Below are 57,671 nucleotides of genomic sequence, written 5' to 3'. Positions count from 1 at the left end.
CGATTCTGCATTCAAAAACTATGACGCTTTCCAGATGGGGGAGGTTCAGGATGCTGAGCTATTCTTTGATTTAACAAAACGAATGACAGTTACTAACGCGCTGTTCACTGAGAATCTTCGGATTGAGCACCTGTCTCTAAAAACAGCTATTGAAAGCTTCCAATAAGATGAACGATCTCGCCTGTGCTTGGCTGAATAGTCGCGCAGAACAACTCACGTTATTTGAAGGCGACGACAGGATCACTTTAAAACGTCAGGAGGCCTTCATACGACTGGAGGTTCAGTTGACCTCGACGCCTTCAGATAACACGACATTGCAAAGTTGGCTGCGCTTGGGCGCCGTCAGCATGAACCTTTTTTCGGGCACATTGGGGCGAAAAGCCGATAGTGGCGAGCTTTGGCTAATTCAAACCTTGCGCGATGGACCGGGAGAGGCACAGGTGTTCGATTGTCTTGAAACCCTGCTCAACCAGCGCGACATATGGCGTGCCACGTTCGCGCGCGTTGCTCGCCCACTCCAGCCTCTCAAACCCACCTCGCTGCGTTCACTGCCGTATTAACCAGAGAACTCTCTATGAATAACAAGACCCACAAGCGGCGCGGCTTGTTGCGCCAAGACTCGCCTGGTGCTTCATCCAGACGAACACTTTGGAGCAGCATGCTCCTGCTGTCCTGCCTGCTGGCGCCAGTGGAAAACACCTTGGGTGCCATCCCCCCAGAATGGAAAAACACCGCCTACGCCTACGAGGCCGACCATAAACCGCTACGTGAAGTGCTCGAAGACTTCGCCCAGACCTTTGGCACGCAACTGCAAATCGAAGGCTTGCTGGAGGGCGACGTCAACGGCAAGATCCGCGCGAATACCCCGCAATCCATGCTGGATAGACTCGGCGTTGAGCACCGTTTTCAGTGGTACCTCTACAACAACACCCTGTTCATCAGCACGTTGGACCAGCAGGAATCCGCGCGCCTGGAAGTCTCCTCGGAAACTATTTCCGACCTCAAGCAAGCGCTGACCGATATCGGCCTGCTTGATAGCCGTTTCGGCTGGGGCGAATTGCCTGAAGACGGTGTCGTACTGGTCTCCGGCCCCAAAACCTACATCGAACAGATCAAACAGTTCAGCAGCAAACGCCGCTCGGCGGATGAAAAACAGAGCGTGCTCAGCTTCCCACTCAAGTTCGCCAATGCCGCAGACCGCAAAGTGGACTACCGCGGTGAAAAGCTCATTGTCCCCGGCGTCGCGAACATTTTGCGGGGACTCTTGGAGCCCCGCTCAGCCTCGACGCTAACGGGGATGAGCCAACCCGATTCATCCCAGCCGTCCCCTCTAACCCCCAATGTACCTCGGCTGGGCAATCCGTTACTGGGCCAAATGCTCGGTGCAAATGGCAACGCAGGACAATTGGACACGGGTCCGACAGTCACGCCACGCGCCCCGGTCTCCAAGAGCCGGATCCGCGTCGAAGCCGATGTGCGCAATAACGCTGTGCTGATCTATGACCTGCCGGAACGCCAGGCCATGTACCGCGACCTGATCACTCAACTCGACGTCGCGCGCAAGTTGATCGAAATCGACGCAATCATTCTCGATATCGAACGTACGCAATTGCGTGAATTCGGGGTGAACTGGGGTTTCCAGAACAGTCGCTTCCGCGGAGGCGTCAACATGGCACCAGGCACCTCGTCGCAGGTGTCGATTGAAAACCGTGATCGTTTTTACGCCGACATCCGCGCACTGGAGGCCAAGGGCCTGGCAACCATGGTCTCCAACCCTTCGGTGCTCACCCTGGAAAACCAGCCGGCGGTGATCGACTTCAACCGCACCCAATACATCTCCCCCGGCAGAGATTACGCAACCATTTTGCCTGTCACGGTGGGCACCAGCCTCCAAGTGGTTCCCCGGGTAACGACGGGCCGCGGCGTTCACCAGATCCATTTGGTCGTCGATATCGAAGACGGTAATTTCGACGAAACCAATCCCGAGCGAGACCCCAATCACCCCGACGTTCGCCGGGGCAAGGTCAGCACCCAGGCCGTGATGCGGGAGAAGCGTTCGCTGGTAGTGGGTGGCTTCCATGTCACAGACAGTTCCGACCAGCAAAAGAAGATTCCGCTGCTGGGGGATATTCCGTTGCTGGGCAAGGCGCTGTTCTCTTCGACAGAACGCCACAACAATCGCCGTGAACGCCTATTCATCCTCACCCCGCGCGTCATCGGCGACCAGGACGACCCGTCGCGCTACTTGCCACAGGACGACCAGGCTGAGTTACAAGCGGCCCTCACACCACTGGCCAGGCGCTATTCGCCGCATCAGCCGGTGATCAAACGCAGTGACATCATCACGACGCTGGCCCGCCTGGTCAGTGGGGAAGTGCCCAAAGCGTTCAACGCCGCGCCGATGCCGCTGGGGCTGAACACCTTGTGCAGCACGCGTGACTTGCTGGCGCTGAATACCGAGCGCAGCCAGTGGTACGCCGGTCCGGACTACAACGTGGCGGTGGTGGTACTGCGCAACCAGTTCAAACGCAATGTGCGTATCGATGAAAAGGAATGCAGCAACTCGCAGACCCTGGCAGTCACCGTATGGCCGCGTGCCTGGCTCAAACCGGGTGAAGAAGCCGAGGTGTTTATTGCCATGCGCCCCGTGGTGAAGGATGAACACCTCAGTGTGCCCCGCCCCTCCTTGATCACTCCCACTCAGAAGGCCACGCCATGAAACACCCTGTACTGTGCGTCATGCTGATCGGCGCTGCACTGCTCGTCGCCGGCTGCACCCCCACTTGTAAGGGCGATTCGTGCTCACGCCCACAATCGACCAAGGACAAGATGGTGATCTGGTGGCCGCCGCAAATGCGCGTTGAGCCGGGCCCCGCCGGCGAACGTGCGGATTACCAGACGGTATCGCTGGAACGGTGAGGTCCTCGTAAATGCCCGACGATCAACGCAAGGTATTTCTGGACAACCTGGTGAGCGGCACTGCTGCTCACCTGCCGCTCGCGCCCGGTATCAAGGTAAGCGCACTGCACGCTGGAGATCGCCCGGGACTCGCCCTGCAAGTCGCTCGCGAAGCGCTGCAGACCGGGCAATTGCAGCGGGTATTGGAGCTTCGCTGTGAGCACGCGCTGGCGTTCGATGGGTGTTTTGTTTACCTCGACGCCCAGTACGCCCTGGTGATCTGGCACGCACTGCCTGCCTCCAACAGCGCGCTCGACAAGATCCTCAGCCGGATGCTGTCACTGGCCGGCCTGCAAGCCTTGGATACCAGCTCGATCCGCTGATCAGCGCCGTTCAAGCTCCGGCAATTCCAGGGTTTCGCGCTTAGCCTCATCATCAAGCTCGCGCAAGGTGCGGTAGATCAGCGCCACGGCCCGCAAGGTCTCGCGCGGGATGCTTGCGCCCAGCTTTTTCGTGTAGAGCGTGCGCGCCAGCCATACGCATTGGATCACCGGCACATCGGCCGCCTTGGCGCGGCGGATCAATGTGCGCGCTTCATCGTCGGTGCCTTTGCTCACCAGCATCGGCAGCGGCGTTTTACCGGGGCGGTAATACAGGGCGACAGCAAAGTGCGTCGGGTTGACCACCAGCATGTCGGACTCCTCCAGCTTGGGCAGCTTGACCTTGGGCTCTTCCTGGGCCAATTGATACGCCAGCGAACGCCGCTGCCCTTTGACGTGGGGGTCACCCTCCATGTCCTTGTACTCCTTGACCACCTCCACCTGGGTCATGCGCATGCGCTTGGCGAAAAAGTGCCTCACCATGATCAGGTCGATAAGCGCCAGCACCAGCAGCATACCGAGGCAGACATGCAGCAAGTGACGAAACAGCGCAATCAACGCCAGGATGTAACTTTGCAGATCGCTGGTGGCCAGGTTGATCAGCGTGCCCAATGAGGGCCAGATCACCCCATACAGAATCGAAGCAATCAGGCAGGCCTTCGCAACGCTCATCAGCAGGTTCATCAACTGCTGGGCAGAGAACATCTGCTTGACTTGGCTGATAGGGTTGAGGCGATTGAAATCCAGCTTCAGCGTCTCGGGAGCGAACAGCAACCCGAACTGCATCCAACTGCTGATCAGCTTCGTGGTAATCGCCACCCCGACCATCAACAGGGCGAACGAAAAAAACACGGTCATCCCCTCAAACAGCACTTCTTCCAGCGCTCGCGTAAAGGGCTGGGTCAGGCGTGACAACGGCAGTAGCATCAGTTGCTGGAAACGTTGCAGGCTGGTCTCGGCGGTGAACAAGGCGATCTCGCTGATGGCCGTCAATGCCAGCAGCTTTGCAACGTCCTGGCTTTGGGCGACCTGGCCTTTCTTGCGCTGGTCACGCAGTTTCTTGGCTGACGCGGGGTGCTTTTTTTCGCCGGAATCGCTCATGGGATGGCGACCTTGATCAACAACCTCAGTGAATGTTTAAGATCGCCCAACAGCCCCATGCGCCCGACGATCAGGTCCTGCAACAGCGCAAAGTAGAGCAAGAGAATACCGATCCCCGCCAGACTCTTGACCGGTGGTGCCAGCGTACTGACTTGTAACTGTTGGCTGTAGACCCCCAGCAGCGCGATGCCGAACTCCAGCAACAGCAAGACCGCGATAAAGGGCGCGGCGTAGAGCAACATGTGCGTGAAGGTGTCACCCAACAGGTCGATGAACACGTTCATGCCATTCGCCGCCGGCAGCGGGAACCATGCGGTGGGAGGCCAGATCAGGTAGCTGTCCCAGATCACCTGAGTCAGCGTGCCCAACCCCAGGCTCACCATCAGCAGGAAAATCGCCAGTTGCTTGAACAAGTGTCCAATCGGCGTCGCATCCGGCCCCAACGAGGGGTTGAGCTGGCCGCCAGCCAAAGCGCCGCGTTGGTTATCCAGCAGCGCCCCCACTGACTCGAACATCCAGAACGGCATCGCCAGCAGCACGCCCAATAGAACCCCCAAGGCCACCTCCTTGAGCACCAGCGCCCCCAATAGAATCGCGGAGTAATCCTGGCCTGCCAACGCCGCATAGATACCCGGCGCAGGCATCAATGCCAAGACCATCACGAGGGTATGGCGCGGCATGCCCCTTATATGCTGGAAACAGAACGCCGCCACCAGGATGCCGCAGGGGTAGATCCGCGCCATGCCGATCACCAGGCTGGGCAAATACTCGAGATAGAGCAGCACGGGCAGGCCCTCAGTTCAGGGCCGAGCGGCCGATCATGTCAAAGGTCAGGTTGATCAGTTGGATCAACTCCACGCCTATCCAGCGGCCGGTCATGATCAGTGTGATCCCCACCGCCACCAGCTTGATGCCGAAGGGTAGCGTCTGGTCCTGCACCTGCATCAGTGCCTGGACCAGCGACGTCATCACGCCTACCACCACCGCCACCAACAAAGGCGGTGCCGACAGCACCACCACCAGCAACATGCCCTGCTTGAACAGTACGATTGGTTCCATAAGCCCCTCATAGATAGGAAAGGAACAGGCTGTCGAGCAAACGCGACCAGCCGGACACCATCACGAACAACAGCAGTTTGAGGGGCAGGGAAATGGTCATCGGCGAGACCATTTGCATGCCCAGCGCCAGCAGCAGGTTGGAGACAATCAAATCGATGACGATGAAGGGGATGTAGATCAGGAAGCCTATCTCGAACCCCGCCTGCAGTTGCGACAGCACGAACGCCGGGATCAGCAGGATCAGGTCTTCGCGTTGCACCTCCTGGGCCATTTGCGCGGGCCACAGGCGTGCAGTGTTTTCCAGCAGGTGCGTCAGCACATCCGGGTCGATGTTGCGCAGCATGAAGGCACGCAACGGTTTGATGGCTTCATTTGCCGTCTGCAGCAGCGTTTGCACGTTACTCAGGTCAAGAGGCGAAGCTTTGACGCTCTCGGCAATTTCATACCCTACCGGCGCCATGATAAATAGCGTGGTCGCAAGCGCGATGCCATTGATAGCCATGCTCGGCGGCACCTGCTGCACGCCGATGGCGTTGCGGGTGATCATCAGCACAATCACGATCTTCAAGAACGCCGTACAGACGACCAACAGCATGGGCATCAACGACAATGCCGCCAAAAATACCGCCAGGACTAAGGGGTCCAACCCTTGCAGTATCATCGACCGAACATCACGCGCGACAACTGCAAACCCAGGCGCCCGTCGACTTCCACCAACTGTCCCTGGCCAATAGGCCGATCACCGTAATAGAGGCCCGCCATGCCCGGTGCGTAACCGGCAATGCCCAGCACCGCGCCCGGCGCGAGGTTGCGCAACTCGCCCAGGGTGAGGTTCAACGTGCCGCAGCGTACGTTCAGCGCCATGCTCAGTTCATCGAATGGCTCGTGACCGAATACGTCCGTCACGGGTTCATCGTCTTCTTCCCCGGCGTAGTGGGGGGCTATGAATTCTTCGTCCACAGACGTCTCCTCGATTGAAGTAAGGGTCAGGCACAACGGCCCACTGTCATCGTCAATGCACCCATGCAATCGGTGTGTGCCAACCTGTACGTAGCCATTGCCCTGGGCTAGAAAAAAGCTCTGCTCAAGCACCAGCACATCACCGACCCGCAGGCTGCGTGCTTGCGCGATCGGTAACTGCAAACGCCCAAGGGTCACCGCGATAGCCAGTCGAAACGACGCGGGCATCGGCCCGGCGCGGCCACGCCACGGGCCGGCATCGCACAACGCCAGGAAACTCTCGGGGCTCAGCCACACATACCCCTCGACCCGGGTTTGCCCCAGGGTCACACTGAGTCGGCAGCCAAACGCCTTGGGTCGGTCGGTCTCCAGCAATCGCACATAGCCCAACAAGGCTCGCACCTGAGGACTCAGGTGAAGCTGGAACAGCTCCCAGAACCAGGAATCCGGATCGTTGCCGGAGGGGGCCAACGTCACAGGGCACTCGCCCAGCAGGCTGAGCAACGGACCGGCTTCGGCGAGCGCCAGCACGCCACACACCGTTTCGAAGCACACCGCTTCGCCTCTTGCGGGGGCACGCCCAGGCTCGAGCCGCAACTGGCCACCCTGCCCGGCCACCTGAAACGCCAGGCTCAGGCCACGGCCCAGTCGACGTCGCGCGGCAACCGTGCTGCTCTTAACCAAAGGCACTGTCAGCAGCGGCACTATCATGCGCAGCCGACAGTGGGCAGATGCAGGCTGACCGGCTGACCCAGCGTGGCCGCAAACCGATCCTCACACTGTTGCCGCACGCCGCTTAACCAACGCGCCGTCGCAGCTTCCTCCGCCTCCAGGTCGATACTCCAGGCACCTTGTTCACGGCGCACACTGGCGTTGATCCGCCCCAGGCGGGGCAAGTACAAGACCGCCTTGAGCGGCCACTGGGGCGCGGCCTGCAGACGCGGCGCCAGTTGCTCGGCAAGCGCCCCGATCATGACAACATCGCCCGACGCCCGGGTTCCGAACAGGGACGCCTGCGCCCCTGAGCCCTCATCGTCAGCGACCCAACACTGGGCAAACAACCGCGTCAGCTCCGCAGGCACCCCACCTGCGCCCCCGGGTTCTCGCTCCTCTCGCGGATCACGTCGGCGTGGACGTTCAGCGGGTTTATCTGAAACCTGGGTCATGTCGGCTCCTGCGCCAATAAAAGGGATAGCTCCTGAAGTTTTTCCACCTGCCGCAGGCATTCAGTGACCTGTTTCTGGGCTGTGCCGACGCGGGTTTGCTTCTCTTCGCGCCGCCCCTGCAAGGCCTCCAACTGCCCCATGTCCCGCCGGGTATTGGCAGACAAGGAACGCTCCTGGCCGCCCCAGGACCTCAGGGCTTTCAAGGTCAGTACCTGCCCCTGGTGCTGGCTGAGCAACCGAGCACTTTGCAGGGCCTCCTCTTGCCGAGTGTGTTCAAGCGCATCCTGGGCCTGCTGGATATTCGCAAGCAGGGCCTGCTGGGCACGCTTAGCCTCACGCAGGGCGCGCTCGGCCCGATCCGCACGGTGCCGGCGCAGGCGCCTTAGCGTCTCCACTTCACTGAGCAGCACATCAGAATGGGACATAGGTGGTCAGCTCCTTGAGTTGCGCAAGCGTCGCCGCCATCGGTGCAGGCTCACGCAAGTCCTGGCGCAAGAAACCATCGACAGCCTGGCGACTGTCCACAGCCAGGTCGGTCAAGGCATCACTCCCTGGCTGGTATTCCCCCAGCTTGAGCATCAGCTCGATCTGCTGATAGGCCGACAACAAACGTCGCAACGCCGTACCCGCCTGAATATCCTCGGGCTGGGCGACGTTGCTCAAAATCCGCGACAGGCTCGCCAGCACATCCACCGCGGGATAGTGCCCACGCTCGGCCAACTTACGGGACAGCACGATATGGCCGTCGAGCAGCGAGCGCACTTCATCGGCCACCGGGTCGTTCATTGAGTCCTGCTCGATCAGCACGGTGTAGATCGCCGTGATCACGCCGTCACGGGTCAACCCGGCGCGTTCAACCAACCGCGGCAACAGGCTGTACACCGACGGCGGCAGCCCCCCACGGCCCAGGGGCTCGCCGGCGGCCAGGCCGATTTCGCGCTGGGCCCTGGCGAAACGGGTCAGGGAGTCGATCAGCAGCAACACGCGCAGGCCCTTGCGCCGATAACCCTCAGCCAACGCCGTCGCCGTGAACGCGGCACGCGCTCGTTCCATGCTGGAACGATCGGAGGTGGCACACACCAGCACCGCTTTGGAACGCAGTTGCTCATCCAGCTCATGGTCGAGAAACTCACGCAGCTCGCGCCCCCGCTCGCCGATCAGGCCGAACACGATGACGTCACACTCCACGTTACGGGCGATCTCGGCCAACAGGGTGGTCTTGCCGCAACCGGCCCCGGCGAACAGGCCCACGCGCTGGCCTTCTCCCAGCGTCAACAGGCCATCGATGGAACGCACCCCAGTGGCCAGCGCGCGGTGGATCCGTGGCCGCTCGGTGGGCAACGGTGCCTCACACAACACTGCGCTGGTGTCCGGCAAGTCGGCCTCGACAAACGCACCGGGACCTTCGCCCGAGATCGGCCGCCCGAAACCATCCAGCACCTGGCCCAGCAGTGCCTCGCTGACCTGCACCCGATGCGCGACCCCGAGGCGCTCGACGCCGGCGCCCACCTGGACCCCTTCCAGGTTGCCCAGCGCACTGAGCACAGCATCCTGCTGATCGAAACCAATGATCTCTGCGAGCATGTAGTCGCCCGGCTTTTTCTCCACACGGCATAAATCACCGATACGCGCCTGGGGGAGTCGACACTGCAACAACATGCCATTTACGCGCTGGATGCGGCCCCGCATCGTCACGGGCGCGAAGGTCGCCAGCGACTGGGCCTGGCGCTGCTGCCAGGCGTCAAGACGCGCTTGCAGTTGCGCGTTCACCAGCGCACCTCATAACGCTGTACGCCGTCAAAAACCACTTTGCTGTTGTCGATCAGCACCAGGCGCAGGCCATCCACTTCATCCCCGACAAACAGCCGACTGCCCTCCTCCAGGACCACATGGCCATTGGGCCCACCCACGATCTGCACAATCTTGAACGGCAACGCCCCATCCCGTACGCGCACACGGCTGATCACCGGCACCGCGCTGTCAAATTGCTCGCCAAAACGGTTGAGCATGCGCGCGACCAGTTCGACATCATCCTGTGAGACATCCCCACTGAGCGCGACCTGCCCATTGATGACCTGCAAATTCACGCGCTGGCTCAGTTCACGCTCGCCGAGCATCTTCAACAACTGTTGGCGCACTTCGAACGGCGAGGCCAGTTCCTGTTTCTGAACAACCGGCGGCATCAAAGAAGCCTGGGCCTCAGGCTCACCCGTGGACGCCATGCCCACCACGATGAAGATGACCGTCACCACCAATACCAAGGTAATCAGGCGTTTTTGCTGCGAGTGCGTGATGGTCGATAACTTAAGTACCCGCGCCGGGTCATTGACCTGGGGCGACGCTACCGGTGCAGGGGCCGGCGCCTGGGGCCAGGGTTGATCGGCCGAGGTGACACACAGCCGCACGCCTCCCACCGAAAATGTGACGTTCGGCGCCAAGCGTGCGATCTGTGCCAGTAACTGACCATCAGCCCCATGCAACAGTCCTGCCTCGGCCTGCACTGACCAGTTCGAGTCGATGAATCTCAGCCACGCATGGTGCTCGGCGATACCCGGATCGTTCAGCACCAGGTCAGCATCGACGTGGGCACCGATGCTCCACTGCTCCCCAAACAAGGGCAACGCAGCGCCCTGATGCAGCCCATCGAGCACTCGCAACTCAAACATCATCGCGCCCTCCCTGCGGGACATCGTCCAGCGCTCATGCCACCGCCCCGCGCATCAACTCGTCCTGGCCAAGGTCGAAGCGCCCCAGCACTTTGACCTTGGAGGTACTGCCCAGCTCGGCGAAAGACAGCACCGGTACGTGGTTGAATTCTTCCAGCAACAACGTACGCAAAGGGCTGCGCAAGTCCTGCGCGACGAGCATCACGCTCTTGAGTTTGGGGCGCACCGAAAAGGCTTGATTGAGCAAGTTGACCAACGCCGCGCTGTGTTCGTCGTCGAGTGCAAAGAACACCCCGGTCTGGGTCTGGCGTAGAGCTTCACGCAGGATGTTTTCCGCCTGCGGCGACAGTAACCAGGCATGCAGGCCGTCGGCTTCGCTGTACTGATGGTAGATCTGCGCCTTGAGCGCAATGCGCGCATAGTCGGCCAACGCGTCCGGTTCACGCTCATGCTGACCGTACTCGATCAGCGACTCGACAATCAGCCGCACCGCGCGCAACGGCACACCCTCGCTGGCCAGGCGTTGCAACACCGCCGAAAAACGTGACAGCGGCATGATCCGCTGCAGCTCCTGGACCAATTCCGGCTGGTTGTGCTCCAGCCAACTGAGGATTGACTTGCTCTCCTGGATTCCCAGGAACTGCGGCCCGCTGAGCATCATGGCCTGCTTCATGCGCTCAACAATCAGGCTCGCGGCGGTGAAGTGCTCCAACTGCGGATCATCGAGCAGCGGATCGCCCAGCGGTAACCAGACCCAATGCTGTTCATCGCGCTCTGCCAGCCCCGGTATGCCGTGTTCAGGCTCAACCGTCAGCGCCTTACGCTCAACCGCCACGAGGTTGACCACCGACGCCTTGACCATCGGTACCTCATGCACACAGAAGCGCATTTCCTCGTCGGCCAGCGAGTCATCAAGTTCCACCTCGAACGGTGGCAGTGTCAGGCCAATGTTCGCGACCAGCGCATTTCGCGCCTGGCGAATCGAGTGCACAAGATCAGCCACCTCAGGCGTCCCCCGCAGCGCCGGGGAGAACTGCAACAGGTAGGGCCTCGATGGATCAAACCCACGCAAGTCCTCACGACCGTTCTCTTCGGGACGCACCACGTCGGCGACTTCAGCTTCCGGCTGCTCTTGCCGCTGGCGCTGACGCGCCAGGTAATACCCCAAGCTGCCGGTGATCAGCGCTATCAGGATAAACACCCCGGTAGGCATGCCGGGTACTGCGGCAAAGGCAAGCATCCCTACCGAAGCGATCATCCAGCTCTTGGGTTCGCTGGTCATCTGCCGGGCAATTTCGGCCCCTATATTGCTGACGCCCTTGCGCCCATCCGGCGCCACACGGGTGATGATCATGCCGGCAGTGAGGGAGATCAGCAGCGCCGGGATCTGCGCAATCAGGCCGTCACCAATGGTCAGCACCGAGTACAGCGCCATCGAGTCGGCGGCGCTCAAACCGTGCTGGAACATGCCCGTGGAGAAACCGCCCAACAGGTTGACCACGACGATGATCAAGCCCGCGATAGCGTCGCCCTTGACGAACTTCATCGCCCCGTCCATGGCACCGAACAACTGGCTCTCACGGGACAACTGCTCCCGCTTATCCCTGGCTTGCATGCCGTCAATCAAACCGGCGCGCAAGTCGCTGTCGATGGACATCTGCTTGCCGGGCATCGCATCCAGGCTGAAACGCGCCGCCACTTCGGCCACCCGCTCCGAGCCTTTGGTGATCACCAGGAAGTTGACCAGGGTCAGGATCAGAAAGATCACCATCCCCACCGCCAGGTTGCCGCCGACCACGAAATTGCCAAAGGCCTCGACGATGTCACCGGCGTCCTGTTCCAACAGGATCAGGCGCGTTGTCGCAATCGACAGCGCCAGGCGAAACATGGTGGTCAACAGCAGAATCGAGGGGAACGACGAGAATGCCAGGGGGCCCGGCAGGTACAGCGCCAATACAATCAACAGGCACGAGATACAGATATTGAGCGCAATCAGAATGTCCACCAGCCAGGTAGGCAGCGGCACGATGAAGATGAATACGATGGCCATCACCACCACGGCGCCCAGCACTTCGGCGCGCTGCGCTACCTTGAGCAAAAACCGGTTGATGGCCGAAAGCGCAGTCACGCCAGGGGCCCCAGCTCATCGGGAAAACGTGCGGGGCCACGCGCAATCCGCTCCATTTCTCCCATCACTGCCAGGAAGCCACGCAGGGTTTCTTCACGTACTCGGCTATCGAGCCACAACGCCAATGGCAATTGCTGGACCAAGGGGTAAAGCGCATTCAGAGACAACAATTTCTGGCGTTCCGACGCCCCACCAAAATCATCCCTAAACCTTAGGATTTCGGCAGTCGAAATGCCGCTGCCGGCGAAACCCAACAGGCGCTGCAGCAGACCCACAGCGTCATGATCGATGCCCAGGCGCTGAAGCAGCGCGTGACACCCCGCCAGCACCCCGCTCAACTGCCCACAGCTTTGCAGGCCCAGTAGCAAAGTACGCAACAGAGGTGTCGGCATTGACGACACCTTGGCCGCGATATCGTCCGCCAAGGCCTTTCGCATCACCTTCAGCCCGTCGGCAAACCGGTCGCCGCCGTACACGCCCAGCAGCGCATGCATCATCGTCGCCAATGATTGACGTGTGACCACACTGGCATAGTAGAGCGTACGTAGCGCCTGGCGCTCCTGAGGGTCGACAGAGGCCGCCTGCAACGCCACGGCAATGTTCAGGCCCGCCTGGATTTCCCCTTTGTAACGGACCTCCAACTTGGCAATCGCATCACGCGCCAACGCCGCTTCCGACGGGCGCACCTCGGTGTCCGCCTGGGCCGCCACATACTTGAGCACCACAAACGCGCGTGCCGGGTCCCCGCCCGCGAGTTCCAGCAATTTGTCGATATTCGGTTGCTGCAGCAATTGCCAGCGGATGCGACGTGAAAAACTTGCCAGGGTCGCCTGGGCTGGATGGCCCAACTGATCATAGATATGCGCAAGCTGCTCGGATGGGAGCACGCGCACGCCAATCTTCCTCTCACCCAACGTGCGACTGTTAGTGTCCACTTCCTGGTTGAACAGAAAAGCGAGTTCATCCATGCCCTTGACGGGCGCAGGAACGGAGGTGTGGATGACAGCAGGCTGATCCAGCTGTTGGACCGGTTGCACATCGGGGGGAAATTCAACTTTCATGGACAGGCCCGAACAGGAAGAGTGTTTCCCTGTGTGGCAAGACCCGACCATGCGGTTCCATCAATAGACGATTGCACGGCCATTTTGAAAAGACTTGCACAAGCCTTCAATGGTCTATGCAAGGCGCTGCACAAAATCGCATCAATACAAGATATTTATTTATATAAATCAATACGTTAATAAAAAATTTTCTTTGGCACAGCCAGTGCAAAAGGGGTTCCCGTCGACACCCTTTCGACTGCGTCTACACCAAGGAAAAAACCATGAATATCCCTATTGAAGCCTTAGCGCACCTCGTTGGCAGCTCGCCTCAATTCATGCATCACCTGACAGACGACCAGCAAAAAAAACTTCGCCGTTTCATTCACAAACGCGTACTCAACCCCGAAGATGCAGACGATCTTCTGCAATTGACCTACCTGGAAGCCTGGCGCAACCGCGAGCGCTTCAGCGGGAATGCCACGCTCAGCACGTGGATGTGCGGCATCGCGCAAAACCTCATACGCAACCACTTCAGGCGCCTGTACGCCAAGCCGGTGCATTGCGAATTTGACGAGTCGCTCTGGCATGGGCAAGAGGATAACCACAACCTGGATTGGGAGTTTGAAATCAATCGGCGCCTGGAAAAAACCCTGAGTGCCATCGACCACCTGCCAATCGAAATGCGCAAGACGCTCTACGCCTCACTGGAAACCGACGGCAGCTACCAGGACACCGCTGACGCACTAGACATTCCTATCGGCACCGTTCGCTCGCGCCTATCAAGGGCGCGCGAACAGCTCAAACGCGCCACTCAAAACCCGAAGTCTCCTTAACGTCAGGCCACGCGTTGGGCGGCAGGGATATCTGCCCAACGCGATCAGGCTTTTCTGGTACGCGACAGGGTGAATCGCGAACCACTCGTCGTCCGAACCCGTGATTTCGCTTAAACAGTTGAAAGCGCAGATAAAAACTCAAAATAAATACTTGACGCATTCCCGTTCTACGCGAATAATGCGCGCCACTTGGCTACATAGCTCAGTTGGTTAGAGCATAGCATTCATAATGCTGGGGTCCGGGGTTCAAGTCCCTGTGTAGCCACCAAGTACTAAAAACGGCTTACCGAAAGGTAAGCCGTTTTTTTATGCCTCGCGAAAAGTACCGGGGCCGCCGTAGAGAGGAGGCGATTCAGATCACTGCTGGTTTTTGTGTCCTCACGCGCTGGTCTGCCAAGTCAATGGTCAGGTCATGCCTGGGCAAGCGGTCCAGCGTATCGTTCAGGTTCATTCGCAACGGTTTATCGAGGTCCACTCCGTATTCAAGGTCAGCATTCACACGCTTCTGGGTGTAACTCAAGCCGGCACTGCTGGAAAAGCTGAGATTCGCCCCAGCGGGTATGGACATGCCATGGGACTGGGTGGCGGTGTAGCTCAGGCTCATGCTTTTAACCCGCAGGTTGCGACGATCACTCAAGGCCTGCCGGATCAGCGGCTCGGTATTGTCACCGGCAAGATGGCGACGCTCTATCGTTCGCAGGACCTGCGGCTTGAGCTCCATGCCGAGCTTCACCGAGGTGCCCTCACCGTGCTGCAATTGATTGATCACCCGGGCAAGCTGAGGGTCGTCCTTTAACCACTGTTCAATGGCCGTTTTATTGGCCGGCGCCACATCATCCAGCCAGGCATGACGCCCATCGTCGCGTAGCCCCACGCGTGTAACGGAGGACTCGACCGACGCCAGTTGGCGCAGCCCGTTTTTCACCAGGTCTTGCTGGGTCATCAACTTATCCAGCGACTGGCTGATGGCATGGTAAGCGTCCGGCTTGGTCGCCAGGGGCGGATGGGCCGCGAGAAATCGCTGCACTGTAGCCAACTGTTGATCCACTGTAGTGCCCGGCTGATCAATGCCCGCCAAATCATGCTTGAAGGTCGACGAATAGGCCGAGACGCTGCGTTTGAGGTCATCAATTTGCGACTGAGTGACCGGCTCCGGATGCTTGAAAGAAAAGCTGAAGGCCTGCGATTCCCCGCGATCAAACTTCACCATGACCGAGAGCTCCGGCAACGCAAACCCAACCACGCTCGGCCCGCCGCTTTCGAGACTGCCTAACGCCAATACATTGACCGGCGCGAAATTGGCCCCCACGCCGCCCTGCCTGAGTAGTTGCGCACTGGTTGACGTCGCTTGGCTGGCGCCCGTTGCGGTGTGCGTGGTGGACTGACTCTTGTCCGCATGCGCGAGATTGAGGTTGCCCACCCAACCGATGCCGGCGCGAATCACTGAGTCCAGCTCGGCGATGTTTTCCTCTGGGCTGTACATCAGGCGTAATTGCGCGAGCGCGTCCAGGCTTACATCACCACTGAGCTTCGAACTCGTGCCGGCAGCGTGCGCGTCACCCAGCGCCAGCAAGTCGTAGACCGTGCCCTGCTCGCCGGTCAGGATCGACATCATCTTGCCAAAATCTGCCTCCTTGACGTCAAATTCGATGCTCGCCCCGGTGGTCTTGGCCACCGCCGCGGTCAGTTCACCAGCGACCCTGAAACCAGGCCCCACCGGCCCCGGCCTGGTGCCTAGCGTCTGCCCCCAGCCCACCGAACCGGCCAGTCGCCGCATATCGTCCGCACTGATCTCAACCCGAGCACCTTTGTCGGTACGGCTGATACTCACGCCGTGGGTGTGAGCCTTGGAGGCTCCCAAAAAAAACTCCACGGATGCCACCGGCTTTATCCCCGTCACCATCAACCCCAGGCTTTTACCTTGGGTGCGGCTAGGCGCAAGTGCCTGGCCACTGCCCAGTTGCTGTACCTGCTGGGTCATTGCCTCCTTGATGGACGCATCGGAGGGCGTCCCCAACAGGCCCGAGAGATGCCAGTGAAGAGCCGATCCTGGTGTTCCAAGGTCCTTGGCCAACAATTTGAAGTTGCCGTACAGCGACTCCGCTTGACCGTAACTGGCGATACCCTGACTGGCCATTGTGTGTACAGGGCTGTCTTTAAACGCCTGCATGATGTCGTTCAGCGACGTTTCAATACGCGCCAGGGCAGTTGGGCTATGACCTGACGTACCGTCAAGCGCTTGAGCCAGGTCCGCCAATTGCTTGAGCGTGTTCGCATGATGAATCAGGTCGCCCTCGATAAGTGCCGAGGGATGGTCCAGGTCGCGCTTGCGTCCTGGCTGCCAAGCGGGAAGCGCAAGGTTCTGTCCCTCAAAGTTGGCCAACATCACAGCGGTCGACTTTTCCGCCGACGGAGAGACCCGCTTGAACGCCTCATACAGCTGATGCAGCGTTGAACCAGGGTTAATCGTCGCCCTGCTCAATGTGGGCCGAGGGTCAAACGCGACCCCGTGTGTATCCCCCAAGCGGCGTGCGCTGGACTGGCTGCTGTGTTCGACCGTAGTCAGTGCGTCGCGGATCTGCCCGGCCAGTGCCTGCCGCGGCCCCGGCCCGCTCAGAGCCGTGAGCCGCGCTTCCAGATCCGTTGGCACCGGCTTGCTCTGGGCCAGGGGCTGCAGCTGGTCGTGCAAGCGTTTACCGTCCGCATAGACCGGCTCCAGCCCTCGCCGGCCTTTGAAGTGTTGCTGTATATCCCTACCCATTTGGCTGAGCGATTGCAAAGGGTGGAAGTGCGCCTTGACCCCTTGGAAAAAATCGCGCTTGAGCGGCATGCCCTCCCGCGTTTGCCCCATGACGTTGCTGCTTACCGTCAGCGCACCGCCGGAAAACGGTGCACGCACCGGCATGCCCGCCAACTTATCGGCCAGTGACGGTGCCGGGGTGGTCGATAACACCGGGCCCCACTCCATCGCACTGGCGGTGGCCGTATCCAGTCGGTGGAACTGCTTATTCCACCCACCCACCAAGTGCTTATCGGCGCCCATCCGCAGCGACTCCAAAGGTTGTCGATCCGGGAGTTCAACCTTGCGCCAACTTTGCGCAATCGCGGTATTGCCTTGCCAGGCTTGATGATACGCCTTGAACAACTCGCCACCCCGGGTGTGCGCATAAAGATTGCCCTCGTGATCCAACGCCAGTGTCTTTATGTCAATCGGCGGGGACAGGGGCAACGGCCTGGAGACCCCGTCTTGATGGACCTGAAGCTGGTTATCCTGGTCCACGGTGACAAAATTACGGCCATCCGCCACGGCGAATCCCGTCACGCGCCGGTGGCTATCCCCCGCGAGTACCTCGTCCAGGGAGACGTGCGGGCGCGGCGCAGGAAGAGCCGCCAGATCATGGCTGGCCCCTTCAATCAACGGGTCGCGCACTTTACTGATGGCCACCGCTTTCAACTGCCCGTCTTGCAGTACATAGGCGCGACCATCCAGCCCCCGCTCCAGATGCTCGAGATCCGGTTGGGCCGCGTTTTCCCAGCGTTGGGCCGCGTCATCCCACGTCAGCAGACTGCCGGCATCCAGCGCAACCTTGCCCCGTTGCCCGAGATCAACCGCCGCCGCCAGCGCCTGCAGGCTGGGCAGCGGCAGACCTTTTTCGATCCCCTTGACCAACACATCGCTGAGGTTCCATTGCGGGCTGAGTGCGTTGCCATCACTCAAGGGGACGCTGTGCAATTGCTGGCGTGCGTCGCGAACCTGGGCATTGAGTTGCCCCGCGTCATCATGAAAGAACCCTTCCACACTGACGGCCCCCTTCAACGCCCGCTCCAGCGAGTCGACCGGTTGCGGGACCATCGGCAGCGCGTGACCCTGCGCCGTGCGCAGGTCTGCAAAGACGCATTCACCGTCCGAGGTAGCGCCGTACAACGTGCTTCCCGACACCCCAATACGCGTGAGCTGCACAGGCAATCCTGTCTCATCGACGGGGTGCAGGACCTGCTCGCCAACGCCCTGAAGATGCACGCACGAACCCTGCGGGGACTGACTCAGCAGCGCCGTCATGCGCCCTTGCGCGCTGCTGTCTGCAAACCCCTCGGGGGTCTTCAGCAACTGCCCTTCTTTCGTCAGGCCAATACGGCTGAATGCACGGGCATCCGTGTCGGGCGTCCAGGACAACGTGAGGGGTTCAAAGCGAAACAGTCGCCTGCCCTCCAGACGGAACTGCTGGCCCTCTACAGTCGTTTGAACAGCGCTGACACTCCCGATATGAGCACGACCGGGGCTATCGACGGCACCGCCGGAAGCATCAGGAAGACTGCTTTTGAACACCGCAGCAACCGCCGGCGTGGACTGAATATGGAACAGATACTGGCGCTCATCCTTCATCCGCAAGGTCTGGCTGCCAGCGGCAGAAGGACCGTCGGTCACATACTGTTTATTCGGTTGGTTGAGGTGATGGGCGATATCACGCCCTGCCAGGGTCGTATCAGCCTGTACCTTCCCGTCTTTGAGACCGACATCGAACTGCATCGAGGTCGGTTGCAGCGTTCGATAGTGGTTCAGCGACATGTTCGGCAACAATGGCGGGGGGCTGCGCGGGTGGGACTCCTGGCTCCACCTCGGCAAAAACTTGCTAAGGTCGTGCTGTAATTTCTTAAGAGGGTCGAGTTCTATGTGCATGGTAGTGCTCCCGAACGAAATCAATCACAGCTGTCTAGTGGGCCCCGGCTTTGTTTGGTTCCACGTGTGACTAATCACGACGGCAGCTTCATGCACTCGAACAGACCGTTCACCTGTACGCGGGTGATTTCCCGCCACACGGAGCCAACCCGCACGGCACGATTTACCGGTAAAACGCAGTCCCCAAGGACAACAGATCATTCTCAAAATGAACGGAGTTCAGCGCGTGTTTTCAATTTCCCGCCGTCAACTGTCAGTGATTGCCGCAGCCCTCGTGCTCACTGCCTGCCATTCCCCCGTCAACGAACAGCCGCCGGCACCCGAGCTGGGTTCCGGCTATCGCACCGACCTGACGGCCCAACACGCCGAGCGCCATATGGCAGCAGCGGCCAACCCCCTGGCCGCCGAGGCAGGGCGCGAGATGTTGCGCCAGGGCGGTTCGGCGATTGATGCGGCGATTGCGATGCAGGCGGTGCTGACGCTGGTAGAGCCGCAATCATCCGGCATCGGCGGCGGCGCGTTCATCATGCTGTGGGACGGCAAAAGCGTGCATGCGTATGACGGCCGTGAAACCGCACCGGCCGGGGCGACCGAGCGGTTGTTCCTGAAGGCCGACGGCAAGCCGATGGCGTTTCCCGACGCACAGGTGGGCGGGCGCTCAGTCGGTACGCCTGGGGTACTACGTGCACTCGAGATGGCACACAAGAAGACGGGCCAGTTGCAATGGGCCAAGCTGTTCGAACCGGCAATCCGGCTGTCGGAAAACGGCTTCGCGATCTCTGCACGCCTGCACAGTTTGATCGCGGCCGACCGCTACATCGCGCAATCGCCAGAAATGGCGGCGTACTTTTTGAATGCCGACGGCACGCCGAAAGCTACCGGTACGCTGTTGAAAAACCCGGCGTTGGCCGAGGTGTTCAAACGCATCGCCAAGGAAGGACCGGACGCGCTGTACCACGGTTCGATCGCTGAGGAGATCGCCAGCAAGGTGCAGCGTCATCGCAATGCGGGCAGCCTGTCCGTGGCGGATCTGAAGGGCTACACCGCCAAGGAACGCACGCCGCTGTGTACTGACTACCAGCAATGGAAAGTCTGTGGCATGCCACCACCGTCCTCGGGCGGGGTCGCCATCGCGCAAATCCTGGGTACCTTGCAAGCACTGCAAGCCCAGGATCCAAGCCTGGCCATCGCCGCGATGCAACCCGTGAAAAGCCCATCACCCGCAGGCCTGGAACCCACACCCGAAGCCGTGCACCTGCTCGCCGAAGCCGGTCGCCTGGCCTTCGCTGATCGCGCGCTTTATATGGCGGACTCGGACTTTGTCCCGGTGCCCATCGCAGGCCTGGTCGCCCCGGACTACCTGGCCAAACGGGCCGCCTTGATCAGCGAGCGCAGCATGGGCATCGCCAAGCCGGGCACGCCTGAAGGCATCCAGGTGGCGTACGCGCCGGACCGTTCGCCGCTGCGCATCTCCACGTCGCAAGTGGTGGCGGTGGACGACCAGGGCGGGGCCGTCTCGATGACCACGACGGTGGAAGCAGCGTTTGGCTCCCACGTCATGGTCCAGGGCTTTTTGCTCAACAACCAGATGACTGACTTTTCGTTCATCCCCGAAGAGGACGGCCAACCTGTTGCCAACCGTGTGGAGCCCGGTAAGCGCCCGCGTTCGGCCATGGCACCGACCCTGGTGTTCGACCGCAAAAGCGGCGAATTACTGGCCACGGTAGGCTCGCCCGGCGGCTCGCAAATCATCGAGTACGTGAGTAAGTCCCTGGTGGCAATGCTCGACTGGAAACTCGACCCCCAGGCCGCGATCAGCCTGCCCAATTTCGGCAGTCGCAACGGTGCGACCGAGCTGGAAACCGGTATGTTCAGCCCAGCGTTGAAGCAGGCACTCAAGGACAAGGGCCATATGCTCAGCGAGATCGATATGACCAGTGGCATACAGGCCATCGTCCGCACGCGGGATGCCCAAGGCAAGGTGTCGCTGAGCGGCGGCGCCGACCCTAGACGTGAAGGCGAAGCAGTCGGCGACTGAGCATGTAGTGAGCGGGCTTGCCCCGCGCTGGGGCGCGAAGCAGCCCCTAGGAGGACCGCTGAGGTGGGTCAGGAAAATTTGAGGTGGATGGTTTTAGGGCTGCTTCGCAGCCCAGCGCGGGGCAAGCCCGCTCACTACAAGGCCCGGGGTGGGTCAGCGACTGATCTTCAACCCCTTGCGCCCCGCATGCCGTTCCAGCGCCAGCTCGATCAAGCGGCTCACCAGTTCGCTGTAGCTCATGCCCGCTGCCTGCCACAGTTTGGGGTACATGCTGATACGGGTGAAGCCGGGCAGTGAGTTGATTTCGTTGATCAGCACGTTGCCGTCGTCGGTGAGAAACACGTCGACCCGCGCCAAACCGGAACAGCCCAGCACCTCGAACGCCTCAATGGCCAGTCCACGAATGCGCTCGCTGGCGTCATGGCTGATAGCGGCCGGCACCACCACTTGGGCGGCCTGGTCGTCGATATATTTGCTGTCGTAGGAATAGAAACCGCTGCTCACCACGATCTCACCACACCCGCTGGCGATGGGGTGCTCATTGCCCAACACGGCGCATTCGATTTCACGGCCCTTTACGGCGGACTCAACCAACACTTTTTCATCAAAGCCCAGGGCCAGTTCAACGGCAGCGTGGTACTCGGCTTCGGTGCCGACTTTACTCACGCCTACAGACGAACCTTGGTTGGCCGGTTTGACGAACATCGGCAGGCCGAGCGTGTTCACCGCCGTATCGAAGGACGTGCGCGCGGCATTGCTGCGGGTCAGCGTGATAAACGGGGTGACGGTAATGCCGGCATCGCGCAGCAAGCGCTTGCTGATGTCCTTGTCCATGCACACCGCCGAGCCAAGTACGTCGGAGCCGACGAAAGGCAGGTCAGCCATGCGCAACAGCCCTTGCAGGCAGCCGTCTTCGCCGAGGGTGCCGTGGACGATGGGGAAGATCACATCGACATGTTCCAACAGGCCCGTGCCTGAGGTTTCCACCAGTTGCTGGCTGGCCTTGCCGGGCACTACCGCCAGTTCGCGATTGGACTGGTTGAGCGCAATCAGGGCCGGATTTTCCTGGTTGAGCAGGAAGTTCGAGGTGTCGTTGAGGTGCCAGTGGCCGGCCTTGTCGATACCGATCAGCACCGGCTCGAAGCGCGTACGGTCGAGTGCATCGACAATATTGCGCGCCGATTGCAACGAGACTTCATGCTCCGCCGAACGGCCACCAAAAATAATACCTACCCGCACCTTGCTCATGATCGGCCTCACTGTTGAAAGTAAGGCTTCTTACCACGGGCCGTCAGCGATTCGCTACCAAATGTGCACCGAACAGCACGTAGCAACCGCCGGCAAAGCGGTCGAGCCAATTGCGCGGTGTTGAGGAATTCCATGGGCGGCAGCTCCATCAGCACAAGGCAGGAACGGCGATCATGGGCCCCGCCCCCGCCCTGCACAATCGTACAAGACCCCGGCAGACAAGGGGTGCAGACTCAGTTAACGTGTTCCCACCTCTTTTTTGTGACAAGTCACCATGGGCAAACCCACCGCCACCCTCGACTGGCTGCACCGCGCCCCGCATGCCAGTGGCCTGGACCGTATCGAGGCGTACTTTGCCGGTTTCGCCTTCGACCCGCATCGCCATGACACCTACGCCATCGGGCGGACCTTGACTGGCGTGCAAAGCTTTCACTATCGCGGCGACATGATCCACAGCCTGCCCGGCATGACCATGGTGCTGCACCCCGATGAAACCCACGATGGTCACGCCGGCAGTGACGAGGGCTTCAAGTACCGGATGATTTACGTAGAGCCGTCGCTGATCCAGCAGATCCTCGGCGGCAAGCCGTTGCCGTTTATCCCCAGTGGCCTCTCCACGGACCCCAGGCTGTTTCGTGCCAGCGAAGTGCTGCTGCAGAACCTGGATAACCCTCTCGACCCGTTGCAGGAGCAGGACGCCCTGTTCGACCTGGCCCACGCGCTCAGCAACGTCTCGGGTGGGATCGTCAGCCGCAAGGCCTTCGATTACGTCGCCGCCGAACGCGCCAGGGAATTTATCCACAGCGCCTTGGGCCGCAGCATCACCCTGGATGAAATGGCCGACCACGCCGGCCGCGACCGCTGGGCCTTGTCACGGGATTTTCGCTTGCTGTTCGGCACCAGCCCCTACCGCTACCTGACCATGCGCCGCTTGGACCTGGTGCGCAGCCTGCTCGCCCAGGGCCAATCGCTGGTGGACGCGGCGTTGACCGCCGGCTTCACCGACCAAAGCCACATGACCCGGCAATTTCGCAGCACCTACGGCATGCCGCCGTCGCGTTGGGTGAAGATGCTCGGGCGCTGAAATCCCGACGGGAAATGCGCTCAGTGTGGGCTGCGCAGGGCATCAGGAGCACAACAGCGCAGGCGGCTTTCGGCGCGGAAAAAACCTACGCAACCTCAAGCAAGCGCCCCACGGGTCAGGTGGACAGTTGGTTGGCAAACTGCCCGACTGCGCTGACCACCTTTTGGGCGCCGTCCTGGATTTCCACGATCACCGTGCCCGCTTCGGCGGCCAGGGCCAGGCCTTGCTCGGCTTGCAGGCGGCCGTCGGTCATCAGGGCCACCGCCTCACGGGCCATGTCCTGGTTCTGACGTACCACGCCGACGATCTCTTCGGTCGCCTTGCTGGTCCGCGATGCCAGCTGCCGCACTTCATCGGCCACCACCGCAAAACCACGGCCCTGCTCACCGGCGCGCGCCGCTTCGATGGCAGCGTTGAGCGCCAGCAGGTTGGTCTGCTCGGCAATACCGCTGATGGTCTTGACGATGCTGCCGATCACTTGAGACTGAGCGTTCAGCGCCTCGATGCCGTCGCCGGCCTGTTGCATGTGCCTGGCCAGGTCGCGCATCACATCCACGGCCTGGGTCACCACAGTGGTACCACGCTGGGCGCTATTGTCGGTTTGCTGCGAGGTGCTGTAGGCAATGCTCGCCGCTTCGGCGACCGCCTGTTCCTGGTTGACCTGGTCGGTGATCACCGTGGCGAACTTGACCACTTTGTACAGCCGGTCATTGGCGTCCAGCGTCAGGCACAGCATTTCACTTTCCAGGCTCTCCTTGACCTGATCCAAGCTGGACAATTCTTCGCGAAGAGCCGACAGCTCCTGCTTCAAACGGGTGTTAAACATGGGGCACCGATGACCAAATGGGGGGAGATGAATCTGACCTGCATCGGCGCTTCCAGGATTTTCTTAAGAGGGCTTGAGCCCCGCCCCCAACTATATTTTTGGATCCATCAACTGCCGTTATTTCGGCACACACCCATCACTTGATACTCAAGGGTATTGAGCTTGCCGCTGGAGTCTTCATAGGTCATGCGCGACGGCACCGGGTTGCACGAGCGGATCGGCGGCGTGACATTGACCACCTTGGCGATGTCCAGCGCCATGCCATAGCGATAGGCCTGTACCTCAGGTGCCGGCTTGCCTTTCTTGGCCGCGTAGTCGGCCATGGCTTTTTGATTGCGCTCCATCATCAGCGCAAACGTACGGTCGCCCCCTCCTTCGGCCAATGCGCCGAACGACAAGATTGCAGTTAACACACCCAGGCCAACGGTATAAAAGTTCATGGTTAGTTCCTCGACTGATCGTTAAGTGCCGAGACTAACTAGCGGACCCTGACGCCACCTTCACCAGAACATTACTTATTTGTTAGATACGCGTGAGCTTCCAGAATTGTAATGTTCTTGCCACTTCATCGTTATCCACGGTTTGCAACTATCAGCCCGGGCCAGATCAATAAGAACGCCCGCTCATAAGAAGCTGATAACTGCCATTACCGAGGAGCAAACCATGCGTATCTGTCACTTCAGCCTTCCCCTTTCACTGTGCGCCGCCTTGCCCCTGGCCGCCGTGGCCGTGGAAGACAAACCCGAAGGCTTTATCGAAGGCAGCAGCTTCAACGTGCTGGCGCGTAATTTTTACTTCAACCGCGATGACCGCAAGGGCCAGTCCAGCCCCACCGGCAATGGCTATTCCGAAGCCTGGGCCCAGGGATTGATCGGCAAGTTCGAATCCGGCTTTACCCAAGGCACCGTAGGATTCGGCCTGGATGCGTTCGCCATGGTCGGGGTAAAACTCGACTCGGGCACCGGTCGCAGCGGCGGCAAGGGTTCGTTCGGCGTTCTACCGGTGGACAGCGAAAACCACCCCGAGGACAACTACAGCAAATTCGGCGGCGCCGCGAAATTGCGTGTGCTGGATACCGTGATCAAGGCCGGCGACGTATTCCCGCTGACCCCGGTGGTGGCTTACGGCGATTCGCGCGTCTTGCCGGAAAGCTTTCGTGGCGTGACCGCACAAAACACCAGCCTGGAGGGCCTGACCCTGCAGGGCGGACGCTTGAGCGGCATGAGCCAACCGACCGAAAGCGGCATGAACAAAGGCTTTGCGACCTTCTACGCGGGGCAGGTCGACTCGCCCTGGGTCGGCTATTTCGGCGGTGATTACAGCGTCAACAAACACCTCAGTGTCAGCCTCTACAGCAGCCGCCTGAAGGACGCCTGGGACCAGTACTACTTCGGCAGCGCCGCCAGTTATCCGCTGAATGAAGACGTCTCGCTGTTCGGCGACTTCAACTACTACAAAGCCGTGGACGAAGGTAAGAAACGCCTGGGTGAATTCGACAACAACATCTGGAGCGCAAGGCTTGGGGTGAAGGTCGGCGCCCACAGCCTGGCCGTATCACACCAGCGCAACAACGGCGATGACGATTTCGATTACCTGCGCCAGTCGGACTCGATCTTCCTGAACAACTCGATCCAGTACAGCGACTTCAACTCGCCCAAGGAACGTTCGTGGATGGTGCGCTACGACCTGGACATGCAGGCGTTCGGCATCCCCGGCCTGTCGTTCATGACCCGCTATGGCAAAGGCACTGGCGCCGACTACAGCAACGCCAACGCGGTGTACATGCGTCGCGATGCGGTAGGTGATCCACTCACCGATCAGCGCCGCTGGGAGCGGGATATCGAGGCCAAATATGTCGTACAGGCTGGCAACTTAAAGGACTTATCGCTGCGACTTCGCCAGGCAACAGTGCGCTCCAGTGCATTTGAGTCGGACCTGGAAGAAGTTCGGCTGATTGTCGAGTATCCAATGGCGGTGCTCTAAGGCACAGCGCTTACATTCACTTGCCGATGGCCTACATCTGTTCACAGGTTGAAGTCTGTCAGAACTGTAATATCGGCCTCACCTTCTCGTTAAGTTGCACTTTTTACACTGCACACCGAACACATCTCATCTCTGCGGCTTTTGTGTAGCTCCTTTGGAACAGAGATGAATTTTTGCGCCCCGGACGGGGCGTTTTTTTTGTGCGCCGACTCAGTGACGAATCGTCGCACCCGCCTGACGCGGCTTGACCCTAAAGCTACTTCACGGTTCAGAATTTTCCTACAGCCTACCCAGCCTCGCTATGAGGCCATGCCCCCTTTCCGTTTTCTTTGAAGGTAACCCCCCATGCGTATCCTTGTGGTTGAGGACGAGCAGAAAACCGCCGACTACCTGCAGCAAGGCTTGACCGAAAGCGGTTATGTCGTCGATTGCGCGGCCAGCGGCATTGATGGCCTGCACCTGGCCCGGCAACACCGCTACGAATTGGTGATCCTGGATGTCAACTTGCCCAACACCGACGGCTGGGAAGTGCTGGAACAACTGCGCCGCGACGGCAACCAGCGCGTGATGATGCTGACCGCGCGCGGCCGGCTGGCCGACAAGATCAAGGGCCTGGACATGGGCGCCGATGATTACCTGGTCAAGCCCTTCGAGTTTCCCGAGCTGCTGGCCCGAGTGCGCACCCTGTTGCGACGCAGCGAACACATCCCAGTGCCGGACGTACTGCGCGTCTCGGACCTGGAACTGGACCCGCGCCGGCATCGCGCCTATCGCGGCGACCGCCGGATCGACCTGACCACCAAGGAGTTCGCGCTGCTGCACGTGCTGATGCGCCAGGCCGGTGAAGTGATGACCCGCACGCAGATTATTTCGCTGGTGTGGGACATGAACTTCGACTGCGACACCAACGTCGTGGAAGTCTCGATCAGCCGCCTGCGGGGCAAGGTCGATGACCAGAGCGAGGTGAAGTTGATCCACACCATTCGCGGCGTGGGTTACGTGCTGGAGGCGCGCCCATGAGGACCAGCAGCCTGTCGATGCGCCTGGGGTTGACGGTCAGCCTGATGGGCGCCGGCCTCGTCGTGCTATTGGCGACCCTGGCGTACCTGGCCCTGACCCACGAGCTGGACAAGCTCGCGCGCAAAGGCCTGGAAAACAAAATGGAGCAGCTGGAGCACAGCCTCGGCCAGGGCCTCGACGCCCACGACATCAGCGACCGCCCCCATTCGCTGCTGGACCTGGTGATGGGCCACGACAACATCTACCTGACCATCATCGGCGCACGACCGGATGCGCCGGTGCTGCTGAGCGTCGGTGCCAAACCGCAGCAGCCGCTGTTGTTGGACGTGCCCGCCAGCAACACCCTGGCGTACTTGAACTGGGTCGACGGCCAGGGCAATCGCATCCTCAGCGCCACCCGCCTGATGCCGCTGAGCAGTGGCGAAAACGTGCGTGTGTTGCTGTCGCTGGATCGCTCCGACGACGAAGCGTTGCTCAGTGCCTACCTGCGTTCCACGGTGATCGCCCTGCCGATGCTGCTGATCCTGATCGGCATGGGCGCGTGGTGGCTGGTGCAACGCGGGCTCGCGCCGCTGCAGCAGTTCAGCCGCGTGGCGGCCAAGGTCAGCACCCAGGACCTGACCCATCGCCTGGAGCTGGACAACCTGCCCAAGGAGCTGGGCGAATTGGCCCAGGGCATCAACTTCATGCTGCACCGCCTCGATGCCGGCGTGCAGCAACTGTCGCAGTTCTCCGACGACCTCGCCCACGAGCTGCGCGCACCGTTGACCAACCTGATGGGCAAGGCGCAGGTGACCCTGTCCCGTGAACGGCCCTCGGAGGAATACAAGGCCAGCCTGGAATCCTGTACCGAGGAAATGGAGCGCCTGTCGCGGATGGTCTCCGACATGTTGTTCCTGGCTCAGGTCAGCCACCCGGCGGCGCGGGCCGAGTTTGCCCCGGTGTCGTTGGCACAGGAAGCGCAGCGGGTGATGGCGCTGTTCGCCCTCAGCGCCGAGGACAAGCACGTCACCCTGAGCCTGCGCGGCGACGCCTGGGTAACGGGGGACCGCCTGATGATCCAGCGCGCTATTTCCAACCTGCTGTCCAATGCCATTCGCCATACCCCGAGTGCCTCCAGCGTATTGCTGCTGGTGGAACGCTACGACCAGAGTGTGTCGCTGTCGGTGGGCAATCCGGGGCGCGGTATCGAAGCCCATCATCTGCCGCACCTGTTCGAGCGCTTTTATCGCGCCGATAGCAGCCGCACCCGGGCCGAAGGCGGCACCGGCCTGGGGCTGGCGATTGTGCAGTCGATCATGCACCTGCATCAGGGGCACGCCGACGTCAGCAGCCAGCCCGGCCGTTTTACGCGGTTCCGCCTGGTGTTTCCTCTTCCTTGCGATGGGCCCACTGATACAACGCCGGCAACACCAGCAAGGTCAGCAACGTAGACGAGATAATCCCGCCGATCACCACCGTCGCCAGCGGCCGCTGCACTTCGGCGCCGGTGCCGGTGGCGAGTGCCATGGGGATAAACCCGAGGGACGCCACCAACGCCGTCATCAGCACCGGACGCAGCCGGGTCAACGCGCCTTCGTTGATCGCCATCGACAACGAACGCCCCTCCTCGCGCAGGTTGCGGATGAAGGCGATCATCACCAGGCCGTTCAGCACCGCCACGCCGGACAAGGCAATAAAGCCGACCCCCGCCGAGATCGACAGCGGAATATCCCGCAGCCACAGCGCCATGATCCCACCGGTCAAGGCGAACGGAATCCCGGTAAACACCAACAAGCCGTCCTTGAGGTTGTTGAACATCATGAACAGCAGCCCGAACACCAGCAGCAACGCCACCGGCACCACGATGCGCAAGCGTTCGGACGCTTCTTTCAATTGTTCGAATTGGCCGCCCCAGGTGGTCCAGTAACCCGCCGGCACCTTCACCTGGGCAATCAACGCCGCCTCGGCTTCCTCCACAAATGAGCCAATATCCCGCCCACGCACGTTGGCACTGACGATCACCAGGCGCTTGCCGTTCTCGCGGCTGATCTGGTTCGGGCCGAGCACCAGGTCCAGGCTGGCGACCTGGGACAAGGCGATAAAACCCAGCTGGCCAGACGCGTTACCCGGCACCGGAACCAACAGCCGTGACAGCCCATCGATATCGGTGCGCAGCGCGTCGGACAAACGCACAACCATGTCAAAACGGCGATCACCTTCGTACAACGTACCGGCCTGGCGCCCGCCGACGGCGACGGCAATGGTGTCCTGCACATCGCCCACATTCAGGCCAAAACGCGCGGCCTTGTCGCGGTCGATATTGATGGTCAGCACCGGCAGGCCGGAGGTTTGTTCAACCTTGACTTCCGAGGCGCCGCTGAGCTTTTGCAGGGTCTCGGCGATTTCCCCGGCGGTCTTGTTGAGCACGTCCATGTCGTCGCCGAACACCTTCACCGCCACATCGCTGCGCACCCCGGAGATCAGCTCGTTGAAACGCAATTGGATCGGTTGCGACAACTCGTACGCACTGCCCGGCACAATCGCACTGGCGCGCTGGATGTCGGCGATGAGGGTCTCGCGGGACTTGTCCGGATCGGGCCATTGGTCCTTGGGCTTGAGCATCACGTAGCTGTCGGAAATATTCGGCGGCATCGGGTCGGAGGCAATTTCCGCGGTGCCGGTACGCGCGAATACCCGCTCGATTTCCGGCACCTGGGCCATCAAGGTTTTTTCCAGTTGCTGCTGCATCTGCACCGACTGCGTCAGGCTGGTGCCTGGCACACGCAAGGCTTGCTGGGCAAAATCACCTTCGCTGAGGCTGGGAATAAATTCACTGCCCATGCGGCTGGCGACAACGCCCGAGGCGACAATGGTCAACACGGCCAAGCCGAACACCAGCGGCCGGCGCGCCATCACCCAATCGAGCACCGGCGCATAGACCCGGCGTGCGCTGCGCATGACGAAGTTTTCGTCTTCCTTGACCTTGCCAGTCACAAACAGCGCAATCGCCGCCGGCACGAAGGTCACCGACAGAATCATTGCGCCCAACAAGGCAATCACCACGGTAAACGCCATCGGGTGGAACATCTTCCCGGCCACCCCGGTGAGGGCGAAGATCGGCAGGTACACCACCATGATGATCAGTTGCCCGAAGATCAGCGCCCGCCGCGCTTCCTTGGCGGCGGCGAAGACTTCATGCAGGCGCTCGCTGCGGGTCAGCAGGCGGCCATGACGCTGTTGCGCATGCGCCAGGCGACGAATCGCGTTCTCGACGATCACCACCGCGCCGTCGACGATAATGCCGAAGTCCAGCGCGCCGAGGCTCATCAGGTTGGCGCTGACCTTGTTGGTGAACATGCCGGTAAAGGTGAACAACATCGCCAGCGGAATCACCATCGCGGTGATCAGCGCAGCGCGGATATTACCGAGGAACAGGAACAGCACCGCCACCACCAGCAGCGCACCTTCGAAGAGGTTTTTCTTCACGGTGGCGATGGCTTTTTCGACCAAGTTGGTGCGGTCGTAGACGGTGACCGCGACGACGCCTTCGGGCAGCGAGCGGTTGATCTCTTCAAGTTTTTTCGCCACGGCCTGGGACACGCTGCGGCTGTTTTCGCCAATCAACATGAACACCGTGCCCAGCACCACTTCGCGGCCATTTTCCGTGGCAGCGCCGGTACGCATCTCACGGCCGATGTCGACCTGCGCCACATTGCGCACGCGGATCGGTGTGCCGTCCGAGCTGGTGATGACGATGTTGGCGATGTCATCGATGGACGCCAATTGCCCGGGCGCACGGATCAGTAATTGCTCGCCACTGCGCTCGATGTAGCCCGCGCCCACGTTGGCGTTGTTACGCTCCAGCGCCGTGACCAGGTCATTCAAGGTCAGGTTGTAGGCGGCCAGGCGCTTGGGGTCGGGCGCAATCTGGTATTCCTTGGCAAAGCCGCCGATGGTGTTGATCTCGGCCACACCCGGCACGTTGCGCAGTTGCGGCTTGATGATCCAGTCCTGGATGACCCGCAGATCGGTCGGGGTGTAGGGGGTGCCATCGTCCTTGAGCGCGCCGTCCTTGGCTTCCACGGTCCATAGGAAAATTTCCCCGAGGCCGGTGGAAATCGGCCCCATGGCGGTTTCAATACCGGCGGGCAATTGCTCGCGCGCCACCTGAAGACGCTCGTTGACCAATTGCCGGGCGAAAAAAAGGTCGGTGCCGTCCTTGAAAATTACCGTCACCTGAGACAAGCCGGAGCGCGACAGCGAGCGGGTCTGCTGCATGCCGGGCAAACCGGCCATGGCGGTTTCGATGGGAAAGGTGATGCGCTGCTCGGTTTCCAACGGTGAAAACCCGGCCGCCGCCGAGTTGATCTGCACCTGCACGTTGGTGATGTCGGGCACCGCGTCGATGGGCAACTTCTGATAGCTGGCGATGCCGACACCGGCCATCAACAGCACCGCCAGCAGCACGATGATGCGCTGCTCGATGGCAAATTGGATAAGGCGCTCAAACATGGGGAATCACTCGCAGGATCAATGGGCGTGCTCGGCCGAGCCTTTGCCCAGTTCGGACTTGAGGATGAAGCTGCCGACCGTGGCCACCTGCGCCCCGGCATCGAGGCCCTGGCGCACTTCGACGTAGCCGTTTTCGCTCGCGCCGAGTTCCAGGTGACGGGTGACAAAACCGTGCTCGGTGCGCACGAATACCGAGGGTTTGTCCTCGACGGTCTGGATGGCCTCCTGGGGCACGGTAACCTTGGCCTGGAACGTGTCGGTGGCCAGTTGCACGCTGACAAATAGGCCAGGCCGCCAGGCGTCATCGGGGTTGGGCACACTCACGCGCACAGTGGCGGTGCGTGTCTGCTCGCCGAGCAGGTTGCCGACATAGGCCACGGTGCCGAGCACCTCGGTGCCCATTTCGGTGGAGCTGACGTTGACCGGCTTGCCGACGCGTACCTTGTTCAAGTCCTTGGGAAATACACCAAAGGTCACCCACACCTGGGACAGATCCGAGAGGGTGAAGGCATTACTGGTCTCGCTCACCACTTCGCCGACGCCCAGGTGTTTTTCCACCACGACGCCGGCGAAGGGCGCACGCAGTTCGTAGCGATTGCCGCCGACCAACACAGCGCTTCCACTTAGCGCGGTCATCTTTTGGCGGGCGTTGTTCAGGGCGATTTCGGCTTCTTGCAGCGCTTGGCGCGCCAGCAGGTAATCCTGCTCGGCGGAGATCTTGTCCTGCCACAACTGCCGCTCTCGCTGGAAGGTGGTGCGGGCCAGTTCGACGCGCCGCTCACTGGCGGCCAACTCACTGCGCTGATCGGAAATCTGCTGGCTGGCGATCACCGCCAACAGCTCCCCTTTCTTCACCGACTGGCCGAGGTTGACCTTGACCGACTCCACCACTCCCGCCGCACGCGGCACGATGTGGGAGGTACGGTCTTCGTCGAAACGCACTTCTCCCGGCAGCACCAGCAACGTGCTGATAGACCGCGGTTGAGCCTGGGCGACCTGAATGCCGGCGGCTTGAATCTGCTGCTCGGTGAGTTCCAGTTCGCCTTCTTCTTCCTCGGCCTTAGCAACGCTGCACAGCATCAGGCTCAAGGCGACGGCAAGCGCCACGCCGTGGGTGTTGTTCATAGGGGACTCCAGGAAAAATCAAAACCGGGCGAGGTCGCCGTAAATTCGTTCGATACGCACCCAGGCGTCGGTGGCCTGGGCGGTGGCCGTGAGGTACTGGGTGCGAGCCGCGATCAGGGTGCGCTGGGCGTCGAGCACGTCGAGGAAACTGAACTTGCCCATCTCAAAGCCACGGGTGGCGCTGTCCACCGCCTCTTGCGCGGCGGGCAGGATCTGCTGGTTGAAGGCGCGCACTTCGGTATTCGCGGTTTGCCACAGGTCGAGGGCCTGACGGGTTTCGGTGCGCAGGCGCAGTTCGGCGGCGTTGCGCAGGTCTCGGGCCTGATCGGCGCGGCGCGTGGCCGCCAGCACATTGCCCTGATTGCGGTTGAACAGCGGGATCGGCATCGACACCCCCACCAGGTTCACGCGCTCACGCACGCTGGCGTCGTATTGGCTGCCGATGGACACGTCGAGGTCGGGAATACGCTGGGCTTTTTCCAGGCCGACGCTGGCTTCGTTTTGCAGGATGTTCAGTTCGGCCAGGCGCAGTTCGGCGGTTTGTTCTAGGCGCGCCAACAATTGGGTAGCGGGCGGCAAGGCAGGCGTGGATTGGGTGTGTGTGGCAACGACTTGGAAGTCCGGCACGCCGCTGCCGGTACTCGCGGCCAGGCGGCGATAAGCATCGGTGAGGCCTATCTGAGCGCGGTTCAATTCCAGGCGCATTTCCGACAACTGCACCTGCGCGCGGGTCGCCTCCACCGGCGAGGTTTTGCCAGCGGTGACACGACCGTTGGCGACGGCCAGCCCGCGTTCGGCCACGGCCATGGACCGCTGCGCCAGGTCGAGGCGTTCCTGGGCGCGAAGCGCGCCGTAGTAGTTGTCGATGACTTCGGCGCGCAGGGTGTTGCGGCGCTGTTCCAACGTCAGCGCGGCGGCGTCCTGGGCTCGGGTGGCAACGTCGATGCGCGCACCGCGCTTGCCGCCCAGTTCCAGGGTCTGGCTGAGTTTAACGGTGGTGGTGCGGGAGTTGCGACGGGTGTCTTCGGCATCCCAGGAGGCCACCGGATTCGGGATCAACCCCGCCTGCTGGCGACCGCCCTGTGCAATGTCGATTTCCCATTGCGCGGCCGCCAGGTCAGGGTTGTTGGCAAAGGCGGTTTGCAGGGCCGCATCGAGGGTCAGGGTTTGTGCACCGACCCCTTGTGCCGTCGCCAGAAACACGACGATCGACCACAGAAATGTTCTTGCGCGAATTGGCATAACGAGAGTTCCAGGCCCATGAAATGGCGGATAAATCCAAGCCGGGGCACTGTAGCTTTCGGTACTTATCAGAGCGGTGTGCAGAACATTACAAATCCGTTAGCCAGGATCAGGCATGCACCTCGTCATGTTCATCATGCGCAAAGCCGGCACCTTCGACCTGGATGGTCGCATGGGAAATATCGAATTTCTCATGCAGCAGCTCCGTCACTTGGACGAGGATTTGTTGTTCCGTGCCGAGCGCCGAATCCGCCACCAGATGGGTGCTCAGCACGTTCTTGCCACTGGTGAGCGCCCAGATATGCAGGTCGTGTACATCCTTGACCCCACGCACAGCGCGAATAGCCTGCTCCACCTGTTCGATGTCAATGCCGTCCGGCACGCCTTGCAGCAGCACGTTCATGCTTTCCTTGAGCAACGTCCACGTGCGTGGCAACACCCAGAAACCAATGGCCGCGGCGACCAGCGAGTCGACCCAGCCCCAGCCTGTGTACAGGATCACCAGCGCCGCGATGATCACGCCGATGGAACCGAGCATATCGCTCCAGACCTCCAGGTACGCGCCCTTCACATTCAGGCTTTCACCACTGGCGGCGCTCAGCAGGCGCATGGAAATCAGGTTGACGATCAGCCCCAGTACGGCAATCACCAGCATGCCGGTGGACTGTATCTCGGCGGGCGCCTGCAGCCGCTGATACGCCTCGTAGAGGATGTAGAACGCAACGACGAACAACAGCAGCGCATTGAACGCCGCGGCAAGGATTTCGAAACGCGCATAGCCGAAGGTGCGCTTGCGGTCTGCGGCACGCTTGGCCACCTGAATTGCCACCAGGGAAATGCCCAGGGCCAGGGCGTCGGTCATCATGTGCGCGGCATCGGACAACAGCGCCAGACTGCCGGTGATAAATGCACCGATGACCTCGGCAACCATGAAACTGCCGGTCAGGCCCAGGGCGAGCCATAACAGACGCTCGTGACCGGCGCGTACTTTGGCGTGGTTGTGTCCTGCGCTCATGGAAAATCCTCGTGGTGGTAAATGTTCTCGTGGGCCTTGCCGGCGAGCGGGCTCTTACGCAGGGCACGGGGATCATAGAGCTATAGGCCGGATCCATCGGCATGGGTTGCAAAATTGTCATCTGCACGCCAAGCCATTGTTAGCTTTAAATGCACCAAAAGTGCGCTTGAACGCTCTGGCACAGTTGTATCAGGTATGCTTTTCGAACAGGAAACAAAAAGAAACAATTTTCCCAACCTGTTCGATAAGGAGTCCCGTTTTGGAGTTATCGACTGCCGCGTGGATGGTTCACGACACCCGCCTTATGCTCTGCGTACTGCTGGCCATCGCCAGCATCATTGTGCTGATCAGCGCGACCAAACTGCCGCCGTTCCTGTCGATCCTGATCGGCACCTTCATCGCCGGTGTCGGCGCCGGCTTGCCGCCGGAAGAAGTGGCCAAGGCGTTCAGCAAAGGTGCCGGGGCGATCCTCGGTGAAGCGGGGATCATCATTGCCCTGGGTTCCATGCTCGGCGCGTTGATGGCGGAATCCGGCGCGGCCGACCGCATAGCCACCACCCTGCTAGGACTGGGCAAGGGTAAGTCACTGCCGTGGGTGATGGCGCTGGTGGCCATGGTGATCGGCTTGCCGCTGTTTTTTGAAGTGGGCCTGGTGATGATGGTGCCAATCATCTTTGTGATGGCCAAACGTTCGAACCAGCCGCTGCTGAAAATCGCCATTCCGGCGCTGGCCGGCATGACCACCCTGCACGCCTTGATGCCACCGCATCCGGGGCCGCTGATTGCGGTAGGCGCGTTGCACGCCGACCTGGGCCTGACCATGTTGCTGGGCTTCTGCCTGGCGGTGCCGGCGGTGATCCTGGCTGGACCGCTCTACGGCAACTGGCTGTCCAAGCGCCTGCATGTGGATGAGCCGGCCGACATCGGCGCGCTGTTCAGCGCACCGCCCAAAGCGCCGCGCCAGCCGAGCTTTGGTGTGTCGTTGCTGATCATTCTGTTGCCGGTGATTCTGATGCTGGGCAGCACCTTGGCCAAGGTCGCGCTGCCGGCCGAAAGCACGGTCGGCCTGACCTTGAAGTTCCTCGGCGAACCGCTGATCGCCCTCGGCCTGGCCGTGATCGCCGCCGTGATCTGCCTGGGCTGGGCCGCCGGCATGCCGCGTGCCGAGGTCGGCAACACCCTGCGCAAAGCCCTCGCCCCCATCGCCGTGTTGCTGTTGACCATCGGCGCCGGCGGCGGCCTCAAGCAAACCCTGCTGGACGCCGGCGTCAGCCAGACCATCAGCAAGGTCGCCGAAGGCGCACACATGCCGTATCTGCTGCTGGCCTGGTTGATCGCCGTAGCGCTGCGCCAGGCCACCGGCTCGGCCACCGTCGCCACCACCACGACCGCAGGCATCCTCGCGCCGATGATGGCGGGGTTAGCGGCGACGCAAAGCTCGTTGGTGGCCCTGGCGATTGGCGCCGGCTCGGTGTTCTTCTGCCACGTCAACGATGCCGGGTTCTGGATGGTGCGAGAGTACTTTGGCTTGCAGTTGAAGCAGACGATCTGGGTATGGTCGGTGTTGCAGACGATTGTGTCCGTCGTGGGCTTGGTCGGTACGTTGCTGATGTGGCACTTCTTGACCTGAAAATACTGTATTGAGGGGAAACGCTCTTCCCCTCAATGGCTTCACTGATGCAACACAAAGCGAGCATCGAGCTTGCCGAGCAACTCAAATGTATTCATGTAAGGCACACCGAACAGTGAGCACACATTGGGAATCGTGAGCTTGCGCTTGATGTCAGGGTTGTAGACCTCATGCGTGACAACCACTGCACCCGTGACCATTGCCTTGGCAATCAACCAGGGATCTGCGCCCTCAAGAAATTCCTAAAACGCTCCGGCCTTCATCGCAGGCACCTGCTCCGCAATCTTTGCGACGATCTGCCCAAATGCAGCCTGAGTAGGCTCATCGCTGGCGTCTTCAAACAAGTGCGTATTACCTTTGACCCACTGGGTCAAATCGTCATTGCCTTTGGCTAGTTCGTCTCTTACCGGGACGATACTGGCAACCTCCAGAGCCTGGTGTTGTTGAAGAATCCATGCCCAGTAACCTGGACAAACCGTCATTGCGTAATAGCGGTTCTTGGCCTCGATCAACGTATTCGAATCCAATAGATGCTTCATGCCGATAGTTTCATCCCATAAGCCTTCAACCTGGCAGGCTGCACACCCAGCAGTTTTCCCGCATCGCGTAGCAGAATCCGCCCACTCTGCGCTTCGGCCAGAACGGCCTTGCTCAAACGGGTGCTGTTTCTGATAGCCGCTGTGCGGTAGTAGTCCCCTCCACTGCCGTCCTTATCTCGATACGCCTGCAAGATCCGACGGTAGTAGGCGCCATAATGATCACTGTTGATGCAGCCAAGATCACAGGCCCTACGGGCAATCACCAAGGTGCTGACGCGAAAGCGCCCAGCCAGTGGCGCCAGGTTTTCTTCCCAGTGCGTATTCGAATCCCAGTGCGTGCGAAAAACGAGCTCCGGCGCCAGGAACTCTCCCGCCACCGCATTACAAAAAGCTTCCTCCTGGCGGGCACTATGACTGTTGCCATCAGAGACGCCCGTGCTACCGATCCAGACATGCACCAGCTCATGCATCAATGTAAAAAGCCGTGCCGTGGGTGCGTCCGCACTGTTGATGAAGACCACAGGGGCTAAAGCATTGCTGATCGCAAATCCTCGAAACTCACTGACATTAAGTTTTCGGTGGGTGTTTCCCAAGGCAACCCCGCTGCGCATGACGAGAATGCCGGCCTCCTCCGCGCCATTCACTAACGCCCTGAAACAATCGTCGTAACTCATACGAGCAAAAGCATCCGTCATGCCGAGTACGCGACGAATATCTGCAACCACGTCCTTGATGGGCGAACGGCTACTGAAACTTCCCACGAAGGACAGCGGGGAGGGTTCGTGGTCCTGCAAATATTCCAAGTACCAGTCTTGCTTACGGAGCACGTCTCTTACAGTGTCCATCAAGTTCAAGCTGGGCTTGTCAGGAAACACGCCACCCACCGTACGCAGGTCTGGCAGAGGAAGAGACTCCCGCGGAGGAGCCTTGAGAAAAAGGACGCCAAACGCGACGTGCGCAATGGCAGCCCATTTTTGTGCCTGGCTAAAGCTGGGAAGACTCTGACCCGCCTCCCACTCTTTCACCCTTTCCAATTTGACCGTAAGCCCTTTGGCAATCTGTGCCTCAGACAGCCCTGCCCGCTGGCGAGACCAGGAGAGGATTTCGGGGTTGATAAAGGCGGTCTGAGTCATGGGCTCATGCGTGTCCGTCAGGAGTGGACAGGACTATAGGAGCGGCAGCAAATACTCGTCAATTGATGGCCCTAGCGGCCTTTTGTAACAGCATCTACTGGGTGACGCTTACCAAACAGCGCCACACTCACCACGCCCACCGCCCCCATCACCACGCAGTAAATCACGCAAATCCAGGGGCTGGTCGGCATCAGTGCAATCAACATCAACGGCGTCGTACTCGCCCACAGCGCGTAGGCGATGTTGTAGGTAAAGGAAATTCCCGACACCCGAACCTGCGCCGGAAACAGGCCGACCATCACCGACGGCACCGCGCCCACCACGCCGCAACTCAAGCCTGCGACGGCATACGCCGCGGCCAGCCAGACGCCGCCGTTGATCAAGCTGGCGTACAGAATGCCAATCCCTACCGGCAATAGCAGGCTGTAGACCAGCACCGCGCGCCAGGCGCCGATGCGGTCTACCAGCAGGCCGGCCAGTACGCAGCCGATATTCAGGAACACGATGCCCAAGGCGCTCAAGGCGAAGGTGTGGCTGGGGCTCATGCCGAAGGTTTTTTGCATCATGGTGGGTGTGATGACCACGAGGACGACCACCGCCGAGGTGAGCACGCAGGTGAGGATCATCGCGGGTAGCAGGACGGCGCGGTGGTCGCGAAGCACGGTGCGCAAAGGCAGTTCTGCGGCCGACTGGCGACGGGCCTGCATTTCGAGAAACACCGGGGTCTCATTGAGCCAGCGGCGCAGCCACACGCCGATCACGCCGAACACCCCGCCGAGCAGGAAGGGGAAGCGCCAGGCGTAGTCGAGGATTTCGGCCGGGGTGAAGACTTGCGCCAGCAAGGTCGCGGTGAGCGCGCCGAGCAGGTAGCCGAAGGTCAGGCCGGCTTGCAGGAAGCCCAGGGCGTAGCCGCGATGAGGGGCAGGAGCATGTTCGGCGACGAAGGTCCAGGCGCTGGGCACTTCACCCCCCACTGCTGCGCCTTGCAGCACGCGCAGCGCCAGCAGGATCAGCGGTGCGAAATAACCGATGTGTGCATAGGTGGGCATGATCCCGATCAGCAGGCAGGGCAAGGCCATCATCAGGATGCTCAGGCTGAACACGCGCTTGCGCCCCAGGTGATCGGCAAAGTGCGCCATCAGGATGCCGCCCAGCGGGCGGGCCAGGTAGCCGGTGACGAAGATGCCAAAACTTTGCAGCAGGCGCAGCCACTCGGGCATTTCCGGCGGGAAGAACAGTTGGCTCAAGGTCAGCGCGAAAAACACGAAGATGATGAAATCGTAGATTTCCAGGGCACCGCCCAGGGCGGCCAGGCCCAGTGTTTTGTAGTCGGAGCGGGAAAAACGCTGCGCCTGTAGGGGAAAGGTGGCAGTCATATGAAGGCTCGGCAGACAAACAAAATGGCGTGCAGGTTATGAGGTGAACCGGATGATGGCAATCACGGCAGATATATTTGTTTTCCTCATGGATCGATGAAGATAACTGCATTCCCATATCAATGGCCGTAGCGGAACATGCCGTGAAACTGCCAACACCATAATAAAGACAAGAGGAAAGACTCGTGGCCGATGCTATCGAAGAAAGCCGCTATGCCCGATTTGCCCTGCGCTGTTCCAACTTCGCCGAACGCTGGTTTCCCGACTCCTGGGTATTTGCCGCGCTCGCCGTGATCATCGTCGCCGTGGCGACCCTGGGCATGGGCGCCGCACCGACCGAAGCCGCCAAGGCTTTTGGCGATGGGTTCTGGAGCCTTATCCCGTTCACCATGCAGATGGCCTTTGTGGTGATTGGTGGTTATGTCGTGGCCAGTTCGCCGCCGGCGGTAAAACTGATCGACCGCCTGGCGCGTATCCCGAAGAACGGCCGCTCCGCCGTGGCCTGGGTGGCGTTGATCTCGATGGTCGCGTCCTTGCTCAACTGGGGCCTGTCCCTGGTGTTTGGCGGTTTGTTGGTGCGGGCGCTGGCGCGTCGTACGGATTTGCGCATGGATTATCGCGCGGCCGGGGCTGCGGCTTACCTGGGGCTTGGCGCGGTGTGGGCGTTGGGGCTGTCGTCGTCGGCCGCACAGTTGCAGGCCAACCCGGCCAGCCTGCCGCCATCGATTCTGTCGATCACGGGTGTGATCCCATTCACCGACACCATCTTCCTGTGGCAATCCGGCGTGCTGTTGCTGGCGTTGATCGTGGTGTCGCTGATCATCGCCTACGCCACCGCACCCGGCCCGAACAGCGCCCGCGATGCCAAGGCCTGCGGCGTCGACCCCGCGTTCAACCTGCCCAAGCTGCAAGCCCCCACCCGTCCAGGTGAATGGCTGGAACACAGCCCGCTGCTGACCATCCTGCTGGCGGTGCTGGCGGCGGGTTGGCTGTTCCATGAGTTCTCGACCAAGCCAGCGATCAGTGCGATCTCGGGGCTGAACACCTATAACTTCCTGTTCATCATGACCGGCGCCCTGCTGCACTGGCGTCCGCGCAGTTTCCTCGACGCGGTGGCACGCGCGGTGCCGACCACCACCGGCGTGCTGATCCAGTTTCCGCTGTACGGCTCCATCGCGGCGCTGATGACCGTGGTCAAGGGTGGCGACGGCCAGACCCTGGCGCACCATATCTCGACCTTCTTCACCTCCATCGCCTCCCACGACACTTATGCACTGCTGATGGGCGTGTACTCGGCGGTACTGGGCTTCTTTATCCCGTCGGGCGGCGGCAAGTGGATTATCGAAGCGCCTTACGTGATGCAAGTGGCCAATGACCTGCAATACCACCTGGGCTGGGCAGTGCAGATCTACAACGCCGCCGAGGCGCTGCCGAACCTGATCAACCCGTTCTATATGCTGCCGTTGCTGGGAGTGCTGGGGTTGAAGGCGCGGGATTTGATCGGGTTTTCCTTCGTGCAGTTGCTGGTGCACACGCCGCTGGTGTTGTTCCTGCTGTGGGCGTTGGGGACGACGTTGAAGTATTTGCCGCCTGTGATGCCTTAATAAACGGATGATGCACCTGTTGTTGCAACAGGTGCATTCATGCAGTAGCGACGGGGAGACGCGCCAATAAATCAGGCAAGGCGCTCTGGATAGTGTCCCAAACCACATCAAGGTTGATATCGAAATAACCGTGTGCGATCCGGTTGCGCATTCCGCGCATGCTACGCCATGGGACTTGTGAATGACCGGCCGCAAAATCTGGATGCTGGTCCATTATTTTCGTCGACGCCTCCCCTATGATGATCAAACTCATGATCACCGCTTGTTGAGTACGCCTGTCTTCTAGAAAATCTTCTTTGCTCAAGCCGTCAACAAAAGTGATCGCGTCAGTAGCCGCTTGCCGGATGTGATTCAAATAATCTTCAAGTCGGTTTGCTGTCATATCGGACGCGCCTCAGCCAAGACTTTCGCGCGAAACTTCAAAGGCAAGTCGGCGGGTGTCAGTAAGTCCACATTGACGCCAAGCAGGTCCTCAAGCTCTACCTGAAGCCCACCAAGATCAAAAAGGGTGGTTCCCGGTGGGGCATCGACCAATAAATCCAGATCGCTGCCCTCTTGGTCGGTACCCAGTAAAACAGACCCAAATACTCTTGGGTTTGAAATGCGAAAACGGCCCACCACTTCTCTGACGGCAGCTCGCTGTTGGTCAAGGGCGGTAGAAGGTTTCACGGTTCACCTCAATGGTATCCATTATCGAACCAGTCTAGCAGCGCTGGCCATCGGTAGACACCTGCATACAGCCAGACGAGATATCAGCGCCGATATGAATCGACAAGCTGAAAGCCAGCTTTCTGATAAAGCGCGTGGACTTATCTCATTCAGGCAGATGGCAACCCCTGACTCCCTCCACCCAGACCTTTGATTAACCTGACTCGGACACCTACTCACTTAACACCCAGGAGATCCGATGACGCCCCTATCCAAATCACTGGAAACGTTGATCACTGATATTTATCAGGACGACAACGTTTCATTCACTGAATACAGGACCCTGCGAGACGACGCCGATCGCCGCATGGCCTCGGTTATCGAAGAGTTCGGCCTGCATAACAACGTGACCGCCTTCCAGAAATCCATCGACGTGGCCATGCAGCTGTTGCAGACCAGTGTGATCGATGCAAAAAAGGCCAGGCTGACCGATACGGGTGAGGCCATTGTCAAAGATGCGGTGACGGCCCAGGTGGAGTACTTGCGGGCGGGCAGCCAGCTGGCACTGCGCCTGCTGTGACCCTCTGGTTCAAATCACTGTCTTCGTTCCGTCACATTGCGTTGCTACCGTCCAGCGAAATATCTTGCAACATCTCGCCAGGACTCCCGCGCAATGAGTGACGATCACGAAGACCGCCTTTCCCCCGATTCCGTAACGCAACCGTCGGTGGACACCAGCCGTCGGCGTTTCCTCGGGGGCGCGGCGGTGTTGGGGGTCGGCGCGACCTTGAGTGCCTGCGGCAATACCAGCGAGGCACCGGGTAAACCGGTGGCGCGACCGCTCACGCCAAAAGAGCTGGACAAGGCGTTGCACGATCAGGTGAAAACCGTGGTGGTGATCTATGCCGAGAACCGCAGTTTCAACAACCTGTTTGCAGATTTCCCCGGTGTGGAGAAACCACTGTCGGCGCTTTCCGCTGCCGACACACAGCAACGCGACCGCGACGGCAGCATGCTGACCACCCTGCCTCCGGCCTGGGGCGGCGTGTTGCAGGTCGGCCCGCAAACGGTGGACGGGGTGACCTACCCCAGCGAAGTGCAGTTCCAGGAACACCTGCCCAACGCGCCATTTGCCCTCAAGGGCCCGAATGCCGAAGACCTGCCTTTGAGCCTGGTCACGCGTGACCTGTGGCACGTGTTCTATCAGAACCAGATGCAGATCAACGGCGGCAAGAACGACGGTTTTGTCGCCTGGGCAGACTCAGGCGGCCTGGTGATGGGCCATTACGCCCAGAGCCGTTATTCCCTGCGCCTGTGGGACGTGGCCAAGGAGTTTGTACTCTGCGATAACTTCTTCCAGGGCGCGTTTGGTGGCTCGTTCCTCAACCATCAATACCTGATCAGCGCCACCGCGCCGTTTTACCCGAATGCCGCGCAATCGGTAGCCAAGGCGCAGATCGCCACGCTGCAGAGCGATGACCCCACCGACCCGCGTCTCAAGCCGCTGGACAAGTCCCCGGCCAGCGCTATGACCGGTCCGCCGCAGTTCGGCCCCAGCGCCCTGACCCCGGATGGGTACGGTGTGAATACCCTGGCCCCGCCCTATTGGCCGACCTGGATCCGCGACCCGGAAAACCCGGATTACGCAAAGGCCGACCTGCCTAACGTGCTGGTGCCGCAAACCCACGAACACATCGGTGACAAACTGTCGAAAAAGAATGTCGATTGGGCCTGGTACGCCGGTGCGTGGCAAGCGACCCTGGACCAGTTCAAGGATTCGGGCGGCATCCCGAAGATTCCGAACTTCCAGTACCACCATCAGCCGTTCAACTACTTCAAGCAGCAGGGCCCGGAAAACCGCGCCGAGCGTGACAAACGCCTGCGCGATGGCGGTTTGGGGGATGAATCGAACACCAACCGGTTCTTTGCCGATGCCGAGGCCGGCAAACTGCCCGCCGTGACCTTCTACAAACCCCAAGGCAACTTGAACATGCACGCGGGCTATGCCGACGTAGCCTCGGGCGACCGTCATATCGCGCGCGCCTTGAAAGTGCTGCAAGAGAGCCCGCAGTGGAAAAACATGGTGGTGGTGGTGACCGTCGATGAAAACGGCGGCTGGTGGGACCACGTCGCGCCGCCCAAGGGCGACCGCTGGGGGCCGGGTACGCGGGTGCCAGCGATCGTGGTGTCACCGTTCGCGCGCAAAGGCACGGTGGACCATACGGTGTACGACACGGCGTCGATTCTGCGACTGATCACCCGGGTGTTTCAGCTGGAGACCCTGGACGGCCTTAAGCAACGTGATGACGCAATGATCGCCCGCGGCCAGAAACCGATGGGGGACTTAAGCAACGCCTTACAGTTCAACCTGTAGGTTTTCTTATCCAATAGCGACACAGCGGCTGATTTAGCACGCGGTTTCCCTGGTCAGCCGCTACTGTGTGGAGGTGGGCTTTCACCCCGCGCAGACGGGCTTTCGCTGACAAGGAAACAACAATGTTTAAACCGACCAGGTTGTCCTTCACCCTGGCCGCACTGATGGCGAGTGCGGTCGTACAGGCCGATATCGAGGTACCGCTGGGCAGCACTCAGCGCGTAACCCAACTGTTTGCCTTCCCCAACAACTGCAATGTGATCTGCTTTCGGCCATGGACGCTGGAACAGACTGCCGAGCACTATCTGAACCAGAGCCTGCAACGGGATGGCTACAGCCGGGCGAAAGTCAGCGTCAAGACCCATGACGGGCAGGTATCGGCGACCTTCAGCGGTGTGCCGGACAGTTATGGCCAGCCCCTGACCACGTTGCTCAATACCGCAGACCTGGCCTATCAAGGTGCCAGCAACCTCAACAGCGACGGCAAGTGGGCCTACAACTGGTATTTGTTCCTGCCGCTGGGCATGGCCTTGGAAAACCGTAAAAGCATCGAGCTGCTGCATTTCCCGCCGGACTACTCGCTGACTCAAGCCCAGGATTACCTCGAATCGGCCACCACCGACCGCTGGGCCACCCTGCTCACGGATAATGGCATCCCGGCGACCGAAACCCCGGCGTACCAGACCATCATCGATATCGCGCCCATCGCCGCGCCTTCCAATGCGGGCAAGGACTTGGAAAACGTCTACAGCTACTTCACCGATTACCAGACGCGCATGGTTCAAGAACTGAGCCTGCCCGCCAAAGGCGCTTTGCCGATGGTGGCGTTCGGCGCGCCGGTGCGCAGCTGGATCAAACAACAATACGGGCAGAGCGTGGCAGTGCTGGGCCTGGCGCAGATCAGCCCGGCCGCCGGCAAAACCGTCTCGGTGTTGGGTGCCAACCACCCGAGTTACATCTGGTATGCAGCCAGCCCCGACACCTACGACGGCAACGAGCAGAAGGCCGACGAAGCCGGTTTGAAGGTGATGGGCCAGGATCTGAGCGCCGCATGCTGGCAGGCCGGGATGGGCCAAAAACCGGCGAGTGATGCGAACGTGCTGCTCAAGGCGTGCATAAATACCTGGCAAGTCACGCGCAAGGAGCAAACCTGTGAGTTGTTTTATACCTCGGTGCGCAACCTGTCCCCGGAAGAAGCCAACGCGAAATGTGCCACCCCGGCCATAAAAGCCCAGTTGAAGCAGCTGAAAAGCGCCGCCCCTGCTCCGGCCATCGCAGCCCCGGCACTGTAGCCGGTACACAAATAACCGATTTCTACTGTCAACATTGACAGTAGAAATCGGATCCATGTTGAGCGAGTCTTGAGCCGCACCCATCCGCTGCAAGACTGGTAGTCAGCCACCACCCGCAGGTCGATGCAGCCTGAACCAGGAGAGTTATGAAAACTCAAGCCATGGAAAAGGCTAAAACCACTGCAAGTGAGTGCCTTTACCCCTTCAACTCCACACTGGGAAAGGGCTACCCTTCGACGAAACACTTCGAAGTGGTGCACGCAGTCGATGGCATGGGCGCCGGTATCAAAGCGCAAGTCGCCTTTGATAGTCGCGTCTGCATCGCCAAGATCTCCGGCTATGCCCTCAGTGAGCGACGCCTGCATACTTTGCAGTTGTCATCCCGCCTGCACCTCTATGACTGTTGGTTCACTGGCCTGCTCTCTCATTCCTGCGAACCGAACGTGTTTCTCGACCTGCATTACCTGGAGGTCTGGACCCTGCATGAGATCCTCGCCGGCGACCTCCTGACCATGGATTACGCCAGCACCGAAGACGTGCTGTTCCGGCAGTTCGCTTGCCAATGCCGCGAGCTGAACTGCCGAGGCTGGGTCACCGGTCGCGATGAGCCATTGAACGCCGAGGGACAAGCGTTCATGACCCGGTGGCGCGAGCGCAAACGCCCTTAGGCTTCGCCCAGCGGACGCAGGCGATACTGCGGCGGCAACTGCTCGAAACCACTGATGGTGGTGTTCAAGCTCTTCCAACGGCCATCCTTGATGCCGTAGATGCAGCCATGAATCGACAGGCTCTGCCCGCGATGCCAGGCGTTTTGCACAATGCTGGTGTGGCCGACGTTAGCCACTTGCTGGATCACATTCAGCTCGCACATGCGGTCTACGCGCTCTTCTTCGGTAGGCAATTGGGCCAACACGTCGCGGTTTTCGTAGTAAAGGTCACGAATGGTGCGCAGCCAGCCGTCGATCAGGCCGAACTGGCGGTCTTGCATCGAGGCGCGTACGCCGCCGCAGCCGTAGTGGCCGGTGACGAGGATGTGTTTGACCTTGAGCACGTCCACCGCGTACTGGATCACCGACAGGCAGTTGAGGTCGGTGTGCAGCACCACGTTCGCAACGTTACGGTGCACGAACAGATCACCCGGCAGCATGCCGACGATTTCGTTGGCCGGCACGCGGGCATCGGAACAGCCAATCCACAGGTATTCCGGGGTTTGCTGGCGGGCGAGCTTGGCGAAGAATTCGGGATCTTCCTGTTTGATCGCATCCGCCCAGCGTTCGTTGTTATCAAGCAGGTCTTGTAGTTCGTTCATCAGGGAAAGCCTCAGGAATGATGCGCAGTTTTGTGACTGACAACCCCTCGTCCAGGTCACGCCGCACGCAAATTAGCTTGAATCTTTGGGGAGCCGAGCCTGTCCACACACTATAAGCCCCACAGTATGAGGATTGGCCATGACTGAATCACGACGTCCCTACGGCGCTACCCAGCCCGAACCCATTGATGACAACGAAGATCGCATGGGTTCGATGCGCGAGCTGGATTTTGACGATAAGCAACCGACCGCGGAGATTGGCGATGAGATCCCGCGCCGCGAGCGCGAGCACTTGATGCCCGACGAACGGGTGCGAGAGGCCGGGATGACCGGCGCTTCGACGGATGATCATGAATCGACCGACGATGACATGAGCCCCGAAACGCTGATCCATGAAGATGGTGCGCGGGATGCCCAGGAAGCCGGCGAAAGTCAACCGGCCGACTGGGATTTGAGCATCGTGGATGAGGATGAGATTGGCGGCGGTAATGGGTTGGATGAGGCGGAGCTGGCGGATATTGACCCCGTCGACGGCAACCGCTGACATACCGTCGATCCAAATGTGGGAGGGGACTTGCTCCCGATAGCGGTGGATCAGTCGACACCTGCATTGACTGACAGCCTGCCATCGGGAGCAAGCCCCCTCCCACAGTAGTTTTTGTGACTTAGTCGACCAAGGTGCAGGCCATCACGACCGCATCTTCGCGGCCACCCACGGCGGGGTAGTAGTCACGCCGACGGCCGATTTCATTGAAGCCATAGCGCTCATACAGGCGAAACGCGCCGGTATTGCTGTCGCGCACTTCCAGGAAGCATTCCCGCGCATTGGCGGCATACGCGCGGGACATCAGGTGCTCCAGCAGTGCCAGGCCGAGGCCACGGCCCTGGTTTTCTGGCTTCACGGTAATGTTCAGCAAATGCGCTTCATCCAGGATGATCTGCACCACGCCGTGGCCCACCTGCTGCTCACCTTCGAACATCAGCCAGATCTGGTACTTGCCCAGCCCGTCGAGAAAGATCCCACGGGTCCAGGGGTGGCTGAACGCCGCGTATTCGATTTTCAGCACGGCGTCGAGGTCAGCCTCGGTCATCGGGCGGAAGGATAAAGCCTCACTCATCGGTTGTTTTCCAGCGCGCCATCAGCCGGCGCATGGCTTGCCAGACATCAGCCTTACGCTGTGGCTCTTCCATTAATAATTCCAGGCCCGGCAGGGCCCACACCGTGCCCAGGCTGTCGACCTGCAGCTCGCGGTACCAGGCTTCGGCATTGGCTTCACCGGCAAAGCGCACGGCGGGCAGGCCGATCAGCCACAGGCACACGCAGGGTTCGTCTTCCAGGCGTGCCGAGACAAAGCCTTGCACAAAGTCCCGCGCGGCTTCCGGGCCCTGGTCCATGGTGCCACGCACCAGCAGCGGCCAACGTACCGGGTCGCCGACGATTTGCGGGCTGTCGGGCAGGCCGGCAGCGCGCAGCATGTCCTTAAGCAGCATGTAGGCGGGGTCGCGGGTCTGGAAGCGTTCACCGGTCGGCAACTCCACCAGCAGCAGGCAGCGCCCGGCCCGCAGCAATTGCAGGGCGAAACGCGGCGGCGGCACCACAGGGGCCTTGACCACCGGGGCGGCCTCCTCGACCACCTTGGCCGCCTTGACCACCGGCGAAGGGCGCGGCACGTCGATCTTCGCCCGTTCGACCGCCGGGCGCGATTCCGGAGTGGGTTTGACCACCGCCACCGGTGCGGCCGCCTCCTCCCCCGATGACTCGAACGCCTCATAGGGCTCAGGCGCCTGCAACAGCTCGGGCCGCGACGGCGCGGCAAACGGCAGTTCGGTGCGGGGCAGCCAGTTGACCACCTGCATGGCGGTCAAGTAAGCGCGACGTCGGGACTCGATAAGCACAGCTCGGCCACTTGTGGATAACTAAAGAGCGGGGATTCTACCGCTGTTCGGCAACAATCGCCCACTGCACACTGACCGGCTGTGGATAAATCCCGCGCCCGATGCAGTACAATCGCGACTTTTAATCGCCAACCAGCCGGCCATTCCGATGATCGAACCCAAGCGCGTCTTGCGCGCCCTCGCCGAACACTGGGCCCTGCTTGAGCCACTGTGCGAACACTTCGACCAAGGCACCCTGAGCCTGAGCGAACTGCGCGCGCAATTGGCGGCCCAACAACTGGACAGCACGCCCCAGGACATCACCAGCCTGCTGGACGTGTGGATTCGCCTGGATATCCTGGTGCCTGTCGCCAAGAGCCCGAACCGTTTCGAGCTCAACGCGCAGATCCACGACTTCCTGGCGTATCTTCGCAAGGAGCACCGGCTTGGCCTGTGCCTGGAAATCGAAGCCTACCTGCGCCACCTCGAGCGCCTGGCCGGTTATATCCAGGACGCCTTCGACATCCGTGATGGCCACGACCTGGCCCGCCAGCTGCGCCTGCTCGACATGCGCGTGCGCGACGTGTTGAAAAAACTCGCCAACGACGAACAGGCCCTCGCCGCCGTGGCCGACCGCGCCAAGACCAGCGACCGGCAGATTCCGTTGCGCCAGCGTTACGCCGAAGTCCTGGCGACCTGGGACGAATACGTCGAACCGATGATCCAACTGGTGAACGCCGACGGCGCCTTCGAGCAAGGCGTGCGCAAGGTGGAGAACGTGCTGCTGCGCATGCTCACCGAGCAGCAGCGCCTCGGCCACCTGGTGGACGACGACATGCTGCTGCGCACCCACGCGCGCATCCTCGAGATGCAGACCAGCGCCCAGCTGACCCTGCGTCATGCCCGCGAGCTGCTGCTGCCGCTGCGCGAAGAAGCGCGCCGGCATAATGCTGTGACCCGTGGCGCGGCGTTGGCCTTGTCGGCCATCCGACGTAAAGGCCTGGACGCGGTGCCGCAGGCGGCGATGCCGATGTTTACCCGGCCGCAAAGCACCTTCCTCGGCAGTGCCAGCCAGGTCGAGGCCTATGTGTATGCCCTGGCGAACTTCGAGCCGAAGCCGGCGCGTTTCCCCAAGGCGCACAAATCCCACAAGGGCGACGCCCAGCGGGCACCGCGCACGGTCAAGGAAATGCTCGAGCGCTGCGAAGACGCACTGCCGATGCCGGACCTGATGACCTGGCTGCTGGAGCAGGAACCGGACGGCGCCACAGACGAATTGCTGTACTGGTTCTCGCGCCTCTCGCGCGAAAAACGCTTCAAGCGCGAACGCCTGGAACGCCGCGATTACCACACACACGAGCACCAGGTCAGCCTGCGCTCATTCGCCCTGCTCCCGGCCAGCACCGACTCCGCCGAGAATTCTGCGAGCACGCCTTATGCATCTTGATCTATCCGAACTGTCCCAGCTGGCACCGATCTTTCGCGAGCTGTTCAAGGGTTACCACGTCAGCCGCCGCGACCCGGAGCTGTACGCACAACTGTCGAACTTCCAGGACCAGTACCGCACGCTGTTCAAGGCCCTGGGCTTTGAGCTGGTGTGCGATACCCGTGGTTTCTACTACTTCGTGCCGGACTCGGCCATCGCCAGTGCGCAGGTGAACAAGACCGCCCAGCGCCTGGCGTTGTTCACCTTCATCATCGTCGAGCATCTGGCCGACCAGGGCCGCGACCCGATTGCCGTGCTGGATGGTGGCAGCCTGGGCCGTGATGAGTTGCCGTCGCTGCTGGAGAAGTACCGCGACCTGTTTATCCAGGCCGAGGTGCAAACCCAGGAAGAACTCGAAGAGAAAATCATGCGCCGTATGACCCAGCTGGGTTTTGCCAGCGAAGACAACGGCATTTATCGCTTCCTGCCGCCCATGCACCGCTTCCTCGATGTGTGCCTGTCGGTGCAACAAGACCGCGACCTCGCAGCCAGCGTGCACAGCGTGTTGCCGCTGCCGGCACCGGTGATCATCGACGAAGACAGCGATGAGAAATTGCTGAAAACCGATGACCCACTCGACTTGAGCGACTTCGCGGATGAAAGCGAAGAAGACGCCCTGGCACGTGCCATTGCCGAAGAACAGGAGACCGACGCATGAGCAAGGAACGCTACGGCATCCGCCGCTTCGCCCTATTGAACACTGCCGGCTACAGCTTGGGCTTGTTCCCGCTGGAAGAACCGCTGTCGGTGTATGGCGCGAACAACCTGGGTAAATCCGCGTCGATCAACGCCTTGCAGTTCCCGATCCTGGCGCGCATGTCGGACATGAGTTTCGGCAAGTACACCCTGGAGCAATCGCGGCGCTTCTACTTCGCGACAGACACCAGCTACATCCTCGTGGAAGTCTCCCTGCCCCACGGCCCGCACGTGATCGGCGTGGTCGGGCGCGGCCCTGGCGGTGGTTTCGGGCACCAGTTCTTTGCCTACGCCGGTAAGCTGGACCTGGCTCACTACCAGAAGAACGACACCTGCCTGCGTCAGAAAGAGCTGTTCACCAACCTGGAACGCGAAGGCCTGAAAGCCTACGAACTCAAGCCGGATGAACTGCGCCGGTTGTTGGTGGGTGGTCATACGTCGATCCCGCTGGACCTGACGCTGATCCCGCTGCGATCCACCAGCGAGCAGAGCCTGAAGACCTTCCGCGCGCTGTTTATCAACCTGCTGCACATGCGCGAAATCACGGCGGCCAAGCTCAAGCAACTGTTTCTGGATGCGTTTGAACACAGCCTGCGTTCTGGCAGCGTGGATTACATCGCGGCGTGCGAAGAAGCCTTCCGCGATGTGCGGCGTATGGAGCAGGACTACAACTCGCTGGTAGCGGCCGGCCCGCTGGTCGAGGCGCTGTCCAATGGCGTTCGCCAGCGCGACGTGTTGCGCGGCAAATTGCATCGCCTGTCGCCACTGCTGGATTCGTTGCTGGGCACCTGGTCGGACTACGCCAGTGCACGCAAAGAAGAGCTGACGATCCAGGCCGAGCACTACCGCAATGAGCAGGACGCGCTGCAGAACGACCAACGTGGCGGCACGCAGGAGCTGATGCGCCTGGAGCGGGAAATCAGCGGGATCCAGCGTTGGTTGGGCGAGCTGTCGGTGCTCAAGCATCGCTTTGCCCTCGTGGATGACGTGAAAGTACTGGAGCAACAGCTGCTCGCGGCCAAGGATGCTCACGATGAATTGGCGGGCGCCCTCGCGCAGTCGCGGCAGTTCAGCGCCGAGGATTTGGACGAGCGTCTGCGCGACCTGGAAAAGCGCTTGAAGTCGGTCAAGCAGCAGCTCGACCACGCCGACAACAACAGCTACGCCAAACTGCGGGAAGAATTCTCACAGCAGGATGTCGAGCGTCTGATGCGCCTGTTCAACAGCTCGTTGTTCAGCCTGCCGTTGGGCGAGCATGGCATCACGCTGGATGAGGACGGCCAGTGGGTCAAATCCCTGGAGCAGATCCTGGATGGCTTCAAGGGCGAGCGTTTTGAAGTGCCGGGGCTGTCCATCGACATCTCGCACATCGAACCACCGGCCTTACAGGCTTTGGCGGATCGCGCTGCGTTGCGCGACCAGAAGGAGCGACTGGAGAAAGAACTCAAGCAGCTGAAAACCCAGCAGGCTGTCGCGTCTGACCGCGCCGCGAGCAAGACCCAGACCGAAGCGCTGTACCAGCAGGTACTTGACGCACAGAAGGCCCTCGAAGACTTCCGCCGCGCACAAACCCTAAGCGCGGAAGAAAGCGAGAAGCTGGAAAACCTGGCGCAGATGGAAGCGGCGCAGGATGAGTTGAAACGCTCCAGCGATGCGTTCACCGAGCGCGTCCAGCAACTGTCGGCCAAGCTGCAACTGGTAGGCCGCCAGATCGGCGATATGGAAGCCAAACAACGTACGCTGGATGACGCATTGCGCCGTCGCCAGCTGTTGCCGGCGGATTTGCCGTTCGGCACACCGTTCATGGACCCGGTCGACGACTCCATGGACAACCTGCTGCCGCTGCTCAACGACTATCAGGACAGCTGGCAAGGGTTGCTGCGCGCCGATGGCCAGATCGAGGCGTTGTATGCGCAGGTGCGCCTCAAGGGCGTGGCCAAGTTCGACAGTGAAGATGATGTCGAGCGTCGCCTGCAACTGCTGATCAATGCGTATGCGCACCGCACCGATGAAGCGTTGACGTTGGGCAAGGCACGTCGCGCGGCGGTCACTGACATTGCGCGTACCCTGCGCAATATCCGCAGCGACTACGACAGCCTTGAGCACCAGTTGGCGTTGTTCAACCGCGAGATCAACAAGCGTCAGGTCTCCAACCTGCAGAGCTTCCGCATCGTGTTGGCACCGAACAAGGAAGCGCTCAAGCATATCGACCAGATTATCCACAGTGCCGGTCAATACGAAGAGGGCGAGACCCTGTCGGTGTTCGACCTCAGCCAGAGCGCCGAGCAGGACAACAAGAACGAAGAAGCCAAGGAATACCTCGCGCGCCTGGTGGCTGCCAACCATAACCAGCTGGGCCTCAAGGACCTGTTCGAGCTGGCCTTCGAGATCACCAAGGTGCATGGCCAACCCGTGATCCATACCGACATTGATGGCGCGGCGTCCAACGGCACCACCATGACCATCAAGGCGCTGACCAACATGTACTTGTTGCTGCACTTGATGGACCGCGACCAGGCCGGGCGTGTGCGCTTGCCGTACTACCTCGACGAGGCGGCGGATATCGATGAGAAGAACCAGGCGGCGTTGCTGGAAACCAGCTTGCAGCTGGGCTTTGTGCCGATCCTGGCCAGTGTGAAGCCGCAGGTGTCCGCCCAGGTGGCGATCGACCTGGAGGGCGGTAGCGGGCCAAACGGGATCTATATCGATGAGGCGGATTGGAAGTATATCCGTCGTCATGATGCGGTGAAGGCGACGGTGAATGTGCAGGCGGATGAGCCGGAGTTGGATGAAGTCTGACTTTCTGAGCTGAAATGCAAAAGGCCCCTGGATGAGAATCCAAGGGCCTTTTTTTGTGTTGTTTGTGCCAGCGTCTTCGCGGGCAAGCCCGCTCCCACAGTTAACTGCGTTTATCCTGTAGGAACGCAGTCGAATGTGGGAGCCGGGCTTGCCCGCGATGGCCGCGACTCGGTCTATTTACCGAGTGGAATCTTAGGCGCCCAAGTGAGCCATTCATCTTCGAACTTGTCGAACAACGGGAAGGTTTGCTGCGGCCGAGCGGCGTTGCCCATGCGCTCGCCGTCTGGGGTGGCGAAGGCGATGCCGCCGGCAACCAGGGTTTCCAGCGATTCGGTGCGTACGGTGGCGCCTTTGAACAAGCCGAAGTCGAGGCCGAAGCCGCTGGTGTTCCAGAAGCGGCTGCCACTGCGTACCAAGGGTGCGTACTTGGGCTCGATCAGGACATGGATGAGTACACGGTCCGCCGTTTGGCCCAACTCGTAACCTGTTACTTTGCCGACGGTAACTTCGCGATAGGTGACCGGTACGCCTTCCTTGAGCGAACCAAGGCGTGCGGCGCTGAGTGTCAGGCTCAGGCCAGCCTCTTGATGGGCGGCTTCAGGAGGCTGGTCCAGCGCGACAAAGCTCTTTTGCGGGCCGGCGTTTTTCGCAGCCGGCTGCACTTCGATGTATTGCCCGGTGACCAGGGTTTCGAGGTTGGAGGTTTTCATCAGGCCCAGCTCAGGCTTGACTACCCAGAACTGGCTGCCGACGCGCGCAATGCGGTCCGCTACTTGGGTGATACGTGCACTGAGCACTACCGACTGCATATCCGCACTGAGGTCGACACTTTCGATCTTGCCCACGTCCAGCCCCTTGAAGCGCACCGGGGTGCCAGGGCGCATGCCATCGGCGCGGTCGACTTTGATAGTGACCAGAGTGCCATGTTGGTTGGCGGCCTCTCGGTCGGCAAACAGACGGAAACGCGGAATGCGTTTTTTCAGCGGTACGTTCGGTTGCGGGGTTTCAAACGCGATACCGCCAGCCATCAAGCTGGCCAGGGATTCACTTTTCACCTGAATGCCACCGGTGAGCCCACCGGTCAGGGTGACACCGCTGGCATTCCAGAAGCGCGTCGAGCCGTTGACCAGATTTTCGTATTCCTTCTCGATGTGAACGCCGATCACCAACTGTTTGTTCTTGCGCGAGAATTGGTAGCTCTGCACCGAGCCGACCTTGACCTGTTTGTAGAGAACCGGGCTGCCGACATCCAGGGAGCCGAGGTTATCGGTAAACAGCACCATGTGCAGGCCCGGTGAACGCAGGTCCAACGGTGGCGCTTTGGCGCGGGCGATGTACTCGCGTTGTGGTGGCGTGCCTTTGTCACCTGGGCGAATGGCGATGTAGTTACCTTTGACCAAGGCTTCAAGGCCAGTGATGCCGGCCAGGGAGATAGAGGGTTTGACTACCCAGAACTGGGTGTCCTGAACCAGGTAATCCTCGGCCAAGGGGTCGAGTGTCAGTTCGGCATTGGCACTGGAAAGATCCGGGTTGATTTTCAGGGTCTTCAGGCTGCCAACTTGGATGCCCTTGTACATGACCGGAGTACGCCCGGCCTGCAAACCTTCGAAATCTGCCAGCTGGACCTTCACCTTGATCCCGGCGGCGGCGGCGTCGAAATCTTCGTAGAGCCGGAAAGGCAGGCTTGGGTCGGTCGGCGGGCTGTCCTTGCGATTCTCTGGCGTGGCGAAAGCGATGCCACCGGCAACGATGCTGGAGAGCGATTCGCTGCGCACCTTCAACCCGGACAAGTTGGCGTCGATGCTGATGCCACTGGCGTTCCAGAAACGGGTGTGTTTGCGCACGAGGCTGGCGTAGGTCGGTTCGATATAGACCTTGATTTCGACGGTGCTCTGGTCCTCGGAAAGCAGGTAGCTTTTGACTTGCCCAACCTGTATCTGCTTATAGAACACCGGGCTGCCACGGTTGAGGGAGCCAAGACGGTCGGCCTTGACGGTCAGGTGAAGACCGGGCTTGGCGTCGGACAAGGGTGGCTCTTCAGAGAGCGCCTTGAATTTGCGCGAGGGCTCACCGTCGCCTGGACTGGCGGCGATGTAGTTACCCGATACCAGGGTTTCCAGGCCGGTGATGCCGGCAAGGCTGACGCTGGGTTTGACCAACCAGAAGCGGGTATTGGTCTTGAGGTATTGCTCGACGTCCTTGTTCATCTCGATGGTGGCAATCACCCCTCGATTATTACCTTCGTCGTCCAGGGCCAGGGCCTTGACCTTGCCCACCGGCATACCTTTGTAGACCACTTCGGTTTTGTTGACTTGGATACCTTCGCCGCTTTCAAAGCGCACTTGGATATCGATGCCCTGCTGGGAATAGGCACGCCATCCCAACCAGCCACCAATGATCAGGGCAATCAGGGGCAGCACCCAAATGGCCGACCAATTGGAGGCCGGGCGGGTTTTAGCTTTAGGCAAATCACTCATGGTCGTCGTCCGACTCCGTGTTATCCCAAATCAGTCGGGGATCAAAAGTTACTGCGGCAAGCATCGTCAAGATCACCACACTGGCGAACGCTGCAGCACCGAGATTGGCCTCGACACTGGCAAGTCGTCCAAAATTTACAACGGCCACCAAGATGGCAATCACGAAGATATCCAGCATGGACCAGCGACCGATGAATTCGATAAAGCGGTACATCACAATGCGTTGTTGCGCGGACAGCGGTTGGCGACGCTGCACCGAGAACAGTAGCAAACCTATGCCTACCAGCTTGAACGTCGGTACCAGGATGCTGGCGATGAATACGACTGCCGCAATCGGGAACATACCGTGCTGCACCAGTTGGATCACACCGGCCATGATGGTACTGGGATCACCTTGGCCCAAGGAATTGATGGTCATGATGGGCAGCAGGTTAGCCGGGATATACAAAATCGCTGCCGTGACCAGCAACGCCCAGGTGCGTGTGAGGCTGTTGGGACGGCGGGCATGGATCAGCGCACCGCAACGCGTACAGATCTGCTCATCCGAATCAGCGTCTTGTTTGTTCAATTCATGACATTCGGTACAAATCAGAATGCCTGCATCAATCGCCCGCATGATCGTCCTCTCCTGAGAGCGCTTGCCAGATCTGGTGGGGCGACATCACCACCTCAAGCAACACCTGAACCATTAGTAGGCTGACAAAACAGACCAGGCCCAGTCCGACTGTGATGGAGGCCATGTCGGCAAGTTTTACGATCGCCACCAGCACGCCCATCAAATAAACCTCCAACATCCCCCAATCCTTCATGTGATGGTAGATGCGGTACAGCAGCAGTCCATAGCTGCGGCCGATATTCCAACGGATGCTGAGCAACACTGCCAACTGGCAGAGCAGCTTGAGCAAAGGAATGCCCATGCTGCATAGGAACACCACCACAGCCACGCCTTGCATGCCTGTATCGAAAAGGCCAACAACGCCGCTCCAGACGGTGTCTTCAGAGGACTGCCCGAGTAGATTGAGCTGCATGATGGGTAAAAAGTTCGCGGGGATGTACAGCAACAGTGCCGCAAGTACCAGGGCAAGGCTACGTTCAACGACATTGTGGCGGTGAGCATACAGCTCGTAACCGCAACGGGGGCATTGGGCTTTTTCGCCGAGGGCGAGCACTGGCTTGCGCATCAGCAAGTCGCACTCGTGGCATGCCACCAGGTCGTCCAGTGGTAAATCCGACACCTCAAGGGCATCAACCGGATCGGGCATAGATAGGGCTCGGACTCTAAAAAAGGTTAGGTGCCTATTCTAGTGGTCTAGTTCAGAAATAACTGTGCAAATTTGTCAGGGGATCAAGTGCCGGTTTTGGGTTTTCGACCGCCCAAAACAAAACCCCATCTGCTTTCGCAAATGGGGTTTCGGAATTTAATCTTGACGATGACCTACTCTCACA

At 60.5% G+C, this 57,671-nt stretch carries 50 protein-coding genes, 1 tRNA gene and 2 pseudogenes (1 of these 53 running past the window's edge); 22 read left to right on the top strand and 31 right to left on the bottom strand.

What is annotated here, in order from left to right; genetic code table 11:
- The 5 genes in view from AO064_RS22330 to AO064_RS22310 are tightly spaced (at most 14 nt apart) and all read left to right on the top strand, a layout consistent with a single transcriptional unit that may run on beyond the window.
- Window positions 1-166: the 3' portion of a hypothetical protein gene (locus AO064_RS22330; RefSeq protein ID WP_064054694.1), read on the top strand. 44 nt of this gene lie to the left of the window's left edge; only the last 166 of its 210 coding nucleotides appear in the window; the start codon falls outside the window, past its left edge; it ends in the stop codon at window positions 164-166.
- Between the two features lies 1 nt (window position 167).
- Window positions 168-560 carry a hypothetical protein gene (locus AO064_RS22325; protein ID WP_064054693.1) on the top strand — a complete coding sequence of 131 codons (393 nt, stop codon included), beginning with the start codon at window positions 168-170 and terminating at the stop codon, window positions 558-560.
- A gap of 14 nt (window positions 561-574) precedes the next feature.
- Window positions 575-2,719 carry a type III secretion system outer membrane ring subunit SctC gene (gene sctC / locus AO064_RS22320; protein ID WP_064054692.1) on the top strand — a complete coding sequence of 715 codons (2,145 nt, stop codon included), beginning with the start codon at window positions 575-577 and terminating at the stop codon, window positions 2,717-2,719.
- Window positions 2,716-2,919 (top strand): HrpT family type III secretion system protein, encoded by a 204-nt coding sequence (hrpT, locus tag AO064_RS22315; RefSeq protein ID WP_012722094.1) that lies wholly within the window; start codon window positions 2,716-2,718, stop codon window positions 2,917-2,919. The genes sctC and hrpT overlap by 4 nt, the downstream gene beginning before the upstream one ends.
- An 11-nt stretch (window positions 2,920-2,930) precedes the next feature.
- Window positions 2,931-3,281: a hypothetical protein gene (locus AO064_RS22310; RefSeq protein WP_012722093.1), complete on the top strand. Its 351-nt coding sequence runs from the start codon at window positions 2,931-2,933 to the stop codon at window positions 3,279-3,281.
- Here the strand turns inward: AO064_RS22310 and sctU are convergent, their stop codons facing one another.
- The 11 genes from sctU to sctW are packed head-to-tail and all read right to left on the bottom strand — an operon-like array spanning window position 3,282 to window position 13,419.
- Complete coding sequence (gene sctU / locus AO064_RS22305; RefSeq protein WP_064054691.1) at window positions 3,282-4,379, bottom strand: type III secretion system export apparatus subunit SctU; 1,098 nt, start codon at window positions 4,377-4,379, stop codon at window positions 3,282-3,284.
- Window positions 4,376-5,164: a type III secretion system export apparatus subunit SctT gene (sctT, locus tag AO064_RS22300; RefSeq protein ID WP_064054690.1), complete on the bottom strand. Its 789-nt coding sequence runs from the start codon at window positions 5,162-5,164 to the stop codon at window positions 4,376-4,378. Before sctT ends, sctU begins: the two co-directional genes overlap by 4 nt.
- A 10-nt stretch (window positions 5,165-5,174) precedes the next feature.
- Window positions 5,175-5,438: a type III secretion system export apparatus subunit SctS gene (gene sctS / locus AO064_RS22295; RefSeq protein WP_012722090.1), complete on the bottom strand. Its 264-nt coding sequence runs from the start codon at window positions 5,436-5,438 to the stop codon at window positions 5,175-5,177.
- Between the two features lie 7 nt (window positions 5,439-5,445).
- Entirely contained in the window at window positions 5,446-6,099 is a 654-nt protein-coding gene (gene sctR, locus AO064_RS22290; protein ID WP_064054689.1) for a type III secretion system export apparatus subunit SctR, read from the bottom strand.
- On the bottom strand, window positions 6,096-7,109 hold the full coding sequence (locus AO064_RS22285; RefSeq protein WP_046034125.1) for a FliM/FliN family flagellar motor switch protein: 1,014 nt from the start codon (window positions 7,107-7,109) through the stop codon (window positions 6,096-6,098). Before AO064_RS22285 ends, sctR begins: the two co-directional genes overlap by 4 nt.
- Window positions 7,106-7,564: a type III secretion system HrpP C-terminal domain-containing protein gene (locus AO064_RS22280; protein ID WP_064054688.1), complete on the bottom strand. Its 459-nt coding sequence runs from the start codon at window positions 7,562-7,564 to the stop codon at window positions 7,106-7,108. The genes AO064_RS22285 and AO064_RS22280 overlap by 4 nt, the downstream gene beginning before the upstream one ends.
- Window positions 7,561-7,989, bottom strand: a complete 429-nt coding sequence (sctO, locus tag AO064_RS22275; RefSeq protein WP_064054687.1) for a type III secretion system stalk subunit SctO — start codon at window positions 7,987-7,989, stop codon at window positions 7,561-7,563. The genes AO064_RS22280 and sctO overlap by 4 nt, the downstream gene beginning before the upstream one ends.
- A complete protein-coding gene (locus tag AO064_RS22270) occupies window positions 7,976-9,334 on the bottom strand; it encodes a FliI/YscN family ATPase (protein WP_046034128.1) in 1,359 nt (452 codons plus the stop codon). The genes sctO and AO064_RS22270 overlap by 14 nt, the downstream gene beginning before the upstream one ends.
- Window positions 9,331-10,230, bottom strand: a complete 900-nt coding sequence (locus tag AO064_RS22265; protein WP_064054941.1) for an FHA domain-containing protein — start codon at window positions 10,228-10,230, stop codon at window positions 9,331-9,333. Before AO064_RS22265 ends, AO064_RS22270 begins: the two co-directional genes overlap by 4 nt.
- A gap of 34 nt (window positions 10,231-10,264) precedes the next feature.
- Window positions 10,265-12,358 (bottom strand): type III secretion system export apparatus subunit SctV, encoded by a 2,094-nt coding sequence (gene sctV, locus AO064_RS22260; RefSeq protein ID WP_064054686.1) that lies wholly within the window; start codon window positions 12,356-12,358, stop codon window positions 10,265-10,267.
- A complete protein-coding gene (sctW, locus tag AO064_RS22255; protein WP_064054685.1) occupies window positions 12,355-13,419 on the bottom strand; it encodes a type III secretion system gatekeeper subunit SctW in 1,065 nt (354 codons plus the stop codon). Before sctW ends, sctV begins: the two co-directional genes overlap by 4 nt.
- Before the next feature lie 263 nt (window positions 13,420-13,682).
- Between sctW and AO064_RS22250 the strand changes: the two genes are divergently transcribed.
- Together AO064_RS22250 and AO064_RS22245 are read left to right on the top strand one after the other, a co-directional pair.
- The gene (locus AO064_RS22250; RefSeq protein WP_012722085.1) at window positions 13,683-14,234 is read left to right on the top strand and encodes an RNA polymerase sigma factor; all 552 of its coding nucleotides are present in this window, start codon (window positions 13,683-13,685) and stop codon (window positions 14,232-14,234) included.
- Window positions 14,235-14,425: 191 nt separating this feature from the next.
- Window positions 14,426-14,502: transfer RNA gene (locus AO064_RS22245), tRNA-Met, on the top strand.
- A gap of 84 nt (window positions 14,503-14,586) precedes the next feature.
- On the opposite strand, the gene AO064_RS22240 is transcribed toward AO064_RS22245, so the two are convergent.
- Complete coding sequence (locus tag AO064_RS22240; protein ID WP_064054684.1) at window positions 14,587-18,912, bottom strand: AvrE-family type 3 secretion system effector; 4,326 nt, start codon at window positions 18,910-18,912, stop codon at window positions 14,587-14,589.
- A gap of 208 nt (window positions 18,913-19,120) precedes the next feature.
- Between AO064_RS22240 and ggt the strand changes: the two genes are divergently transcribed.
- Window positions 19,121-20,950, top strand: a complete 1,830-nt coding sequence (ggt, locus tag AO064_RS22235; RefSeq protein ID WP_064054683.1) for a gamma-glutamyltransferase — start codon at window positions 19,121-19,123, stop codon at window positions 20,948-20,950.
- Window positions 20,951-21,103: 153 nt separating this feature from the next.
- Here ggt and ddlA read toward each other — a convergent pair whose 3' ends face one another.
- Together ddlA and AO064_RS30765 are read right to left on the bottom strand one after the other, a co-directional pair.
- Window positions 21,104-22,198 carry a D-alanine--D-alanine ligase gene (ddlA, locus tag AO064_RS22230; protein ID WP_064054682.1) on the bottom strand — a complete coding sequence of 365 codons (1,095 nt, stop codon included), beginning with the start codon at window positions 22,196-22,198 and terminating at the stop codon, window positions 21,104-21,106.
- A gap of 43 nt (window positions 22,199-22,241) precedes the next feature.
- Window positions 22,242-22,322 (bottom strand): annotated as a pseudogene (locus AO064_RS30765) (lysine transporter LysE); the annotation flags it as partial.
- Window positions 22,323-22,472: 150 nt separating this feature from the next.
- On the opposite strand from AO064_RS30765, the gene AO064_RS22225 reads away from it, so the two are divergent.
- A complete protein-coding gene (locus AO064_RS22225) occupies window positions 22,473-23,282 on the top strand; it encodes an AraC family transcriptional regulator (RefSeq protein ID WP_012722081.1) in 810 nt (269 codons plus the stop codon).
- 115 nt (window positions 23,283-23,397) lie between these two features.
- Here AO064_RS22225 and AO064_RS22220 read toward each other — a convergent pair whose 3' ends face one another.
- Both AO064_RS22220 and AO064_RS22215 read right to left on the bottom strand, forming a co-directional pair.
- The gene (locus tag AO064_RS22220; RefSeq protein WP_244159547.1) at window positions 23,398-24,018 is read right to left on the bottom strand and encodes a methyl-accepting chemotaxis protein; all 621 of its coding nucleotides are present in this window, start codon (window positions 24,016-24,018) and stop codon (window positions 23,398-23,400) included.
- Between the two features lie 197 nt (window positions 24,019-24,215).
- On the bottom strand, window positions 24,216-24,548 hold the full coding sequence (locus AO064_RS22215) for a DUF2790 domain-containing protein (protein WP_046034137.1): 333 nt from the start codon (window positions 24,546-24,548) through the stop codon (window positions 24,216-24,218).
- 223 nt (window positions 24,549-24,771) lie between these two features.
- Here AO064_RS22215 and AO064_RS22210 point away from each other — a divergent pair, with 223 nt between their 5' ends.
- The 3 genes from AO064_RS22210 (at window position 24,772) to AO064_RS22200 (ending at window position 28,544) form a co-directional block, all read left to right on the top strand.
- Complete coding sequence (locus AO064_RS22210) at window positions 24,772-26,091, top strand: OprD family porin (RefSeq protein ID WP_064054681.1); 1,320 nt, start codon at window positions 24,772-24,774, stop codon at window positions 26,089-26,091.
- A 345-nt stretch (window positions 26,092-26,436) separates the two neighbouring features.
- Entirely contained in the window at window positions 26,437-27,111 is a 675-nt protein-coding gene (locus AO064_RS22205; RefSeq protein WP_012722077.1) for a heavy metal response regulator transcription factor, read from the top strand.
- Window positions 27,108-28,544, top strand: a complete 1,437-nt coding sequence (locus AO064_RS22200) for a heavy metal sensor histidine kinase (protein WP_064054680.1) — start codon at window positions 27,108-27,110, stop codon at window positions 28,542-28,544. The genes AO064_RS22205 and AO064_RS22200 overlap by 4 nt, the downstream gene beginning before the upstream one ends.
- Here the strand turns inward: AO064_RS22200 and AO064_RS22195 are convergent.
- From AO064_RS22195 to AO064_RS22180, 4 genes are all read right to left on the bottom strand, one after another.
- Window positions 28,459-31,605, bottom strand: coding sequence for a CusA/CzcA family heavy metal efflux RND transporter (locus AO064_RS22195; RefSeq protein ID WP_064054679.1), 3,147 nt, complete (start codon window positions 31,603-31,605; stop codon window positions 28,459-28,461). The two genes, AO064_RS22200 and AO064_RS22195, sit on opposite strands and share 86 nt — an antisense overlap.
- Window positions 31,606-31,623: 18 nt before the next feature.
- Complete coding sequence (locus AO064_RS22190) at window positions 31,624-32,730, bottom strand: efflux RND transporter periplasmic adaptor subunit (RefSeq protein ID WP_012722074.1); 1,107 nt, start codon at window positions 32,728-32,730, stop codon at window positions 31,624-31,626.
- Window positions 32,731-32,748: 18 nt separating this feature from the next.
- Window positions 32,749-33,972, bottom strand: coding sequence for a TolC family protein (locus AO064_RS22185; RefSeq protein ID WP_064054678.1), 1,224 nt, complete (start codon window positions 33,970-33,972; stop codon window positions 32,749-32,751).
- 109 nt (window positions 33,973-34,081) lie between these two features.
- The gene (locus tag AO064_RS22180) at window positions 34,082-34,987 is read right to left on the bottom strand and encodes a cation diffusion facilitator family transporter (protein WP_064054677.1); all 906 of its coding nucleotides are present in this window, start codon (window positions 34,985-34,987) and stop codon (window positions 34,082-34,084) included.
- Between the two features lie 259 nt (window positions 34,988-35,246).
- Here AO064_RS22180 and AO064_RS22175 point away from each other — a divergent pair, with 259 nt between their 5' ends.
- A complete protein-coding gene (locus AO064_RS22175) occupies window positions 35,247-36,617 on the top strand; it encodes a GntT/GntP/DsdX family permease (protein WP_064054676.1) in 1,371 nt (456 codons plus the stop codon).
- Window positions 36,618-36,658: 41 nt separating this feature from the next.
- Here the strand turns inward: AO064_RS22175 and AO064_RS22170 are convergent.
- From AO064_RS22170 to AO064_RS22160, 3 genes and pseudogenes are all read right to left on the bottom strand, one after another.
- A pseudogene (locus AO064_RS22170) lies at window positions 36,659-37,156 on the bottom strand (DUF4411 family protein).
- The gene (locus tag AO064_RS22165; protein ID WP_064054675.1) at window positions 37,153-38,289 is read right to left on the bottom strand and encodes an ImmA/IrrE family metallo-endopeptidase; all 1,137 of its coding nucleotides are present in this window, start codon (window positions 38,287-38,289) and stop codon (window positions 37,153-37,155) included. Before AO064_RS22165 ends, AO064_RS22170 begins: the two are co-directional and overlap by 4 nt.
- 71 nt (window positions 38,290-38,360) lie before the next feature.
- Window positions 38,361-39,665 (bottom strand): MFS transporter, encoded by a 1,305-nt coding sequence (locus tag AO064_RS22160; RefSeq protein ID WP_064054674.1) that lies wholly within the window; start codon window positions 39,663-39,665, stop codon window positions 38,361-38,363.
- A 185-nt stretch (window positions 39,666-39,850) separates the two neighbouring features.
- On the opposite strand from AO064_RS22160, the gene AO064_RS22155 reads away from it, so the two are divergent.
- Window positions 39,851-41,269 (top strand): short-chain fatty acid transporter, encoded by a 1,419-nt coding sequence (locus AO064_RS22155; protein ID WP_046034146.1) that lies wholly within the window; start codon window positions 39,851-39,853, stop codon window positions 41,267-41,269.
- Between the two features lie 37 nt (window positions 41,270-41,306).
- Here AO064_RS22155 and AO064_RS22150 read toward each other — a convergent pair whose 3' ends face one another.
- A complete protein-coding gene (locus AO064_RS22150; RefSeq protein WP_064054673.1) occupies window positions 41,307-41,651 on the bottom strand; it encodes a HepT-like ribonuclease domain-containing protein in 345 nt (114 codons plus the stop codon).
- A complete protein-coding gene (locus AO064_RS22145; protein ID WP_064054672.1) occupies window positions 41,648-41,938 on the bottom strand; it encodes a nucleotidyltransferase family protein in 291 nt (96 codons plus the stop codon). Before AO064_RS22145 ends, AO064_RS22150 begins: the two co-directional genes overlap by 4 nt.
- A gap of 238 nt (window positions 41,939-42,176) precedes the next feature.
- Here AO064_RS22145 and AO064_RS22140 point away from each other — a divergent pair, with 238 nt between their 5' ends.
- The 4 genes from AO064_RS22140 (at window position 42,177) to AO064_RS22125 (ending at window position 46,251) form a co-directional block, all read left to right on the top strand.
- On the top strand, window positions 42,177-42,497 hold the full coding sequence (locus AO064_RS22140) for a hypothetical protein (RefSeq protein ID WP_012722066.1): 321 nt from the start codon (window positions 42,177-42,179) through the stop codon (window positions 42,495-42,497).
- Between the two features lie 93 nt (window positions 42,498-42,590).
- A complete protein-coding gene (locus AO064_RS22135) occupies window positions 42,591-44,291 on the top strand; it encodes an acid phosphatase (RefSeq protein WP_064054671.1) in 1,701 nt (566 codons plus the stop codon).
- Between the two features lie 122 nt (window positions 44,292-44,413).
- Window positions 44,414-45,583, top strand: a complete 1,170-nt coding sequence (locus AO064_RS22130) for a hypothetical protein (RefSeq protein WP_046034148.1) — start codon at window positions 44,414-44,416, stop codon at window positions 45,581-45,583.
- Window positions 45,584-45,729: 146 nt separating this feature from the next.
- On the top strand, window positions 45,730-46,251 hold the full coding sequence (locus AO064_RS22125; RefSeq protein WP_064054670.1) for an SET domain-containing protein: 522 nt from the start codon (window positions 45,730-45,732) through the stop codon (window positions 46,249-46,251).
- Here the strand turns inward: AO064_RS22125 and can are convergent.
- Window positions 46,248-46,892: a carbonate dehydratase gene (gene can, locus AO064_RS22120; protein ID WP_003188288.1), complete on the bottom strand. Its 645-nt coding sequence runs from the start codon at window positions 46,890-46,892 to the stop codon at window positions 46,248-46,250. The two genes, AO064_RS22125 and can, sit on opposite strands and share 4 nt — an antisense overlap.
- Before the next feature lie 139 nt (window positions 46,893-47,031).
- Here can and AO064_RS22115 point away from each other — a divergent pair, with 139 nt between their 5' ends.
- Entirely contained in the window at window positions 47,032-47,436 is a 405-nt protein-coding gene (locus tag AO064_RS22115; RefSeq protein WP_043204736.1) for a hypothetical protein, read from the top strand.
- Window positions 47,437-47,557: 121 nt separating this feature from the next.
- Here AO064_RS22115 and rimI read toward each other — a convergent pair whose 3' ends face one another.
- On the bottom strand, window positions 47,558-48,010 hold the full coding sequence (gene rimI / locus AO064_RS22110; protein WP_003188286.1) for a ribosomal protein S18-alanine N-acetyltransferase: 453 nt from the start codon (window positions 48,008-48,010) through the stop codon (window positions 47,558-47,560).
- Window positions 48,003-48,749, bottom strand: a complete 747-nt coding sequence (locus AO064_RS22105) for a hypothetical protein (RefSeq protein ID WP_064054669.1) — start codon at window positions 48,747-48,749, stop codon at window positions 48,003-48,005. The genes rimI and AO064_RS22105 overlap by 8 nt, the downstream gene beginning before the upstream one ends.
- Before the next feature lie 187 nt (window positions 48,750-48,936).
- Between AO064_RS22105 and mksB the strand changes: the two genes are divergently transcribed.
- From mksB to mksF, 3 genes are read left to right on the top strand one after another with little or no spacing between them, the layout of a single operon-like run.
- The gene (gene mksB, locus AO064_RS22100; protein WP_012722060.1) at window positions 48,937-50,214 is read left to right on the top strand and encodes an Mks condensin complex protein MksB; all 1,278 of its coding nucleotides are present in this window, start codon (window positions 48,937-48,939) and stop codon (window positions 50,212-50,214) included.
- Window positions 50,204-50,911 carry an Mks condensin complex protein MksE gene (mksE, locus tag AO064_RS22095; protein ID WP_012722059.1) on the top strand — a complete coding sequence of 236 codons (708 nt, stop codon included), beginning with the start codon at window positions 50,204-50,206 and terminating at the stop codon, window positions 50,909-50,911. Before mksB ends, mksE begins: the two co-directional genes overlap by 11 nt.
- On the top strand, window positions 50,908-53,748 hold the full coding sequence (gene mksF, locus AO064_RS22090; protein WP_064054668.1) for an Mks condensin complex protein MksF: 2,841 nt from the start codon (window positions 50,908-50,910) through the stop codon (window positions 53,746-53,748). Before mksE ends, mksF begins: the two co-directional genes overlap by 4 nt.
- 173 nt (window positions 53,749-53,921) lie before the next feature.
- Here the strand turns inward: mksF and AO064_RS22085 are convergent, their stop codons facing one another.
- Genes AO064_RS22085 through AO064_RS22075 form a run of 3 tightly spaced genes read right to left on the bottom strand, consistent with a single transcriptional unit; the run spans window position 53,922 to window position 57,487 of the window.
- Window positions 53,922-56,225 carry a PqiB family protein gene (locus AO064_RS22085; protein ID WP_064054667.1) on the bottom strand — a complete coding sequence of 768 codons (2,304 nt, stop codon included), beginning with the start codon at window positions 56,223-56,225 and terminating at the stop codon, window positions 53,922-53,924.
- The gene (locus tag AO064_RS22080) at window positions 56,218-56,841 is read right to left on the bottom strand and encodes a paraquat-inducible protein A (RefSeq protein WP_012722056.1); all 624 of its coding nucleotides are present in this window, start codon (window positions 56,839-56,841) and stop codon (window positions 56,218-56,220) included. Before AO064_RS22080 ends, AO064_RS22085 begins: the two co-directional genes overlap by 8 nt.
- On the bottom strand, window positions 56,828-57,487 hold the full coding sequence (locus AO064_RS22075) for a paraquat-inducible protein A (RefSeq protein WP_012722055.1): 660 nt from the start codon (window positions 57,485-57,487) through the stop codon (window positions 56,828-56,830). Before AO064_RS22075 ends, AO064_RS22080 begins: the two co-directional genes overlap by 14 nt.
- Between the last annotated feature and the right edge of the window lie 184 nt (window positions 57,488-57,671).

This window comes from Pseudomonas marginalis, assembly GCF_001645105.1.
In the GTDB taxonomy this organism is placed as follows: Bacteria; Pseudomonadota; Gammaproteobacteria; order Pseudomonadales; family Pseudomonadaceae; genus Aquipseudomonas; species Aquipseudomonas petroselini.
This window is presented reverse-complemented; position numbering and strand designations above follow the sequence as displayed.

Coding starts and splice junctions, on each gene's coding strand:
- AO064_RS22325 (WP_064054693.1), top strand. CDS start 168: ATGAACGATCTCGCCTGTGCTTGGCTGAATAGTCGCGCAGAACAACTC.
- sctC (WP_064054692.1), top strand. CDS start 575: ATGAATAACAAGACCCACAAGCGGCGCGGCTTGTTGCGCCAAGACTCG.
- hrpT (WP_012722094.1), top strand. CDS start 2,716: ATGAAACACCCTGTACTGTGCGTCATGCTGATCGGCGCTGCACTGCTC.
- AO064_RS22310 (WP_012722093.1), top strand. CDS start 2,931: ATGCCCGACGATCAACGCAAGGTATTTCTGGACAACCTGGTGAGCGGC.
- sctU (WP_064054691.1), bottom strand. CDS start 4,379: ATGAGCGATTCCGGCGAAAAAAAGCACCCCGCGTCAGCCAAGAAACTG.
- sctS (WP_012722090.1), bottom strand. CDS start 5,438: ATGGAACCAATCGTACTGTTCAAGCAGGGCATGTTGCTGGTGGTGGTG.
- sctR (WP_064054689.1), bottom strand. CDS start 6,099: ATGATACTGCAAGGGTTGGACCCCTTAGTCCTGGCGGTATTTTTGGCG.
- AO064_RS22285 (WP_046034125.1), bottom strand. CDS start 7,109: ATGATAGTGCCGCTGCTGACAGTGCCTTTGGTTAAGAGCAGCACGGTT.
- AO064_RS22280 (WP_064054688.1), bottom strand. CDS start 7,564: ATGACCCAGGTTTCAGATAAACCCGCTGAACGTCCACGCCGACGTGAT.
- sctO (WP_064054687.1), bottom strand. CDS start 7,989: ATGTCCCATTCTGATGTGCTGCTCAGTGAAGTGGAGACGCTAAGGCGC.
- AO064_RS22265 (WP_064054941.1), bottom strand. CDS start 10,230: ATGTTTGAGTTGCGAGTGCTCGATGGGCTGCATCAGGGCGCTGCGTTG.
- sctW (WP_064054685.1), bottom strand. CDS start 13,419: ATGAAAGTTGAATTTCCCCCCGATGTGCAACCGGTCCAACAGCTGGAT.
- AO064_RS22250 (WP_012722085.1), top strand. CDS start 13,683: ATGAATATCCCTATTGAAGCCTTAGCGCACCTCGTTGGCAGCTCGCCT.
- AO064_RS22240 (WP_064054684.1), bottom strand. CDS start 18,912: ATGCACATAGAACTCGACCCTCTTAAGAAATTACAGCACGACCTTAGC.
- ggt (WP_064054683.1), top strand. CDS start 19,121: ATGAACGGAGTTCAGCGCGTGTTTTCAATTTCCCGCCGTCAACTGTCA.
- ddlA (WP_064054682.1), bottom strand. CDS start 22,198: ATGAGCAAGGTGCGGGTAGGTATTATTTTTGGTGGCCGTTCGGCGGAG.
- AO064_RS22225 (WP_012722081.1), top strand. CDS start 22,473: ATGGGCAAACCCACCGCCACCCTCGACTGGCTGCACCGCGCCCCGCAT.
- AO064_RS22220 (WP_244159547.1), bottom strand. CDS start 24,018: ATGCTGTGCCTGACGCTGGACGCCAATGACCGGCTGTACAAAGTGGTC.
- AO064_RS22215 (WP_046034137.1), bottom strand. CDS start 24,548: ATGAACTTTTATACCGTTGGCCTGGGTGTGTTAACTGCAATCTTGTCG.
- AO064_RS22210 (WP_064054681.1), top strand. CDS start 24,772: ATGCGTATCTGTCACTTCAGCCTTCCCCTTTCACTGTGCGCCGCCTTG.
- AO064_RS22205 (WP_012722077.1), top strand. CDS start 26,437: ATGCGTATCCTTGTGGTTGAGGACGAGCAGAAAACCGCCGACTACCTG.
- AO064_RS22200 (WP_064054680.1), top strand. CDS start 27,108: ATGAGGACCAGCAGCCTGTCGATGCGCCTGGGGTTGACGGTCAGCCTG.
- AO064_RS22195 (WP_064054679.1), bottom strand. CDS start 31,605: ATGTTTGAGCGCCTTATCCAATTTGCCATCGAGCAGCGCATCATCGTG.
- AO064_RS22190 (WP_012722074.1), bottom strand. CDS start 32,730: ATGAACAACACCCACGGCGTGGCGCTTGCCGTCGCCTTGAGCCTGATG.
- AO064_RS22185 (WP_064054678.1), bottom strand. CDS start 33,972: ATGCCAATTCGCGCAAGAACATTTCTGTGGTCGATCGTCGTGTTTCTG.
- AO064_RS22180 (WP_064054677.1), bottom strand. CDS start 34,987: ATGAGCGCAGGACACAACCACGCCAAAGTACGCGCCGGTCACGAGCGT.
- AO064_RS22165 (WP_064054675.1), bottom strand. CDS start 38,289: ATGACTCAGACCGCCTTTATCAACCCCGAAATCCTCTCCTGGTCTCGC.
- AO064_RS22160 (WP_064054674.1), bottom strand. CDS start 39,665: ATGACTGCCACCTTTCCCCTACAGGCGCAGCGTTTTTCCCGCTCCGAC.
- AO064_RS22150 (WP_064054673.1), bottom strand. CDS start 41,651: ATGACAGCAAACCGACTTGAAGATTATTTGAATCACATCCGGCAAGCG.
- AO064_RS22140 (WP_012722066.1), top strand. CDS start 42,177: ATGACGCCCCTATCCAAATCACTGGAAACGTTGATCACTGATATTTAT.
- AO064_RS22135 (WP_064054671.1), top strand. CDS start 42,591: ATGAGTGACGATCACGAAGACCGCCTTTCCCCCGATTCCGTAACGCAA.
- AO064_RS22130 (WP_046034148.1), top strand. CDS start 44,414: ATGTTTAAACCGACCAGGTTGTCCTTCACCCTGGCCGCACTGATGGCG.
- AO064_RS22125 (WP_064054670.1), top strand. CDS start 45,730: ATGAAAACTCAAGCCATGGAAAAGGCTAAAACCACTGCAAGTGAGTGC.
- can (WP_003188288.1), bottom strand. CDS start 46,892: ATGAACGAACTACAAGACCTGCTTGATAACAACGAACGCTGGGCGGAT.
- AO064_RS22115 (WP_043204736.1), top strand. CDS start 47,032: ATGACTGAATCACGACGTCCCTACGGCGCTACCCAGCCCGAACCCATT.
- rimI (WP_003188286.1), bottom strand. CDS start 48,010: ATGAGTGAGGCTTTATCCTTCCGCCCGATGACCGAGGCTGACCTCGAC.
- AO064_RS22105 (WP_064054669.1), bottom strand. CDS start 48,749: ATGCAGGTGGTCAACTGGCTGCCCCGCACCGAACTGCCGTTTGCCGCG.
- mksB (WP_012722060.1), top strand. CDS start 48,937: ATGATCGAACCCAAGCGCGTCTTGCGCGCCCTCGCCGAACACTGGGCC.
- mksE (WP_012722059.1), top strand. CDS start 50,204: ATGCATCTTGATCTATCCGAACTGTCCCAGCTGGCACCGATCTTTCGC.
- mksF (WP_064054668.1), top strand. CDS start 50,908: ATGAGCAAGGAACGCTACGGCATCCGCCGCTTCGCCCTATTGAACACT.
- AO064_RS22085 (WP_064054667.1), bottom strand. CDS start 56,225: ATGAGTGATTTGCCTAAAGCTAAAACCCGCCCGGCCTCCAATTGGTCG.
- AO064_RS22080 (WP_012722056.1), bottom strand. CDS start 56,841: ATGCGGGCGATTGATGCAGGCATTCTGATTTGTACCGAATGTCATGAA.
- AO064_RS22075 (WP_012722055.1), bottom strand. CDS start 57,487: ATGCCCGATCCGGTTGATGCCCTTGAGGTGTCGGATTTACCACTGGAC.